The following is a 55,169-nucleotide window of genomic DNA, read 5'->3' as shown; positions in this document are numbered from 1 at the left end:
AGTTACTCGTGAAACTGACGAGTCCGTTTTACGGTGTAGAACATCCTGTTCAGTTTTCAAGGATCTGTTCGGTTTTTTATAAGCTTCGTCTGACTGCGTTCCCGTCTGCGTCGAGGTCCTCGACGTACCTCCAGTACGCCTGCGGCCTCTCCTTGCTGGCGCCTTGTCATACTCGCTTCTAAAAAACCTCATTTAGCTCGGTTGATTATAGGCTTCGCATTACTGCGTCATCTGCTCGCCTCTAATCAACCTCAGTATTGTTGCTTTCCTGTTCGAACTTCGTACCTCGAACTTCGAACCTCGTATCAGCGACGTCTGTTATCATACCACAGCTTTATGTCTTTGTCAACACTTTTTGCTGCGGTTTGCGAAAATTATTCTAACATTACTCTTCCTGTCTGTCAATCGCGCTTCCTCAGCGCCGCGACAAGACATAATATATCATCATCTGACCTTGGTCGCAATACTGTGCAGTTTTCATAATCTGCTGTTTTTTTAAAACTCTTCATCCATACTCTTTCTTTCATAAAAAACGAGCAGCTTTCGCTGCTCTTTAATCCCTTGGACGCATATGAGGAAATAAGATAACATCCCGTATTGATGGCGAGTCGGTTAATAGCATCACCAGCCGGTCGATACCGATACCCAGTCCACCAGCAGGCGGCATTCCATATTCCAGTGCATTTATGTAATCCTCATCCATCATATGAGCCTCATCGTCGCCGGCGCTACGCTTTTCAACTTGTTTCAAAAAGCGCTCTTTTTGATCAATAGGGTCATTTAATTCAGAAAAAGCATTGGCCATTTCGCGGGCGAAAATAAATAACTCAAACCGGTCAGTGTAGCGCGGATCTTCCGCATTACGCTTAGCCAGAGGGGAAATTTCAACCGGATGCCCGATAATAAATGTAGGTTGAATTAAATGAGGTTCAACTTTTGCTTCAAATACCTCATTAATAACATCTCCGCGCGTAGCCTGTTTATCTAGCTCTACGCCTACCGATTTAGCAGCTTGCAGTGCTTCTTCATCGGTATTAATTCTTGTAAAGTCAATACCAGTGTGCTCTTTAATTGCCTCCAGCATAGGGACTCTTCGCCAGGGGGGCGCTAGGTCTATTTCAGTCCCTTGATAAACAATTCGAGTCGTACCAAGAACCTCTTGAGCGACAGTAGAAATCAGCTCCTCCGTCAACCTCATCATATCATTGTAATCAGCATAGGCCTGGTATAACTCAAGCATAGTGAACTCCGGATTATGTTTTGTAGAAATGCCTTCGTTTCTAAAGTTACGGTTTATTTCATATACTTTCTCAAAGCCGCCAACCAGTAACCTTTTTAAATACAGTTCTGGTGCTATCCGCAAATATAACGTCATGTCAAGGGCATTATGATGGGTAATGAAGGGGCGGGCAGCTGCTCCCCCTGCAATGGGCTGCATCATGGGTGTTTCCACTTCCAGGAAGCCCTTTTGGTCCAGGAAGTTGCGGATGGCCCGGATAATTCTGCTGCGTAAAATAAAAGTTTGCTTAACTTCCGGGTTCACAATCAAATCTACATAGCGTTGGCGATAACGCAATTCAACATCCTTTAGACCATGCCACTTTTCCGGAAGAGGCCGCAGGGATTTGGCCAGCATAGTCACTTTTGTAGCAGAAACAGTGATTTCACCCCTCTGGGTTTTGAATACTGTTCCTTCCACTCCGATAATATCGCCTATATCAGCTTTAACAAAGAGTTCATAGTTTTCTTCTCCAACATCATTAACTCTGACGTAAATTTGAATCAAACCTGCCCCATCCTGAAGATGAGCAAATGATGCCTTGCCATGGCCTCTTTTGGCCATGATTCGCCCTGCAATGATAACCTTTTGTCCCTCTAACTCACCAAAGTTATCGATAATTTCCTGGCTTAAGTGGGTACGCTCAAATTTGCCACCAAATGGCTCAATCCCTTTATTACGCAATTCCTGTAGTTTTTCTCTTCTTACCAGTAGCAGCTCATTTAATTCCCGTTCCTGTGTTTCCATGCTTGTCCCTCCTAATGAAAAAGGAAATACCGGCTACACAGCCGGTTGTCTGCCTAGTGAATATCGAGAATTTGATATCTCAGCTTACCTGCCGGGACGTCTACTTCTACAATTTCTCCTTTGCGTCTTCCCAGAATCGCTTTACCTACCGGCGAAACATTGGAAATCTTATTTTGAGCAGGGTCTGCTTCCGCCGTGCCTACGATCGAATATTCTACCTCATCGCCAAATTCCAGGTCTTTAAGCAATACCCTGCTACCCAGGCTTACTTCATCGGTGTGGATATCCCCTTCATTGATTACGCGAGCATTGCGCAGCATCTTTTCTAGAGTCAAGATCCGCCCTTCGATGAATGCCTGAGCATTTTTGGCATCTTCATACTCGGAGTTTTCACTTATATCGCCAAATTCTATAGCCTGCTTAATCCTTTCAGCTACTTCACGACGCTTGACTGTTTTCAGTTCCTCCAGTTCCTCTTCCAATTTCCGATATCCCTCTGGGGTTAAAATAACTTCTTTTTCCATATATCTCTCTCCTTTTTTGTGCAGGTTAAACCAGGAACCAACACACCTTAATTTTTAATTATAAAATTAGCTACCTGCATTGTCAAGAAATTCCGCAGGATTCAACGGCTGCAGGCGACCATTATTATAGGCAGCCACAATTGTTTTTATTCTGTTAATTTTCTCCTCGGCCAGCGGTTGATCAAAACTGCGTAACCTGCTTAGCCTGAATCCATGTTTTTGAGCCAGCATCGCTATTTTCTCAACCTGTTCAATAGTTAATTCTTTACCAAGGGAATAATTTTGATAATGTCCTTCCAGTGCCAGAATCATCGTCTCCGCCATGCAGGCATAAAAGGTTCCTGCCGGTAAACCGAAGTTAAAGGTAGAAACGAGACCGGCGGGGCCCTCTACCAGGCCGCCATCAATTACCAGTACATCCGGCCTTGCCTCATTTACCTCCCGTGCCACATCCCGGGGGCGGGCCACATCACAGACAATCGCTCCTGGCCTTAGGTGAGCAGGATGGATAACAACATCCCGGCTGCTGGTCGCAGATATTACCAGGGCCGATCGCCTTAAAGCTTTAGCCACATCAGTAGTAATAGCCGCAGCTACTCCCGTTTCTCGCAAAAGATCCCGGGCCACCCGTTCCAGTTTTCGCTGGTCTCTTCCCACCAGGTTTAAGTAGGGGAATTTTCTGGCTAACAAAAAGGCACATACTCGCCCTATAGAGCCAGTAGCGCCTATTACAGCTACTTCCTCCTTACTGATATCATACCCTACCAATTTAGCTGCTGTCTCCAGCCCCTCGACAGCTGTCGCCACCGTATAACTGTTGCCAGTGGTAACAGCGATGGGCAATTCCTCGGCCAGCTCCCTCCCGCCATTGCCCACCACAGCAGTAAAAGCTCCCAGGCCTACTATTTTGGCCCCAAGTTTTGTCGCCAGCTGACCTGACTTGAGTAAGACCCGGTGCACCTTGGGATAGGGCTGATTTACAAGCATGGTCGTGGTTAAGGGACAACTGATCAGCCAGCCCTCCACTGGCAGACCTTCGATTTTGCCCAGGACCAGCGGGGGCAAATGAGCCAAACCCCGCTCGGCCCATTTTTCCGGTAAAAAACGTGCCCAGGGGAATTTGCGGTAATAATCCCCCACCTTCAGAGGGTGAAGTATAAAAGCAAAACCCGACAATCCCCATCCCTCCATTTACTTTTAAGCTACCCTTAGATCCACCACCCTCGGCCTGATTTCAAAACGCTGGATTATTTCCAGATACTCTTCAGCGGTTAAAGCTGTTTTCGCTCCGCTTAGGGCTACCAGCATAGCTTCCAGCACATTGGTCCCAAAAGAACGGCCTTGAAATTCAGGTGTGGTAGTAATAACTTTATGTACTCCCCTATCCGCTAATTCCTTGATATCAGCAGCGGTTACCGTATTGGTTATAATAATTTTCCCCTCCAGTTCTCCGGGCATATAGCGTTTGATAAACAGAAAATCTCCAGCTATGATATCCGCCTCTGCGAAGAAGCGGGTAAACTTAGGAGTATTGACAGTCTGCTTTTCTCCAGTTGGATAGAGCAAAGAAAAAGGCATTTGGGTAATCAGCGGCAAAACCATCTGGGCCACGCGGCAGAAAGTCTGGTAATTATACATAGGAAAAGGCAATCCCAGGCCAAATAATAAATCCCCGAAAACCACCTGGGCTCCAGTCTGTATCAAAGCTTCTGCCATACCAAAACGATCCGCCCCGGAAACCAGCAAAATTTTTTTATCAACGAACTTAACTATCCCTTCCTCCTGTAATAGATTAATAACATGTTTCTCCAGGGTGTTTTTCAGCCCGCTTCCATCCAGAACCGGCGTATGTACCCCTTCGATCAACCTGACTGCCTGCCGGAAAGTGTATCTTTTACCGGCAATATAAACATACAAATCCATTCCCCCCAGACCAAAGGCATCCACTTTGCCATCCAATTCACAAAACAATTGCCGTGCTTTTAGCCAATCCCCATCTGTACCCAGACGGCTTAACATTATTTTTTTACCGGCAATTTCCGTCTCCACAGTATGATTGCGACTGGAAGAACCCAGGCTTATGCTCACTACTTTTAACATGTCCTTAACCTCCTATCACTAATAAATTCCGATTACCCATAATTATTCCTTACCTGGCGAAAAAAAATACTCACCTAGACAGGTGAGCAAGATACTGGTCTAAACAATCTTTAACTTCCTGGGCCGAAGTTGCCTTATTGATTTCTTCTCGCAAACGGGTGGCTTCCCGTAATCCTTTAACATACCAGGCTGCATGTTTACGCATTTCCCTAACCGCAATATATTCTCCCTTTTCCGCCAGTAACAGATCCAGATGCCTTTTGGCCATTTGTACCTTTTCAGCAGCCGTCGGCTCCGGCAACAGTTCACCGGTTGCCAGGTAGTGAACTGTACGGCGAAAAATCCAGGGATTGCCCAGGGCGCCCCGGCCAATCATCACAGCATCGCAACCAGTTTCAGCCAGCATACGCGCCGCATCCTGGGGAGTCCAGATATCGCCATTGCCTATTACCGGTATTTTCAATTCAGTTTTAACTGCTGCGATAATGCGCCAATCCGCCTGGCCACTATACATTTGGCTGCGGGTACGCCCATGGATGGTTACCGCTTTAGCACCGGCAGCCTCCACAATTTTGGCCACCTCCAGGACATTTACTGAATTCTCGTCCCAGCCTTTGCGCATCTTCACAGTAACCGGCACTTTTACCGCCGAACAAACCGCCTCCACAATCCGCCCCGCCAGTTCAGGATCACGCATGAGGGCGGCCCCTTCATTGTTTCTGACAATCTTTGGCGCCGGACACCCCATATTGATATCAATAATAGTCGCTCCTGCCTCTTCTACCAGCTCTGCTGCGCGGGCCATCTCTTCCGGTCGGGAGCCAAAAATCTGTACCGCTATAGGTTTGGGCTCATCACCTATGTCCACCATTTCCAGTGTCTTTTTATTGCTATACAGCAAAGCCAGATCAGAAATCATTTCCGTATAAACCAGACCACAGCCCATTTCACGGGCCAGCTGGCGAAAAGAGCGGTCCGTCACACCAGCCATCGGCGCAGCAAAAACCCGATTGGCCAGCCTGACTCCACCAATTTTCATTGACTATTCCTCCATTTCAAACTGCCAGTGATCCTTGTTGCGTTGATAAATATAGTACAGACCAGTAAGAGTCAAATAGGGATCCACTTTGTCGATAGTGCTGCTTTCAGAGGCAATCATACCCGCCAGACCGCCGGTTGCCACTACAAAAGCCTCTCCCCCTAGTTCTTTCTTCATTCTGCGCACTATTTCATCGACCTGACCGACAAAACCATAGATAACCCCGGATTGCATACTGCTCACGGTATTTTTACAAATCACTGTTTTAGGCTTGGCTAACTCAATCCGTGGCAACTTGGCCGCTCTGGAAAACAGAGCTTCTGCCGAAATGCCAATTCCCGGCGCAATCGCTCCACCAAGATACTCACCCTGGCGGGAAATGGCACAAAAAGTGGTAGCTGTACCAAAATCAACGATAATCAAGGGCCCGCCATACAGGTCATAACCGGCAATAGCATTGACAATGCGGTCTGCCCCCACTTCCCGCGGATTATCGTATTTGATGGGCATTCCAGTTTTTACCCCCGGCCCCACTACGAGAGGATTAATTTTGAAATAGCGGCGGGACATGCGTTCTAGTGCCGGCATTACCGGTGGTACAACCGAGGAAATGACAATGGCTTTTATATCCTGTGGTTTCAGGTTGCTATGAGCAAAAAGATTAAAAATCAGCATTCCATACTCATCTGCTGTCCGGTGCCGGTCAGTAGTTACCCGCCAATGTCTAATCAGCTCTCCCTCTTCATAGACCCCCAGAACAATATTGGTATTTCCCACATCAAAAACCAGTATCATTTTTTTGCCCCTCCCCGAGCCGTAAAGTAACATCTCCAGCTAAAACCCGGCGTATTTGTTGCTGCTCATCACGAACCAGCAAAGCCCCTTCCTCATCAATATCCAGGGCCATACCCGCCCAGTCACCGGTATATTCATGAATGATAACCTCTTTTCCCAGCACCAGCGCCTTTTGACGCCAGGGCCCCAGTACTGCCTGGGCCCCCTCCTGTAAATAGCGCTCATATAGCTTCCAGAAGGCATTAATAAAAGCAGCAGTAAACTGGCCGCGATTGACTTTATCGCCTGCCAGCTGTTTCAGAGAAATAGCTGTACCAAGCAAATCAGGCGCAAAATCTTCCTCATCCTGGTTAAGATTAACCCCTACACCCACCAGGACGAAATTGACCATATCAAGTTCTGCGCTCATTTCTGTTAATATACCAGCCAGCTTCCGATTTTGCGCCAACACATCATTGGGCCATTTAATTCCGCATGCCGCTCCAGGCACCGTTTTTTCCACCGCTTCCACCACTGCCACCGCTGTCAGTAAAGGTAATAATGTAGTTTGCCGAGGCAGGATAGGCGGCCGTAAAACGAGAGTTAACCACATCCCCTTGCCTGAGGCTGACTGCCAGCTGCGGCCTTTGCGCCCCTTGCCCGCCCACTGGCTTTCAGCTATAACTACAGTGCCTTCCGGTGCCCCGGCCGTAGCCAGTTTACGGGCATAAATGTTAGTAGAATCCAGCTGGTGAAAATGAAAGATTTTAATGCGTTCCCGTAAATCCGCGATCAGATAAGGCCAGATACTCTGCCCCGTTAAAAGGTCGGGCTGTTGCAAAAGCCGATAGCCCTGTCGGGTTCGGGATTCAATTTCATACCCCTCTGCCCGCAGGGCTTGAATATGTTTCCAGATAGCTGTACGGGAAATCCCAAGCAAACGGGATATTTCCTCCCCTGAGATAGGCTTTCCCGGACTAGCCAGTAACATTTCCAGGATTTTTTCTTTCATGGCCAGTTAATCTTCCTCTCCGGCCGTAAAGGTGGAAATCTTGCTGGTAAATAGATCCAGACTGATATCCATCGCCTTCACTGAATGGGTAAGACTGCCTACACTTACCAGGTCTACCCCCAATTCGGCGGCCTGTCGCGCTTTTTCCAGATCCATACCCCCGGAAACTTCCAGAATCGCTTTGCCTTTAGCCAGAGCCACCGCCTCTGTGATTGTGTTTATATTCATATTATCCAGCATGATTATATCTGCTCCAGCCTGCAAAGCCTCCTGCACCTGGGTTAGATTTTCCACCTCTACCTCGATTTTCATGGTATGACCTACTCTTTGCCTGGCTTTATTCACTGCCGCCTTAATGCCTCCGGCGGCTTTAATATGGTTATCCTTAATCAATACACAATCTGCCAGGCCAAAACGGTGGTTGGCTCCACCCCCTACCCTGACCGCGTATTTTTCCAGAATTCGCAAGCCCGGAGTCGTTTTACGGGTATCCACCAGTTTAATTTTATATCCGGCCAGAGCTTCAACCAGTCGCCGGGTCTGGGTAGCTATACCCGACATCCTTTGCAATAAATTCAATGCTACCCGTTCAGCAGAAAGAATGGCCCGCACAGGTCCCTCTATTTTTAATAACCGTTGCCCGTAAGTCACCAGTTCCCCGTCACGGCACAGGAAATCCACTAGCACCCGGGGCTCCAGCATCTGAAAGGTCCAGGCTGCTACCTGTAAGCCCGCAACTACCCCTTCCTGCTTGGCATAAATATAGGCAGTACCTAACAAATCCGGGTCAACAGTAGCTTCGGTAGTTACATCCCCCCAGGCCAAATCCTCTTGCAGGGCCCGTTTAATAATATCCTCTACCAAGAAACGCTGTAACATCATTCCTGGCCTCCATCATATTTTAATACCACCCGCTTGAGCCAGTGAGCATCATCGGTAAATGGGTAATCACTGCGATAGTGACCACCCCGGCTTTCAGTACGTATCAGAGCCGCTTGTGCCACCAGCCCGGCCGTCCAGTACATATTGGCAGTTTGACAGGCATCCCGCCCTTGTAAAGGTCCGCTTAAATCCTTTTTACCTGCCTCAATCCGGGCCAGAGCCGCTTTCAAGCCTGCCGCCGTCCGCACCAGCCCAACATGCTGCCACATGATTTCCTGCAGTTCCTCTACCATTTCTGGTAGCGGCCTGGATAGCACCTGCTCCGATCTCCTCAATTCCAGTTCAGGCAGATCCCGGGGCAATACCACTGTCTCCAACTGCCCCCTGGTCGCCTCCACTATTCTGCCTCCAAAAACCAGGCCATCAAGCAGGGAATTGCTGGCCAGCCGATTGGCACCATGAACACCAACACAGGCAGTCTCCCCACAGGCATATAGCCCCGGCAGCGTGGTAGCACCATTGATATCGGTTTTAATGCCGCCCATAAAATAATGAGCCGCTGGTGCCACTGGAATCAGGTCCGTCGCCAGGTCAAGGCCAAATCGCCGGCAGGTAGCAGTAATTTTTGGGAAACGCTGCCTGACCCGATCCGGAGTTAAATGGCGCAGGTCCAGATAAACATGATCTTCCCCTGATTTCAGCAACTCCTGAACAATTGCTCTGGCTACTACATCCCGGGGAGCCAGTTCTGCCAGGGGATGGTAATGGATCATGAATCGTTCCCCTTTATGGTTACGCAAATATGCCCCTTCTCCCCTGACCGCTTCGGAAATCAGGAAAAAAGCAGCCCCCGGTACCATCAGCGCCGTAGGATGAAACTGGACAAACTCCATATCCATCACCGCTGCTCCGGCCCGATAGGCAATAGCAAACCCATCTCCGGTAGCTACTTCGGGATTGGTGGTGTTACGATAGAGCCGGCCGCCGCCTCCAGTGGCCAGGACAACAAATTTCCCCAGAAAACAGCGGAGCTGATCCTCTTCATCATAGGCCAGAACCCCTCTGCAGCGTTCATCCCAGACCAGCAGGTCCACCACAAAATGATTTTCCCTGCGATCAATCTTCTGCTCCCTTTTCACCTGCCGGGTTAGAGTACGCTGAATCTCTTCCCCGGTGGCATCTCCCCGGGCATGAAGGATACGACGCCGACTATGGGCCCCCTCCCGGGTCAAAGAGATATGGCCTCCTTCAGTGCGGTCAAAATCCGCCCCCATAGCAATCAATTCTTTTACCCGTTCCGGCCCCTCAGTCACCAGTACTTCTACTGCCTCCAGGTCACACAGGCCTGCTCCTGCTGCCAGCGTATCAGCTTTATGCAATTCCGGCGAATCCTCTTCCTGGTCAAAAACAGCGGCAATACCTCCCTGGGCATGATCGGTATTGGTATCCCCTAAACCTTTTTTGGTCAACAGGATGACTTTGCCATGTTCAGCTGCCTTAATCGCCGTATAGAGCCCGGCAATACCGCTGCCCACTACAATATAATCGGCAGTTTCTACCGGGAGAGCATCCAAACGGAAATCTACCAGATAATCAACCCTCAACCCTCTTTCCTCCTAAACTACCGGATGGCCAGCATTCTTTCCAGAGCATTTAACGCCCTGTCCCGGATTTCCGGTAGCACGGTAATGCGCGGCTCCATTTCCTCCAAAGCATATTTGACTTTGGGGAGAGTCGTCGATTTCATGTTGGGACAGATTAATTTATTGGATGCCAGATAAAACTGTTTGTCCGGGCAGGTTTTTTGTAACTGGTGCAAAATCCCGCTTTCCGTCCCGATAATAAACTCCCGGGCCTCACTATTACGGGCATAATTGATAATCCCGGCGGTGCTGAACACACCATCAGCCAGGTCAACCACATCAGGACGGCATTCCGGATGAACCAGTACCAGGGCCTCGGGATGGGCCTCTTTAGCAGCCAGAATATCCTCTCTGGTCAGCCGGTCATGGGTATTACACCAGCCTTCCCAGAGGATAATATTATTCCGTCCAGTTTGACGGGCCACCCAGTTGCCCAGGTTTTTATCGGGAATAAACAAAATGGGTTGCTCCGGCGGCAAGCTGTTGACTACCTTGACAGCATTGGAAGAAGTGCAACAGATATCGCTTTCCGCCTTGACATCAGCAGCCGAATTGACATAACAAACAACTACTGCCTCCGGATGCTCCTGTTTCTTCTGCCGTAAGGCTTCTGCAGTAACCATATCCGCCATGGGACAGCCGGCCCTTTCCTCCGGTAAAAGCACAATTTTATCCGGTGACAGAATGGCTGCACTTTCAGCCATAAAATGCACACCGCAAAAGACAATCACATCCGCATCAGTAACAGCTGCCTGCTGGCTTAATTGCAGGGAATCCCCGATAAAATCAGCCACATCCTGGACTTCAGGGCGTTGATAGTAATGAGCCAGAATAACAGCATTCCGTTCCTTTTTCAAACGCCGTATCTCTTCTTGCCATCGGCTAACTTCATATTGTTCCATTTCTTTCTCTCCTTAAACAGCATAGTTTGTCCTATGTTCATCATAGCAAGAATATTGCGCCATTTCAACGAATTTCCCCATGCCGTTCCAGATTGGCGGTATCCAAAATCCGGTTCTGATCATCCACAAACACCACTTTGGGCTGATATTCTCTGGCCTCCCGGTCATCCACCAGCATATAGGAAATAATGATAATTTTATCACCAGGCTGAACCATCCGCGCCGCAGCGCCATTTAAACAAATAACCCCGGAATAGCGCGGCCCCTCTATGACATAGGTTTCCAACCGGGCGCCATTATTATTATTAACCACTTGCACCTTTTCATTGGGCAGAATATCGGCCGCTTCCATTAAAGCTGCATCTATAGTAATACTTCCTACATAATTCAGGTTGGCTTCAGTTACCGTCGCCCGGTGAATTTTGGATTTCATCATGGTTCTGAACACTAGCCTTCAACCTCCAAAACGGTATTATCAATTAAACGGGTTTTACCAATCCGTACTGCCAGAGCCAGCAAAGCTTGCCCCTGCAACTGTTCCAGCGGGGTCAAATCCGGCAAAGCTACCAGTTCCACATAATCAATCTGCGCCAGCGGTTCGGCTTCAATCATCTGCTTTACCTGTTCCTTGATAACCTCTGGTTGCCGTTCCCCTTGAGCTACCAGCTCTTCCGCCCGCTTAAGACTCCGGGACAATACCAGAGCGGCCTTCCTTTCCTCGGGCTCGAGATAAACATTGCGAGAACTGAGAGCCAGTCCATCAGCTTCCCGGACAATGGGCACCGGGATTATCTCTACATCCAGATTCAAATCCTCCACCATCCGCCTGATAACCTGCACCTGCTGGGCATCTTTCCAGCCAAAATAGGCCCGATCAGGTTTAACAATATTGAACAGCTTCATAACCACAGTAGTGACTCCTCGAAAATGCCCCGGCCGGCTAGCTCCACACAGTCCCCGGGTTACCTCAGTCACCTCAACAAAAGTCTGATAACCTCGAGGATACATCTCCCGCACGGTGGGAACAAACAGATAATCCACTCCAGCCGCCTCTGCCAGCGGAGCATCCCGCTCCAGATCCCGGGGGTATTCTTCATAATCCTCCCCTACCCCGAATTGCAGGGGATTGACAAAAATGCTGGCCACTGTAATCTCATTTTCCGTCCTGGCCTTGCGCATCAAGGTCAAATGGCCTTCATGCAAATAACCCATGGTAGGGACAAAGCCAGTGCTTTTCCCTCCCTGGCGCCATTTCCGGGCCAGTGCCTGCATTTCCCTTACCGAAGTGATAATCTCCATGCTCGTCACCTCTAATAAACTTTTAGTGGCTCCTTTTCCGGCCAGCCGAAAGATTCCGCCGGCCCCGGGAAAGCCCCAGCCTTTACTTCCTGTATATAAGCCTGTACCGCCTCTTTTACTGGCTGCTGTAGACTGGCATAGCGCCGTACAAACCTGGGAGTTAAATCCCGGTACAGCCCCAGCATATCCTGGGTTACCAGCACTTGCCCATCACAATAGGGCCCGGCACCGATACCGATAGTAGGTACATCCACAGCCTCAGTTACCATACGAGCCACGTCAACCGGTACACACTCCAGTACAATGGCAAACACCCCGGCCTCCACCAGCAAACGAGCATCCTCCAGCAATTGTTGCCGGGCCGCATCCTCTTTTCCCTGTACACTATAACCGCCCAGACGATGGACATGCTGGGGAGTCAGCCCCAGGTGACCCATCACGGGAATTCCGGCCTGTACAATCGCCCGGATCTGGGGCACCACCTCCCGACCCCCTTCCAGTTTGACCGCCTGGGCTCCCGCTTCCTGCAAAAAGCGGCCAGCATTGCGCACTGCCTCCTCACAGGAAACCTGGTAAGACATAAAAGGCATATCGCCTACCACCATTGCCTGTTTGGCCCCCCGGGCCACCGCTCTCGTATGGTGCAGCATTTCTGCCATGGTAACCGGCAAAGTGCTGTCATATCCCAGCATCACCATACCCAGGGAATCGCCTACCAGCAAAACATCCACACCTGCTTCATCCAGCAATACGGCTGTAGAATAGTCATAACAGGTCAACATGGTTATTTTTTCGCCACTCTCTTTCATTTTTTTCAGCTTAGTAGTGGTTATGCGGGCCATATACAACCTCTCCTTTCAGAATCCCGTTTAACTCAATCAATTGTTCCCCTGCTAATCCTCGCTCCCGGGCAATTTCTAATGTCAACAAACCCAGCAGCCGGTATAAATCCTGTTCCATCTCCGGTATACCCTGTTCCCTGGCTGCCTTCAAGTGTTGATACACCGTCGGACCATCACCGCGAACAATCGGACCAGTTAATGCCGCTATCGGACCATAAGTACCGATATTATTCAAAGCCCCTTGCATCAGTGCCACCAACCCCTGGTTGGCCGCTGCCGCCGGGATGCCGGCAGCTTCCATCCATTTCCCTGCCCAGTAGGCCAGGGTAACCAGATAATTGGAAGCGACTACTGCTGCCCCATGATAAAGGGCTTTGGCTTCTTTAACGATGGTAAAGGGGTTAAGTCCCAGTTGCCGTGCCAGTTCCATCCCCTGTTCAACCGCCTCCTCATCCCCTTCCAGGGCCACCAGTGACCCGGGCAGGTTCTGCTGCGCCTGTTGCCAGTCTGCAATAGTCTGCAAAGGATGGAAGGATAATACCCTGGCCCCCGCTTCCCGCAAAGGCATTAGAACCTCGCTGCTTAACGCACCACTGGTATGGGCAAAAATCTTCCCCCGGCAAGAGTGTCGGGCCAGTCGTTCTACCACTTCCGGCAAAGCCCGGTCAATGACTGTCAACCAAATCCAGTCTGAATAATCGACTACCTCTTCCATTTCCATTACCGGCATTGAGTTGCTAAGAGCGGCTACCTCCCGGGCCTTTTGGGGCCGGCGATTCCATACAGCCCCCACCGGAATGCTCCGTTCTTTTAACAAGACAGCCAGAGCTGTTCCCACTTTACCGGTTCCAATAATCCCCATGGTCAGAAACATTTCTGCCACCTCCAAAAGACAAAAACACCCTCTCGGACAGATGCCGAAAGGGCGTAAAAGCCAGAAGTGCCTTTCTCCTTCCGTCTCGGTCCGAAGCGGCTCCAAGCGGTTGATTGTATGCATTTCCAGACTAAAGGTACAGCTCTGCCGGAGCAGATACTGTCCTGAATTTTATTGTAACATTATCTCTGGCAAATTACCAGGGGTAGTTGGTAATTTTTTTAATTTTTTGACTTTTTACCAGTGCTTTTCCCAGTTCCGTCACAGTACAGGTTCCCAGTCTAAAGTCCGGCCAGAAATCGGCAATGGGCAAAACTACAAAAGCCCTTTCCGCTGCCCGTGGATGGGGCAACTGCAAAAAGTCGGTTTGGCGCTCTTCTCCTTCATACCAGATCAAATCCAGGTCAATGGTTCGGGGCCCCCAGCGCAATTGCCGTACCCGCCCCAGCTCCGTTTCCAGCTGCAACAATCGGGCCAGCAATTCTTCCGGGCTCAACTCCGTTTGCACCAGGGCCGCACTGTTATAAAACCAGTCCTGTTCGGTATAGCCAACTGGTTCAGTTAGATACAGCCCCCCAACCATCACAGTCTCTATTCCTAATTCCGGCAGAGTCATCAGCACCCGCTGCAAATTTCCCCGCACCGGGCCCTGGTTCCCTCCCAGGGCAATAATGGCTTTTTTCATCAGCCCCGACTCCTTTCAATTTCTACTGCCACCAGACCAAAAGGCCGGGGAATAGGGGCCTGCGGTTTTTTTACCAGCACCCGGACTTTTTCAATTACAGGATAGCGGAGCATCTCAGCTGCAATCGCCTCTGCCAGGGCCTCAATCAAATTAAATGATTTTGCCTGGCCCAGGGTCACTACTTTTTCCACAATTTCAGCATAATTAACGGTCCGCTCCAGATTATCCTCCTGGCCCGCCGTAGCCAGAGCCAGGTAGAGGTCCAGATCTACAGCAAACCGCTGACCCAGCCTTTTCTCCTCCGGCAGGACGCCGTGGTAACCATAGAACTCTATATCCCTGATTAAAATCCGATCCATTACCAGCACCTTCTTACAATAGAATCAGTCATTCTGGCCACCCGGACCATTGCTTCCACATCATGGACCCGCACTATCTCTGCGCCCATGGCAACTCCCAGAGCCACCGTAGCTCCAGTTCCTTCGACCCGCTCATTGACCGGCAAGCCCAGGGTATTGCCGATAACCGACTTGCGGGAAGTACCCAATAAGATGGGATAATTGAGCGTACGCAATTCCTCCAGTCGCGCCAGCACTTCCAGGTTGTGTTCATAGGTTTTGCCGAAACCAATGCCCGGATCCAGAGCCAATAAGTCCAAATTGGCACCTGCTGCCGTTAGCCAATCAATGCCTTCACGGAAAAAGGCAAGCAAATCCCCCATCAAATCCCGGTATTCCGTTCCCTGCTGGTTGTGCATCATGATGTAGGGAACTCCCGTTTCCGCTACTACCCGGGCCATATCCCGATCAGCCCTCAAACCCCAGACATCATTGATAATAGAGGCTCCCGCCTGAATGGCCGCTTCTGCCACCCGGGCTTTGTAGGTATCAACAGAAATAGGCACATCGATCTCCTCAACCAAAGCCTTGATCACCGGCAAGACCCGGGCCATTTCTTCCTCGGCATCTACCGGAGTGTGCCCAGGGCGAGTGGATTCACCCCCTATATCGATAATATCCGCCCCTGCTGCCACCATAGCTTTAGCCTGCTTGACAGCAGCGGTCAGCTCATTGAATTTACCACCATCGGAAAAGGAATCAGGGGTAACGTTGAGGATACCCATGACCAGGGTTCTCTCCCCCAATACCAGCTCCCTTCCCTGCCAACGCCAGTGCCACTTACGGTAACCGGTAGCAGCAGTCTTCACTACCTCTTCTATTTCCTGGGCCAGCCGTCCCAGACCAAAGGGCTGGGAGCGCAGCTTCTTGCACAAATCCAGGTGTTGCCGTAAGGTCCCCAGCAATAAAACATCGGTTTCCTCACAGCTGAGGTTACCTACCGCCCGGTGTACAGCCGCTTCCCCACCCCGGCTCAACATCTCCTGCTTTAAGATAATGGCCTGTTTGATCCCGATGCCTGTAAGTTTAACAGGCAAAAAGACACTTTTGGCCGCCATCACACCAACACCACCGCTATCGGCTCCAATGCGGGCCAGCTCAAGCCTGGCCTGTTCCAGATTACGGATCAGCACTACTCTGGGATTGGCTTTTTCCACTTGTACTGCCTCCTATCTATAATCATACAGTTGCTGCAAAACCAGCATTTTTTCCCGTTTATAGCAATCCTCAACCCCGCACTGCAGGCAGGGACGGGAGAGCTTGTCCGCCAGATAGAGATAGCGGGCCCAACCCTCTACCTCTCCCCGGCGGTGTCCGGCAATAGCCTGACAAACCTTATAGATGAATTCAGCGGGCATTCCCAGTTCAACAAGAATCTCCCCGGCCAGCCGGGCCGAAACCTGGGCATGATCTTCACCGGTAGCATATTCCACTGCCCGCCCCAGATCATGTAACAGCCCGGCGGCATAAAACCCTTCCCGGGCCTCAGGCTCCCGTTCATCCCTCTCTTCCAAGTATAGCATATAAGCCAGCCGGGCAACAGCCCAGGCATGCTCCCAGCCATGTCGGCAATAGATTCTATCCTTTTCCCAGGCGGCTATTTCCGTAAATGCTGCCCTCACCCGGGGATGATTGATTAGACGGTTGAGTAAGTCCATTATTACTACCTCCTGCCCGCCTCTAAAAAAGATGGACCCAGGTCTCCCTGGGCCATCTCCATTATACTATATAACTGCAGTTTAGAACAAACCGGTGATTACACCGTTTTCGTCAATATCAATGAACTCGGCGGCCGGGCGCTTGGGCAGGCCGGGCATGGTCATGATATCCCCGGTAATAGCTACCAGGAAGCCGGCGCCTACAGAAGCCCGGATTTCCCGCACGGTAATGGTGAAGCCACTGGGACGGCCCAGTTTGGTGGGATCATCCGACAGAGAGTACTGGGTCTTGGCCATACAAACCGGGTAGTTGCCCAGGCCCAGTTTTTCGAAGCCTTCCAGAGCCTTTTCTGCTTCTTTGGTGAAGATGACCCCATCGGCACCATAGATTTCCCGGGCGATGGTTTCGATTTTTTGCTTGACGGGCATTTCCAGGTCATAGAGGAAGCGGAAGTCTGCCGGCCTGGTTTCCAGGGTCTTGAGCACTTTTTCTGCCAGCTCGATACCGCCTTCGCCACCTTTGGCCCACACTTCGGAGAGCGCCACTTCAGCACCGGCTTCTTCACAGAGCTGCCGTACCAGAGCCAGCTCTGCTTCTGTATCAGTGGGGAAGCGGTTGATAGCTACAACGGCGGGCAAGCCAAACTTGCCGACGTTCTCAATATGCTTTTCCAGGTTGGCAAAACCCTTGCGCAGAGCCTCCAGGTTTTCCTGGTTCAGGTCAGCCCGGGCTACACCGCCATTGTACTTCAGCGCCCGTACAGTAGCCACGATTACTACTGCATCCGGCTGCAGACCGCCAAAACGGCACTTCAGGTTGAGGAACTTCTCAGCCCCCAGGTCAGCACCGAAACCAGCTTCAGTTACCACATAATCAGCCAGTTTCAAAGCCAGTTTGGTAGCCTGGATACTGTTACAGCCGTGGGCGATATTAGCAAAAGGACCGCCATGAACAAAAGCAGGTGTATGCTCCAAAGTCTGGACCAGGTTGGGCTTAATGGCATCCTTGAGCAGAACAGTCATGGAGCCTTCAGCCTTCAGATCCCGGGCATAGACCGGCTTGCCATCATAGGTGTAAGCAACCAGGATATTGCCCAGACGCTTCTTCAGGTCATTGATGTCATTGGCCAGACAGAGGATGGCCATGATTTCGGAAGCAACAGTGATGTCAAACCCGCTTTCCCGGGGTACACCCTGAGCCTTGCCACCCAGACCGATCACGATTTTCCGCAGGGCCCGGTCGTTCAGGTCAACGACACGACGGAACAGCACCTGCCGCGGATCTATTCCCAGTTCATTTCCCTGGTGCAGATGGTTATCGATCATGGCTGCCAGCAGGTTATGGGCAGTGGTAATAGCATGGAAGTCTCCGGTGAAATGCAGGTTAATGTCTTCCATGGGCACGATCTGGGCATAACCACCACCGGCTGCCCCCCCTTTGATCCCGAAGCAGGGCCCCAGGGAAGGTTCCCGGAGAGCGATCATAACTTTTTTGTTCAAGCGGGCCAGAGCATCCCCCAGACCAACGGTGGTGGTGGATTTGCCTTCACCAGCCGGGGTGGGGTTGATAGCGGTGACCAAAATCAGTTTACCATTTGGCCGGTCGGCAACCCGCTTCCAGACGTCAGCGGAAATCTTAGCCTTATACTTGCCATACAGCTCCAGATCATCAGGGCTTAAACCCACTTTGGCGGCTACTTCGGTAATAGGTTTTTTCTCCGCCGCCAGCGCGATTTCGATATCGGATTTCACAATCTCATCCTCCCTCATCCTCTTTTATTTGCAGGGGTCCTCTCCCCTTCTGCACATACTGGTGTAGAATTATTATTCTCCATCGCCAGCCAATTTCCTGCCGGCGTTGGCGGAATTTTTGCAAAATTCTATATTTCACTTCTTCTGGTCTTTTTTAGCCTCAGACCGGCTAATGAACCGGGCGATATCAATAATATAGCGCTCGTGCTTGCCTTCTCCAATGAGTCCTGCCTCATCATAGGCTTCCACCCGGAATAACAGGCGCTTGCCCTCAACTTCCAGCAACTCAGCCTGGGCCCGCACCTGCATCCCTATCGGCGTTGCCGCCAGATGAGTAACCTCCACTTTGGTACCTACCGTTGCCATCCCTTCTGGCAGCAAGGGATCCACAGCACTCAAAGCCGCTTTTTCCATCAACCCGATCATGGCCGGTGTGGCAAAAACTTTCACCCCGCCACTGCCATAGGCGATAGCCGTGTTGGCCTCACTGACTTCCGTGGTCGCCGTGCCAGTCAACCCCACCTGTAATTTTTCCATAACTATCCCCTCCATTACCTAATAAATATAAATTATACCCTGCCAGCGTATTCGCCAGCAGGGCACAAAAAGACCTCTTTATTCGTAAAGCCAAGCATCTACATTCTTTTCGTAGGCAAGAATTTCTTCTTCCTTGAAGTAAATAGCGATTTCTCTTTCGGCCGATTCTACCGAATCAGAGGCATGAACCACATTGCGGCCCACTTCTATGCCATAGTCACCCCGGATAGTACCAGGAGCAGCATTGGCGGGATTGGTAGCACCATTCATGGCTCTTACCCCGGCCACAACTCCTTTACCCCCCAGGACCAGGGCTACTACCGGGCCGGAAGTAATGTATTCCACCAGCCCGGGGAAAAAGGGCTTGCCCACATGCTCGGCATAATGCTGATGGGCCAGTTCTTCAGTAACCCGCATTAGCTTCATAGCCAGCAGTTTGTAACCCTTTTTCTCATACCGGGCCAGAATTTCCCCTACCAGATTGCGCTGAACGCCATCGGGTTTAATCATGACAAATGTTCTTTCCATAAGCTTTTCTACTCCTCCCAACCATATTATTTATTCATTTTCCGCCTTTTGCATCAAAGCGGTAAACTCATCAGCCTCAATGGTTTCTTTTTCCATCAGGGTATTGGCTACCAGTTCCAGTTTATCCTTGTGTTCCAGCAAAAGACTTTCCGCCCGCTGATAACACTCCTCAATCATCCGTCGCACTTCAGCATCGATGGCCTTGGCTACTTCTTCACTGTAATTGCGGTCGCGAGCGATATCCCGGCCCAGGAAAACCTGGTCACTGCGGTTGCCAAAGGTCAGGGGACCCAGGTTTTCGCTCATACCATACTCAGTAATCATGCGCCGCACGGTATTGGTAGCCCGCTCCAGGTCATTTTGCGCCCCGGTGCTGATTTCATTAAGCATCAGGGCCTCTGCCACCCGGCCGGCCAGCAACATGGTCACCTGATCCAGCAGCTGGCTCTTGGTAGCATAATAACGGTCTTCCTTGGGTAGCAGCAAGGTATATCCGCCTGCTCTTCCCCGTGGAATAATGGAAACCTTGTGCACCGGATCAGTATTGGGCAGGAGGTAACCCACAACTGCGTGTCCCGCTTCATGGTAGGAAACCAGTTTCTTCTCCTGTTCAGAAATCACTTTCGATTTCTTTTCCGGACCGGCAATAACCCTTTCAATGGCATTTTCCAGCTCTGTCATTTCGATTTGCTTCTTGTTGGCCCGGGCTGCCAGCAAGGCCGCTTCATTGACCATATTGGCCAGGTCTGCCCCGGTAAAACCAGGAGTTCGCCGGGCCAGCACATCCAGGTCAACGGAGGGAGCAATCGGCTTGTTGCGAATATGCACCTTGAGGATTTCCTTTCTCCCTACCAGATCAGGACGGTCTACCACAATCTGCCGGTCAAATCGGCCCGGGCGCAATAGCGCCGGGTCCAGAATATCGGGACGGTTGGTAGCCGCAATGACAATCACACTTTCCGTCATAGTAAAGCCGTCCATTTCCACCAGCAGCTGGTTCAGAGTTTGTTCCCGCTCATCATGGCCACCACCCAGACCAGCTCCCCGCTGGCGACCAACGGCATCGATTTCATCGATAAAAACGATACAGGGCGCACTTTTTTTGGCCTGCTCGAACAGGTCCCTTACCCGGGAGGCCCCTACCCCGACAAACATCTCTACAAAGTCGGAACCGCTGATACTGTAGAAAGGAACCCCGGCTTCCCCGGCTACCGCCCTGGCCAGCAGTGTCTTACCGGTACCGGGAGGTCCAAAGAGCAAAACCCCTTTGGGGATCCGCGCTCCCAGTTCATGGAATTTCTTGGGGTATTTGAGAAATTCCACTACTTCCTGCAATTCCTCTTTAGCCTCATCAGCTCCCGCTACATCGGCAAAGGTCACCCGGCGCCGGTCCTCGGAAGCCAGGCGAGCCCGGCTTTTGCCAAAGGACATGACCCGGTTGCCACCCCCCTGGGCCTGTTGCATAAAGAAGAACATCACCCCTACCAGCAATAATACTGGCAGTAAGGAGGTCAGCACCGATAGCCAGACACTGTTTTTGGGCGGAGGATTATGCACTATCTTGACATTGGCATCCATCAGCCGGTCAATCAGCCGTTCATCCTGAATCGGGCCGTAGAGAGCAAATTTTTTGCCGCTGCTATCCACACCTTCAATGGAGTTGGTTAAGTTTTCAGTTGTAATGGTTACTTCCCTGATTTTCCCAGCCTGTACCATTTTGACAAATTCATCATAGGATGGCCTGTTCACTGTTTCAGACGGGCGGCCAGACAGCTCTAAAATGGCAAACACCAACAGGCCGATCAGGAGATAAATGCTGAAACCTTTAAATAATTTGTTCAACCAAGTCACTCCTCCCGCGGTGCGTGTTAAAGTCACTCATATTTACATATTGTACCACAGGACCCGGGCCTTTGCAACAAAGCCACCCATCTTCCTCCCGGGCTTTTCCGGCAAGGATTGTGGCCTGCTTGCCAGCCTACTACCCAAACAATATCCTCTCCCAGCAGGACTAAAGGAATTCGTTCCCGCTCTGAACGGGGAATTTTTTTATCGATCATCCATTCCTTCAGCTTTTTGCTGCCCGGTGCCCCCGCTGGCCGAAAACGATCCCCCGGGCGCCGGTAGCGCACCAGCAATTCTCCTTCTGGTGGTACCCAGAGATAAATCAGTTCCCTGCCTGCTGGCCCCAGCTCTCCAGGTTGCTGAACAACCTGCGCCTGAATTACCGTTCCATCCGGCAACTGAATCTGTCCAGGTAAGGACAGGTACCACTCTTCAGAAACAGTTTCTTCCTTAACCGGCACTGACCGTCGTCGCAACACCAGTTTAGTATAATCTTTTACCGCCTCCAGATCTGCCTTTAAGCGCCAGCTGGCACTGCCGTCCTTCTCCAGCAAACGCCTCACTCCTTCAGTTTTGGCCCAGGAAAGGGGATGTTCAGCAGCGGTAAATTCCCGCCAGGCCCGGCGGATTAACCTGCGTTGCAAAGCCGCCGGCAGGGTTTGCAGGGATTTTAAGTCCAGAACTATTTCCATTTCATTCTGGTAGAGGACCGTCTCCTGCCAGTACTGGTCTGTTACCTTTTCCAGCAACTCCAGTTCGTCCCGCAATAACTCGGCGGTACGGGCCAGGTGTTTTCTTAAAGCCGGTTGAATTTCCCGCTCCAGAAAAGGAAAAATCACCTGCCGAATGCGATTACGGGTATAAATGGGCAACAGGTTACTGGAATCCACACACCATTGTAAATCATTTTTCTTTAAATAAGCAAGTATTTCAGCCCGGTTTACTGCCAGCAGCGGCCGGATAAATTTTCCGCGCCGGGCCGCCATACCCGCCAGCCCGTCCAGACCACTGCCTCTAAGCAAATGCCAGAACAGGGTTTCCGCCTGGTCATCCTGATGATGCCCCAGGGCGATTTTATCCCATCCCCCCTGGTTCAGCAGCTGTTCAAATACCCGGTAGCGAGCAGCGCGGGCCGCTTCTTCCGATCCCGGAGGTTGCTCCAGTTTTTCCACATAAAGGGGAATATTCCATTCCTGGCACAAGCGGCGCACAAACTCCTCATCCCGCTCTGCTTCTCCGGGCCGCATACGATGGTTGACATGTACAGCCCCCAGCTGCCACCGGTATTTATCCGCTAATTGCAACAGGCAATGAGCCAGGGCCACCGAATCCGGTCCGCCGGAAAGCGCCAGCAACACCCGCTCCCCATACTGCAGAAGCTGTTGCTGGACAATATAATGTTCAATCTTATGCCACATTGGCCTTTCCTCCCGTTCTGGCCCGGAACAAAGCGGCCCCCAGTGCCAGCCCTCCGGCAATGGCCAGTCCCAGTAAGAGGGTCTCCACCGTTTTAGCCAGCCCCGCCGCTGTTTGGCCATGGACCAGATTGAACATAGCTTCATAAGCGGACGCCCCTGGCACCAGGGGCACCACGCCTGGTACCAGGAAAATGGGTACTGGCACCTTTCCCAGCCGGGCCGCCGTTTGACTGAAGAGGGCAACCATGACTGCTGCCAAAAACATGGCCACGATCCCATTCAGGTGGATAGTAGTTAGCCAGGTATAACTGGCCCAGCCCAGCCCTCCACCTGCTGCTGCTGTAAATAACCAGCGTCGAGGCACAGCAAATAAGATGCCAAACAAAGCAGAAGCAATTGCAGCCCATAATACTTTTAACATTTTTCTGTCTGCCTCCATCATCCTAATGCCAGTACCAGGGAGACTCCAGCAGCCACGGCAGTGGCAATCAAAATGGCTTCTGCTCCCCTGGCTACCCCGGATAAAAGGTCCTCATTGATTACATCTATTATAGCGCTGGTTACCGCAACCCCTGGTACCAGCAACATAATGGTCCCGATAATGGCCTTGTCTGTTGCCACCGTTGGCCAAAGCCGGCCTACCAGCACTGCCGTTATGGCTCCAATCACTGCGGCCAGGAATGTAGTGATCACTCTGCCTGGCCCTAGCGGTGCCACCAACTGACGCCAGAGCATCACTGTCAGTCCACCCAGACAGGCCACCAGAGCCGCTCGCCAATCCCCACCAAACATCAGGGCAAAAAAACCGGTAGCCAGGGTTCCTGCCCCTGTCATTACCCAGGCAGGGTAATCTGGTGGTGCGTTTTCCACCTCTGCCAGGCGCTGCACCAGTTCGGGAAATTGCAGCTCTCCTTCCACTACCTGCCGGGAAATCTGATTCACCAGCAAGACCCGATGTAAAGCCAGCTCCCGGGCCCGTATGCGTTCCGTCATAGTAGCGACCTTCCCCAGCTCATTCTGGCCGGAAACCACAAAACCGGTAGGAGTGGCAAAAACCTCTACCTTTTTCAGCCCCAGAGCCAGGCCCATTCTCTCCAGGGTATCTTCTACCCGGGTAATTTCAGCTCCATTTTCCAGCAACAACCTGCCGGTCCACAGCAGAATCACAACAATTTCCTTGGTTGATGCCATGCCCATCTGCCCACCTCAAACACTGATAGCATTATTATACCATTATCCAAATAGAAAAGAAAAACCCCCGTAGAGGGGGAAAAATTTACTTTTTGATCAGTCGGAATACTATTACCGTCATATCATCAGCAATTCGGTTATTGGCCTGGATACGGGCACTGTTGAGAATATAATGGGCCAGATTTTCTGGATCCTCTGTCCGGCATTGATGCAAGACCTGGGCCAGCCATTCTTCCGGGCAGGCACCGGTACCATGAATTACCCCATCACTGAACATCACCACTATATCACCGGGTTCCAGCTGGACATTAATCTGGTCCGGTTCCATCTGTTGCAGAATACCTATGGGCAAAGAACCTGATTTAACCAGTCCAATCCGATGCTCCCGTTTGATCAGGGAAAAGACAGCACCGATCTTGACAAAGTGAGCCGAACCATCCTGCAGGTCAATTAAAGCCAAATCCAGGGTAGCGAATTCTTCTTCATCTTTGGAACGCATAATCATGGCTGAGTTCACAGTCTTCACTGCTATCTCCGGATCATATCCCATCTCCAGCAGCTGAGTCAACAAACTGAGGGCCGCCTGGCTTTGTACTGCGGCCCTTGTACCCGTTCCCATGCCATCACTGAGGGCCAGTAAAAACTTGCCATTGTTCAGATTTTGAACCGCCGTACTGTCTCCGGAAATAATACAACCATCCTTGGCTACTTTGGCAATACCATATTCCACCTGGTAGGGCCAGTCCAGTACTTCTGCCGTTTCGCCCGTTACTGCCAGCTCATAGGCGAAAGATTCCATTAAATTGGAAACACCCCGCAGCTGTTCCTTAACTAATTCCTGACTTTCCTGAATCTTATGTTCCCAGAACTTATGTAAACGATGGGCACTGGCCAGGCAGTTAATAGCTGCCGCCATTTCCCGCATGCGAAAACAATATTTCAGCGCCCGGCTCACCTGGGTACTATCAACCCCTCCCTGGGCTTCAGCCAGATTCAACAATAGCCGTATTCCCTGTCTGGTCGCCCGCTCTTCTCTCTGCCAGCAGGTTACCAGTCTGCTGCAGCGACCACAGGCCTCTTTAACCAGCGGAGGCAGAGCATCCTCTTCCCCTTCCCGACCTGTTGAATTAATCAATTGTTCAAAAGTATTGGACAGACCCTGAAAAACACTGGCGAATTCCAGAATACGCTGGGCCGTCATGGCCTTCAGTTTTTCTGCCTCTTCTTTCAACTGTCGCTCCTGTTGCCGTCTCACTCTACCCGCCCGCCGTTGCCATTCTTCCAGTAAACGGGCAGGTAACAGCAAGAATAGTAAAACTGCAATCAGGGTTTCCCCCATGATAATCAACAGCCCCCTGGGGTCGGGTGTATATAAGGAGAGAAATATATTGCTTAACATCAAGCCCAGGGCCGGACCCCAGCGGCCAAAACGTTCAAAAATTCCCGCCAGCAAGCCTCCAAAGGCATAAACCCCGACTATCACGGGAGAATAGCCCCGGGCCGTCAAAGCAGGTATCAGCCCGATAATAGTGCCAATTACCGTCCCACCACCGATACCGCCTATGGTGGCAGCCAGTAGAATCAGCAGACGGCTGAGAATCCCCACCAGACTTAAGCCGTTGATTTCTATACCATTCAAGCCAATAAGAATGCCTGTTCCCAGTATCCCCAGGCCGCCGACAGCTTCAACCGCTTTTTCCCTTTTTTCCAGCAAGGGAGGTAACCAGACCAGCATAAAGTAGGCCAGTACCGCCGCCAGCACCGCCTCTACTGTGCTGGCAACAAAGGCATATAAGGGGGCCTGTCGCAAAAGGGCCATCCCGGCTCTTAAGGTCAAATCAAGGCTTCCCACCAGTATCGGTAAAAACCAGCGACGCCGGGTCTGTTCCGGAATACGCCCGATAATGGTAGCAAAACCCAGGGCCAGCATTGAGGCTACTGCCAGCTGCCAGTAATCCCCTTTTATTGCCAGGGTCAAAGCTACTCCCAGGCTGGTGGCCCATTGGCGCCGGGCATTAAACCAGGCGATTCCCCCTAACAAAGCGGGATAAAAAGGTGAAACATCTTCCAGGATCATGCTGTTGGCTAAAATTGCAGCTATACCCAGCCAGATCAGGTCTTTAAAATCAGGCCTAACTCTTTTTACTTTTAACAGCCCGCTCAGATCAGGCCAGCGCCAGCGCTCCTTCCGGGCTATGGCTGCTTGTCCATCTTCTGTCTGCCGATAGGGATAAATTTCGAACTGGGATTCCAGCAAGCTCCACTCCCCCTTAGCCTGTACTCTACCTATCTATATTTTAATCAGGGGAGCGGGAAAAACTTGTCAGTATTGGTAGGTTGTCCAAATTTTTTCTTCGACAAATTAGGAAAAGTCCCATTTAACCGGGCCTTTTTCGTCATATTTCAGCTGTTCCTGAATATATATATAGATTTGGCCGTAAAGTAAATCGGTCTCACTTAACCAAACCTGCTCAGTGCCCAGCTGGTGGGTAGCAGCAGCCAGGATGGAAGCACCGGCAGGGATGATATCCGCCCGGGCAGGCTGTAAACCAGGCAATTGTTTTCTTTCCTCCAGATTCAGCTCTCGCAGCCGCCGGGCCCAGGCTGCTACCTGTTGGGCTGACAGCTTAAGCCCGTGTACCAGACTGGGCTGATATTTCTCCAACTGCAGCTCCATTGCGCCCAGGGTAGTCGCAGTTCCTCCTACCAGAATCACTTTCTCCGGTTTAACAGGAATGGAGGCTATCCCTTTAGCAAGAAAATCATCGATCTCGGCCAGAGACCATTTTTCTTCCGTAGCTCTGACCGCTCCTATTTTCAGTGAAATAGCCTTTAGCTGTCCTGCCTCCAGCCAGCTGAACTCAGTACTGCCACCACCGCTGTCTATGACCATTACTCCATCTCCCTTTTCCAGCCCCAGGCCCTGAACTGCTCCCAGCCAGCTATACCAGCCCTCCCGTTGCCCATCAATGCAGGTAATCTCTGCAGACAATGGCACCAGACGATCTAGCAGCTCCTGTCCATTAGCAGCTTCCCGAACTGCGGCTGTCGCCACCCCTAATATTTTTTCCGCCCCTTTCTGCCGGGCGCGTTCAACAAAACCAGTAATAGCCTCCACAGTACGCTCGATGGCTTCCGGCAACAAAATACCTCCGGCCATCCCTTTGCCCAGCCGGGTCGTAGCCAGGTCCTGTTCAACTACCCTTAAGCCCTGGTTTTTTTGCCAGTGCACCAGAGTATAACGGCAGGAATTACTGCCAATATCCAGACCGGCGATCAACATTAGCCTCATCCTTTCCCCATAAAATAAAGCCAGGCTGTGCCTGGCTCTGATTTATCCTCTTCTGCTGCCGCGGCCACCCCGCTTGGCTTCGGTAGCTCGCCGCAAATCAGCCTGCCGTTCATCACTGTCCTTCAGAAAACGGGCCAGCCTCTCCTCAAAACTGATTTGAGAGCGCTTGCGGTCTGCCCGTTCCGGAGCTTCCTGAGTCTGTTTAATGGACAGGCCGATTTTACCCCGGTCATCCACATTCAGGACTTTAACCCGTACAGTGTCCCCCTCCTTGAGAAAATCCCGCACATCCTTCACATAAGTATGGGCAACCTCGGAAATGTGAACCAGTCCCGTTTGCCCGTCCGGCAATTGCACAAAAGCACCAAAATTGGTAATGCCGGTAACTACTCCCTCAACGATGCTCCCTACTGCGATGGCCATAAACAGAGAATTCCTCCTTAATGTCATATATCAAAATTATATAGGTTACAAGAAAAAACTGTCAAGCAAAACCTTTTTCCCTTATTGTTTTTTCTTACCGACAGCGGGAATTACCACCTTTTCCCCTGGTTTTACCAGATTCAGCTCTTCCCGGGCCCGGCGCTCTATGTACTCATCAGTTTGTAACAACTTGATTTCTTCTTTTAACTTAGTATTACTCATTTCCACTGCTTTTATTTTGTTTTGCACAGAACTGATTTCCTTTTCCAGCTGATTCATTTTTACAGTCTGGTGTACAAAGGAGCCCACTACGATTACACTATATGCCAGAAAAATCCCCACCACTACCCGGCGCCAGAAGAATCTGGATTTGGAACTTCCGGTCTTAACCTTTTTCGGCGTTTCCTTCTCCAGCCGCTGATTTAGATCCACTATTTTTCCTTCAGCCCGTTTACTCATCCCTCATCCTCCTCCGGCTGTCCCAAACCCAGGACATCCCCGCTCATCACAATCACAACCTGATAGCCCTTGTTTCGGGCGCGGTTATATAAGGTAGCCACTGTAGCCGGGCTTAAGCCCAGCTGCTTGGCCACAGCATCTGTCGACCAGCCCATTTCTTTTAAAGCCACCACCTGGCGTTCCCGGATGCTCAGTTTTTCCACACCCCGAATTTCAATCTGCACCTGTCATTCCTCCGGACTTATACCCAGCTTGTCCACAAAAAATATGGATAATAAACAAGTTATCCACACAGTTATCCACAGCAGTGGATAACTGTAGTGCATTTATTACAAATTCATTACAATACTTCTACATGTTATCGTTAATTCCTGCTGCTAATTATTTCCGGCGCTCCTTTTTTTCTGTCCACCATTTCTCCAGGCGCTGGTAAAGGTTGCGTTTAGGTTTTATCCACAATCTTATCCACAAATTTTTCCACAATATCAACAACCAGCGCCACGGCCAGGCCAGAACAATCCCCAGCCAGACCAGAGGCCGGGTCACCAGCCAGATTATTCTCTTGATCAGATTTACCAGCCGGCGCCAGATCTGCGAAATAATCCGATAAACATGAGGGCTAAACCAAACCCAGTAACTGGCCAAACCCAGAGTTACAGCTAGCAAAATATAAAAACGCATCTGCCCGCCATTAACCCCCAGTAAGCTAAAAAAAACCAGGATAGTTGCTATAATCCAGTAGATCAGATCTCCCAGGGCCTTAATCCATTTCGGCCAGTGGTAAAATTCCGACCAGAGACGATAAAAATCAAAAATAATGCCCAGCAAGGCTCCCAATCCCCAGCTAAAAAGAAAAGAAAGGAGTTGAAGCCTGAGTTCCACTCAACGCCCTCCTTTCTATTTGAGCAGCTTGTCAAAAATTCCCTTGCTCTTGCCCCCTTTGGTTTCCGCATAAGTCAGGGAATAAAGGTAGCCCTGTACTACCAGTTTGCCTTCCTCCATATTCAACTGGGTGATATTCAACCCCTCACCCTTCAGGATGAGGTTGCCCAGATTGGTTTTCAGGCTTATCACCTGTTCATCAAAGGAATCCACGTGCTCCACCCCGGTTATGATTACTTCTTCCCGGTTGAGCACTTCCAACCGCTGACCAGTTACTGTTTTCTTGCTCTCCATCCCACTATCCCTCCTTTTCCCTTGTTCATTTTTAATTTATGCCCCTTGTCCCTTGAATATGTCAAAAATGCCCCCATTCCTTTATGGAACAGGGGCCTTTTGCTACCATAACTTTTCTATTTTAACACCTTTATAATAGAACTTAACTATACTCCAGGGCTGTTTCCCTTCTGCAGCCATTTTTTTTGCTCCCCACTGGCAGAGGCCAACTCCATGCCCAAAACCCCTGCCCTTAAAGATGAAGGTTCCGCCGGCATTCTGGATGTCTTCCAGCATCATGGAGCGCATTTTTTCACTGCCCACTGCCAGCCGTAATGCCGGACCGCTAATGGCAACATTCCCGACCTTGAGAGATTCTACTCTCCCTGAAGGTCCGCGTTTAATAATCTGCACTGAAGTTACCTGACCGGGGTCCTGACCGGTTGCCTGTTTTACTGCCCGGGCCAGTTCCTCCCCGCTCAGTTTTACTTCCCAGTGCTTATTTTCCGGGGTAGTGATGGCCATGCAGCCATCGGCTACCGTTGATAAATAAGGGGTAGGCTCTTTTTCATAAGCCAGGCCTTCCTTAGCCGAAGCGGTTTTGCCGCCACAGCAGGCATGAAACCAGGCTTTAACATACTTACCCTGCCAGCGAATGACCTGGCCCCGGGTAAGCTGTACCGCTTTGCGCACATTATCATTGATTTTTTCCGGAGCATAGGCCTGGGATTCCTCAATATCAGTAGAAATATCCGCCCCATACAATTTTTTCACCCGACCAGCCTTGATATTTTCCAGGGTAAAAGTACGGGCCAAAATAGCCTGAGCTCCCAGGGCATTTACCGGCCAGCTGGTATCCATTTCGGCTGCAACCACTCCTGCTACATATTCTTCCAGTTTGATTTTTTTTGTTTGTTTGGTCTTGTTGTCATAGAGTGATATAGTTGGTTCTTCAGTAAACTCTCTCCCGGCCGGCCCTGGCGGTTGCCCGGGTGGTAAGGGTTTACGTAAGGCACAACCTCCACCTATCAGGGTCATCACCACCAGTAATGACAGCAAGATTTTTTGCCATCCCCACCTGAACATATTTTGCCCTCCTTGTCACCTTTTTTCAAGGCTTAGTTTTACCTGGGAGGGCAAAAATATTACATCAGAAAGTGGTTTCCCTGACTTTTATCTCTTCCAGAATTTCATAAAGCTGGCCAGCCAGGGCGGCCGGAACGTTTTCCTTTATCTCCACTACCCGCACCCGCAAACGTCGCTGGCCAAAATCCAGTTCCAGTATATCTCCTGCTTTAACTTCACTGCTGGCTTTGGCCGGCCGACCATTGATCTGAATGCGTCCACCGTCACATACTTCTTTGGCCAGAGTACGGCGTTTAATAATTCGACTTACTTTAAGAAATTTGTCTAAACGCAAACCGATTCCCCCTTAATATGACAAAATCAGGTTCCATGTGGAACCTGATTTTATTCGCTCTTGCTGATAATTACATTACAGCTTCTTTCAGAGCTTTACCGGCTTTGAAAGCAGGTACCTTGGCAGCAGCGATGGTAATTTCTTCACCAGTTTGCGGGTTACGGCCTTTGCGCTCGCCACGGGAGCGAACTTCAAAAGTACCAAAACCAACCAGTTGTACCTTTTCCCCTTTTTTCAGTGCTTCTTCAATTGAAGCAAAGACAGCATTTACGGCTTTTTCAGCATCTTTCTTGGTCAGCTCAGCTTTCTCGGCTACGCTGTTTACCAGATCGGTTTTGTTCACACAAATCCCTCCTGTTTATGTTTTACAGCTGTTTAATTTACCAAATATGGATATTCGCTATAACCCTTGATTTTCCTGCTTTTTACCCATTTTTTTTAGAAATATTTTCATGGTTTTTAGCCAGTTCCCATATTTTGTCTAATTCCGCCAGAGCCAGCTCCTCCAGCTTCTGGCCCCGCTCCCTTACCGTTTGCTCGATAAAGGCAAAGCGACGGCGAAATTTACTACAAGTTCCTTTTAGTGCCTCCTCGGGATCAATGTCGAAAAAGCGCGCCAGATTGACCAGAGCGAAGAGCAGGTCACCCAGCTCCTCCTGTCGTTTTTGCCGGTCATCTAAAACCTGTCCCAGTTCCCGCAATTCCTCCTGAACCTTGTCCCAGGCTCCTCGCCAGTTATCCCAGTCAAAGCCCACCTTGGCTGCTTTAGCCTGCAGTTTATATGCCTGCAGCAAGGCCGGCAGGGATCTGGGAACACCCGCTAGTAGCGATTTCTCCTCTTTGCCCTGTTCCTTCTTTTCCTGGGCCTTGATCTGTTCCCAGTTACGTATCACCTCTCTGCTATCAGCCACCTGTGTATCGGCAAAGACATGGGGATGGCGGCGGATCATTTTCTCAGTTATTACCATTATGACATCATTTAAATCAAAATATTCATGTTCACGGGCAATTTGTGTATGAAAAACCACCTGTAACAGCACATCCCCCAGTTCTTCACAAAGCGCCTCCATATCCTGGTTGTCGATGGCCTCTAAAACTTCATAGGCTTCTTCAATTAAAAAAGGTTTCAAGCTTTGATGGGTTTGCTCCCGGTCCCAGGGACATCCCTGCTCTGAACGCAATTTTTCCATAACCGTCGCCAGGGGTTCCAGGGCATAATGGCCGAATTCAGGTTTCCCCTCCGGATTGGGGGCTAAATAGATACTGGTGAGATGATCAATCCAGGGCAAACGATCCAGTTCATACAGGGGTATGACTACCTTTTTTTCGTCAGCCAATCCTGCCCCCCGGATAACTGTAACTGGATATTCATCCGGGTAAAATTCCATCAAAGTTAGTTTAGTCTCAGAAGCAACCAGCTGGTTATATACCTGCAGCAGAAGCAGGCCATTTCTGGGATTGATCCGGGTTTGGGCCAGCGCTAAAGCGTCAATTATTTGTAGCCCCCCTTGCGCCGGGTCTATTTTCAGGGCTGCATAAATAGCATCCAGAAAACTCATGGCCGGCAATATCCTGACTGTTATCCCCTCTGACTCACAGCGCTTCAGCAACCATTGCACACTGGTCTCTGCCACCAGTGGATGCCCGGGTACACAATAAGCCAGCTGCCCCTTTTGTGTTGCTTGTCCAACCAGCTCCTGTACGATTTTTTCATATACGGCAGCAAAATCCTCAGCTTCTTCATAAAAATGGTCACAGCTAGCGCCTGTAATACCCTGTTGTTTTAACCAGTCAACAATAGGATGTCTATATGTACGGAAAATTATCGGCCCGGTAAAGCCCTTGAGCAACTGCCAGTTGCCCAGAGGGAAAGTTTGCTCATCACCGGGACCAAGGCCGACAATATATATTTCTGCCATCCTCCGTCCTCCTCCAGTCGGTCAAAATAAAGGGTAGTATACCTCAGGCATACTACCCGCCAGCTTCACTGTTCCATTTGTTTGGCCAAAAAGCCCGCTGCAGTCTCAGCCAGCTTTAGTTCCAGTTCTCCCATCCTGACATTGGGGTCTTTAGAGAGAATCAACACTGCGCCGATCTGATCCCCTTCAGCTATAATGGGTGCTATTACTTCCGCTGTAAACTTGCAGGTGTCATCTTCATCATCCACAGGACAACCCAGGCAATGGGGATGTTCACCCGGGTTATTGATAATAACCGCTTTCCTTTCTTCCATCGCCTTTTCCACTGCGGGACCGATGGGTTTATTCATAAACTCTTTCTTAGAGCCTCCAGCTACGGCAATGACATTGTCCCGGTCAGTAATGCAACAGATATGGCCGACTGCTTCATGCAGAGATTCGGCATACTCCCGGGCGAAATCACCCAGTTCCCCAATGGGGGAATATTTTTTCAGGATCACTTCTCCATCCCGATCGACAAAAATCTCCAGCGGATCGCCTTCCCTGATCCTTAAAGTGCGGCGGATTTCCTTCGGTATTACCACCCGTCCCAGGTCATCAATCCGACGAACTATTCCTGTTGCTTTCATGACAATTCCCTTCCCTCCTTTATACCAACTGACAATTTTTTTGTCACTGTTAGTATTTATCGGCGGGAAGGGAATTATGCTACCAAAATTGTCAGACTTCTTATGCTCAGCCGATTATAGGCTTCGTATTACTGCGTCAGCTGTCGCTGCGGCATCCTCGACGTACTTCCAGTACGCCTCCGGTGCCTTGTTATACTCGCTTCTAAACTGCCTACCCTAGCATTCCAATTCTTTGCATCTCGAAGCTCGTACCTCGAACTTCGAACTTCGTTATTGCGCCGGTTTAACAGGCTGGGGTGCGCTGCTGCTACCACCGGAAGTACTGGGATGGCCCGGAGGTAACTGGCTACCGTTGCTGGGAGCAGGGGCCGGGGATGCGGCCAGCTCCTTGTCCTTAATCTCGATTTTGGCCTTGCTCTTCAACTCAGCAGTATATTTGGCGAAAGCTTCCTGTTTCTTTTGCATGGGCAATTGCAGGGCCAGTTCCCCTTTAACTTCTTCAAAAGTCCGTTCTTTAGCAGGGATGCGTTCTTCTACCTTAATAATATGATAACCATACTGGGTCTTTACCGGTTCCTTGGTAAAGCTGCCCGGTTTCAGAGAGAAAGCCGCATCTTCAAATTCCTGAACCATCTGACCACGGCTAAAGGTGTATTCGCCACCATTGTCTTTAGAGCCTGGGTCTTCAGACTTTTCTTTAGCCAGTTTGGCAAAGTCAGCACCTTTCTCCAGTTCCTTGATCAGGTCCTGGGCCATTTTCTTGGCCTGTTCCTCAGTCCGGCCTACTTTTTCCTGCTGGGTATCAAATTTGATCAGGATATGACGGGCTCGTACCTGTTCCGGTTGCTTGAACTGTTCCTTGTTTTCTTCATAATATTTCTTGATTTCCTCATCAGTTACCTTGATGTTAGCAGTTACCTTGTTATACAGAGCATCCAGAGCCAGGTTTTGTTTAGTCCACTCCGCAAATTCCTTTTCATCCATGTTATAATTCTTCAGGGCTTCCAGGAATTTTTCTTTGGATTCAAATTTCTTGATGGTCTCTTCTACCCGTTTCTGCACATCGGCATCAGAAGGCAGTACCCCTTGTTTTTTGGCTTCCTGCAACAGGATAGTTTCTTCGATCATGCCATCTAATACCTGCTTCTGGATCGCCTTTAACATAGCTTTACCCTGTTCGGTGTCAAAATTAGCTCCATTTTGCTTGTATACCGCTTTCATTTTTTCCAGGCGGCGTTCAAACTGTTCCTTGGTGATATCCTCCCCATTAACCGTAGCTACCGCATTGCTACCGCAACCGGCTACCAGGGCCAGCATGGCAGCGGTCAGTACGGACGCAACCAGTTTTTTCAGTTTGTACATTCCATCACATCCCCTTTCTGAAAACTGTTTTTATTATACCAAATTCTCGGAACCAATTCCACAGTATTTTATTTCCCTGATAATTTTTTCCACCCAGTTCAGCCCCGGGTCCCGTTTGGACCAGGGCACTCTTATAACCGGCTCCGCACCCCCGACAATATTCAGCCCCCGAATCTTTCCCGGTAACCTCAGGATCTTGACCGGCTCCAAAGGAGCATCAGGTGCCAGCTTGATAATTAAATGTTCCTGTTGTTTGCCGATATAGGTAATGCCTGCTTCCTGGCCTAGAATTTTTATTCTGGCAATAGTCAACAGGTTGACCACCGGTAAAGGCGGATCACCAAAACGGTCTACCAGCTCATCCGACAAATCCAGTAATTGTTCTTCCGTGCGGCAGAGCATGATTTTGCGGTAAATCTCCATTTTTACCGCACCATCTTCGATGTAGTCTGCAGGCAGATAGGCATCTATTGCAATTTCCACAGTAGTTTCCAGCGGTTCTTCCTTGATTTCTCCTTTTAACTCACGTATCGCTTCCTCCAGCATCTGAGTGTAAAGGTCAAAACCTATGGCCATAATATGACCATGTTGCTCCGGCCCCAGTAAATTGCCGGCCCCCCTGATTTCCAGATCCCGCATGGCTATCTTGAACCCGGAACCCAGCTCGGTAAACTCCCGTAATGTCTGCAACCTTTTTTCCGCAATTTCCGTCAATACCTTATCCTTGCGATAGGTTAAATAGGCATAGGCCATACGATTACTGCGTCCCACCCGGCCCCGCAGCTGATAGAGCTGGGCCAGACCCATGGTATCAGCATTATCGATAATGATGGTATTAACATTGGGAATATCCAGACCGGTTTCAATAATGGTAGTACAGAGCAGAACATCATATTCCTGGTTGAGAAAATCCAGCATGACCTTTTCCAGCTCATCTTCCCTCATCTGTCCATGTCCAATTGCTATGCGGGCCTCGGGTACCAGCTGGGTCAGGAAGGTAAAGATGCGATCCATGTCTTCAATGCGGTTGTGAACAAAATAGACCTGTCCCCCGCGGGCCAGTTCCCGCAGGATAGCATCCCGGATCATCAGAGGATTGAATTCCACCACAAAGGTCTGTACTGGATATCTTTCTTCCGGCGGGGTTTCCAGCAAGCTCATATCCCTAACCCCCGCCAGAGCCATGTGTAATGTCCGGGGAATGGGGGTTGCGCTTAAGGTCAAGACATCCACCGTCTGTTTTAATTGTTTCAGTTTTTCCTTATGGGCAACACCAAAGCGCTGTTCCTCATCGACTATCAACAGCCCCAGGTCTCTGAACTTTACATCATCCTGTAACAGCCGATGAGTACCTATTATAATATCCACCTGGCCACTGGCCAGTTTCTTTAAGGTAGCTTTTTGTTCCCGGGCACTGCGAAAACGGCTGAGCAGGTCAATGGAAACCGGAAAGCCCTGAAACCTCTCCAGACAGGTATTGTAATGCTGCTGGGCCAGGATGGTGGTCGGCACCAGGATGGCTACCTGTTTGTTGTCCATTACGGCTTTAAAGGCTGCCCGCAAAGCTACTTCGGTTTTGCCATAGCCCACATCCCCGCACAGGAGACGATCCATGGGCCGGGGCCGTTCCATATCGGCCTTGATTTCGGCAATAGCCTGCAACTGGTCCGGAGTCTCCTCATAAGGAAAGGCCTGTTCAAATTCCTGCTGCCAGACGGTATCCGGCGAAAAGACAAAACCCTTCAGGGCTTCGCGGGCAGCATAGAGCTTGATCAGCTCCTCGGCCATCTCTTTGACCGCACTTCTGGCTTTGGCCTTGGCTTTTTGCCATTCCTGCCCGCCCAGTTTACTGATCCTGGGTTTTTGCCCATCAGTACCGATGTACTTTTGCAACAGGCTAATCTGTTCCGTAGGGATATAGAGGCGATCGGCCCCGGCATAGCTTACCACCAGGTAGTCCCGGGTAATACCGCCAACGCTCAGCTGTTCAACCCCTTCATACACCCCGATCCCGTGATTGACATGAACTACATAATCCCCGATCTTGAGGTCGGTAAAAGCGCTGATTTTCTGGCCGCCAGCAGGCTTAATTTCCCGGGCTTTTCTGCCCTTTTTGCTCTGGCCAAAAAGCTCTCTCTCCGTTAAAATCAGGATTTTGCTCTGGGGAAACTCAAAACCGGCTGAAAGTTCCCCCCGGGTGATAACGATATTTCCAGTCCGAAATTCCTGCTGCAATCGGCCTAAATATACAGCTTCAATCTCCGCCTCTTTCAATAAATCCAGCAACTGCTGGCTGCGCTGGGTATGGGTTGTAAGCAGGGCGACGGCATAGCCCTGACGTTTGTAATTTTTTAAGTCGCGGGTCAATTCTTCCAGATTTCCCTGATACAGGGGCGCCGTCCGGCTGTTCAGGTTTAACAGAAGTTCGGGCCGCCAGCCTGTTTGCTCCCTGGGCAAAAGGGCCAGGCCCAGCAAAGGCCTTCCTGTCAACTGCCGCCATATATCTTCCCAGCTGAAATATAAAGCTTCCTGCCCGGGCAAAGCCATACCCCGTTCCAGCCAGCTGGCAAAGGTTTCTCCACGCTCATCATCCCAGGCCAGCGCCTTTTCCCTGACCCGGTTGGGATCTTCGACGGCTATCAGCGCCCCGGTCGGCAAGTAGTCCAGCAGGGTAGCTTTTTCTGGCATTACATAGGCGGCGAAGGCATCCAGACCAGCAGGAATCAGGCCCTCCTTGAGCCGGCTCAGCAAATCCTTCAGCTTCTGATCCAAACGCCCCACTGCTTCCCTCTGTTGAAGCCCGATCAGTTTTTTGCGCAAATTCTGGTACTCTTTTTCCAGCACCCTGGCTGCCTGTTGCCAGTCAGCAGCAGTGGCAAAATAATCCCTGGCCGGCAGAATCTCCGCCTGCTCTATTTCCCGCAAAGAGCGCTGGCTCACCGGGTCAAAAAGGCGCAAGGAATCAATTTCTACATCAAAAAATTCCAGGCGCACCGGTTCACTGGCCGAGGCCGGAAAAATATCGACAATTCCTCCGCGCCAGCTGAATTGCCCTGCTACTTCCACCTGGGATACCCGTTCATAACCCATCTGGAGAAGTTGAGCCGCCAGGGCGGTCGGCTCTATTTCCTGGCCTTTGTTCAGGGTAACCAGATAATTTTTGAATTGCTCCGGTGGTGTGACCGCCCGGCTTAAAGCAGCAACGGGAGCCACTATCAGTGGGGTGCGCCCTCTGGCCAGCGCGCCCAGCACTTTTAGCCGGGCAGTTAATAACTCCCGGCTACTGGCTTCAATGTCCCATGGTAACATTTCCTGGGCCGGATAGAGTAAAATCTCCTCTTCCGGCAAAAATGTGCTCAAGTCATCACATAGACGTTTTGCATCAGCCAGATCCCTTACTATGGCTAGCAGAGGTTGCTGCCGCAAACGGTACCAGGCCGCCAGTAATGAAGCAGACACCGCTCCGCTTACTCCATAGACCAGGGCGGTTTTTTTCTTTACTCCTAAATCCCGCCACAAATCCTGGAGTTCTTTCGCCTGAAGCAAGGGCCCGACCAGCCCTCTGGTCATTTGCTCTTCTCCTTCCCCCACTATGAAAGTGCAATTTGGCACAAATCAGTGCAGGTAATTGTACTTGATTTGGCCTAACCAGCCTTCGTCCTTACCCATTGCTGTCATGCAATCAGGACAAAGGGTTGGTTCCATATGCATTTCCATTATAGATGGGTTGTCAGGCTCAGTCAAGGCTATTTCCCATTCATCCACGATTTCCTGACACAATTCACAATAATATATTACCCGCATTTTGCCTCCTCCTCTGCATGTACCAGATCAGACCGTTCCAGGAGAAATGGGCGAACAGGGCAGCAAGGATGCCGCTTTTGACAGTGAGATAGCCGAAAAAGCCGTGGCTGAGCAGGCTGAGCAGGGCCGGCAGAAGATGGCGCTCAGGTTTGGCCCAGGCATCGTAGATTGCTTCAATGAGGCCGAAGTAGAGGTGCACGGGTAATACCTGGGCTGATAGGATTTTAGCGAAACCGGTTTTGGCTAATTCTTCGATTAGTGGGGCGGTTATGACTGCAATTTGCCAGCCGGTCTCTGCTTGAACCCGGCGATTAAAGAGGACGGCTACTAGTGCTGCCAGGCATGCGGCGACCAATTCCATGCCCTATCCTCCTTCTGGACTCTTGTTTACATTATGTCCGATGAGTGGCACGGTTAAACATGAGTACCATTCAATGTTTCGGCCAGTTTTGTCGTACGTCTGTGATATTGTCATATTGTAACGCTTCTGAGAAAATGTCACTATGGGACAGGAGAGAATCACTATGAGCAAAAAAGAATTGAAGCGTTACAAAGAATCTTGGAGGAGGGAGAAACCGGAATTATCCATAAAAACCGCGGGCGAAAACCGGCACATGCTTTATCAAATGAGCATCATTTAGCCCAATTACTATCCGAGCATGAGGGGATTACTGTCAGCCCCTCTACTATTCGCAGAATTCGTTGCGAATCCAATCTTCCACCTAAGAAAAAGACGGCACAATACCTATACTCTTCTTTATGAATTCCGGTTCTTTGCGTATATTTTTATCAAAAACATACACCTTTCCTCTATCAAAATTGAGCAAGCCGCAGATTATGCTTATAGCTGTTGTCTTACCTGCCCCATTACGCCCCAATAGACCGTAAATTTCTCCTTCCTCTATTTCTAAATTTACATTGTCTAAAGCTATAACATCACCAAACATTTTATTACATCCTTCATTTTAACTATCTTCATGAAACACCCTCTCCTTACAAAATAAATTTTTAGACGAAAGGAACCGTCCCCTTTGTCTGAAATTGCTTGTTTCCATCCCACAATGGTTCTATTAAGACGCAGAAACACCAAACGTTACAAGAGGGCCGTAGTGCCGTTTCCATCCCACAATGGTTCTATTAAGACTTTATCAGTGAATTGTTTAAAATAGCCTACAATTCTAAGTTTCCATCCCACAATGGTTCTATTAAGACATGTCGGCCCTGACCAACCAAGACCCCAGAACCGTCAGCAGCGTTTCCATCCCACAATGGTTCTATTAAGACGCTGGCTGATGCAAGGGCTGGACGCTTTGATATGTTGCGTTTCCATCCCACAATGGTTCTATTAAGACTTGCGGGCGGTCATGAACGCTGGCAACAGAAACTGGTTTCCATCCCACAATGGTTCTATTAAGACGGGAGAGGTTGTCCTAAAACCAAACACCAAAGAAGAAGTTTCCATCCCACAATGGTTCTATTAAGACCATGCTAGTAGGGCTGGACATCGGCAGAAGTTCAGTCAGTTTCTATCCCACAATGGTTCTATTAAGACTGGTGCTGAGTATGCCGTCCGGTTCGAAAACGAACAAGTTTCCATCCCACAATGGTTCTATTAAGACCTTGCAGGCAAATGAGCCTGGACAAGTGGATACATACACGCATGTTTCCATCCCACAATGGTTCTATTAAGACGGCCAACAATATGTCGGTGGGGGGTCGTTAGGGGGGGGTTTCCATCCCACAATGGTTCTATTAAGACCGGTATGCAGTTAAACTGGGGAGTCGTGGGCAGTAGGTTTCCATCCCACAATGGTTCTATTAAGACTGGTGAGGGACAGGATAGAGCGGGAACGTCCGATTGGTTTCCATCCCACAATGGTTCTATTAAGACCGCAACTGATTGCTCGAACTGATAACGAATTTATTAACGTTTCCATCCCACAATGGTTCTATTAAGACTCGGCATCCCCACAGAGTACAGGGATAACAAGTATAGTTTCCATCCCACAATGGTTCTATTAAGACCACTTCTGCAGGCTGAGGTTGGACAAGCATGCCCAGGTTTCCATCCCACAATGGTTCTATTAAGACAATATAGGTGAGGCTATCCCAGTGGTTTGGGAAACTCGTTTCCATCCCACAATGGTTCTATTAAGACCTTTTGAGGAAAGCAGTCAGTAGCTGTCTTTGCTCGTTTCCATCCCACAATGGTTCTATTAAGACTTAACTGCATACCGTGGCCGTCGTGTCCCGTGATGAGTTTCCATCCCACAATGGTTCTATTAAGACTCAGAGGGTATTACCCCCCTATAACCAGCAATTTTCAGTTTCCATCCCACAATGGTTCTATTAAGACTTAATCCCAAAATGCAGATGCGGTCCGGTAGATCTTCGTTTCCATCCCACAATGGTTCTATTAAGACATTAATAAGCCAGACGCCTGCATTGTACTGCGCGTCGTTTCCATCCCACAATGGTTCTATTAAGACGCCTCCTCCACGGTCGACATGTATAGCTATTCCTTCGTTTCCATCCCACAATGGTTCTATTAAGACGTTCTCCTGAAACACATCTTAAGAAACCCCAGCTTGGTTTCCATCCCACAATGGTTCTATTAAGACCTTATTATGATTTAGTTCATGAGTGCCTGGACAATGTTTCCATCCCACAATGGTTCTATTAAGACCCTATATTTTCGGCGCTGGTGCAATTGCTTACGGCGAGTTTCCATCCCACAATGGTTCTATTAAGACTAGGTACAATGATTTGTTTCCATAAACGCTATAATATGTTTCCATCCCACAATGGTTCTATTAAGACCAATGTGCCTGTATGTTGCCCGCTTCAGCTTCAATTGTTTCCATCCCACAATGGTTCTATTAAGACTTATCTTGCTGCCATGCGTCCTATTCGCCATATTCGTTTCCATCCCACAATGGTTCTATTAAGACAAACTGCTCAAGCGGTAGCTGAAAATTTGGGCGTAAGTTTCCATCCCACAATGGTTCTATTAAGACGACATAATAGCCCAACAATAAGTACCTGAAAACGAAGTTTCCATCCCACAATGGTTCTATTAAGACTATTGTTTTAGCGGTATGCTCTTGCCAACCGACTTTAGTTTCCATCCCACAATGGTTCTATTAAGACATATTGTAAAAAAACAGGCAGGGGAGTTTGAATTGCGTTTCCATCCCACAATGGTTCTATTAAGACTGAATTTTTCTTTGTCGATAAATTTCAATTTGATAACGTTTCCATCCCACAATGGTTCTATTAAGACGCAATTTAGCAAAGTACAACGAAGGTAAAATTGTTGGTAAAGTTTCCATCCCACAATGGTTCTATTAAGACTAGTGATTTTGAAGCTTGGGTACATGGACCAGTTTGCCGTTTCCATCCCACAATGGTTCTATTAAGACAGATACCAGCGAGACTTTGCAAGATATGTTAACCACAGTTTCCATCCCACAATGGTTCTATTAAGACCATTTGCAAAAACGTATTCCCCTCAACATATTTTACCGTTTCCATCCCACAATGGTTCTATTAAGACATACGGTGCAGAGCCACAGATACACAACAGCAAAGCTGTTTCCATCCCACAATGGTTCTATTAAGACGGATTTTTCGAGGAAAAGAAAGAGGAAATCCGCTACGTTTCCATCCCACAATGGTTCTATTAAGACCCCCCATATCCAGTCTGGCAATAACATATCTTTCTGGTTTCCATCCCACAATGGTTCTATTAAGACGCGGAAGAGGGGCAAGATGCCGGAACCGGACTTCGTGCGTTTCCATCCCACAATGGTTCTATTAAGACAGATAAGGCTGCCGAAGCAAAATACAAAGGTAACAGTGTTTCCATCCCACAATGGTTCTATTAAGACTCTGCAGTGCATTGCGCCCAATGTGCCTGCACCAATGTTTCCATCCCACAATGGTTCTATTAAGACTCCCTGGATGTACCTGAAACATTACCGGATGAAATAAGTTTCCATCCCACAATGGTTCTATTAAGACTTCATCAGCTTCCTCATCCTCAACCATCTTGATATAAGTTTCCATCCCACAATGGTTCTATTAAGACGGAAGAGGGGAGGTTGGCAGCTGGTTGATTTTCTTTGAGTTTCCATCCCACAATGGTTCTATTAAGACGACTTCTTCTTTTGTGAGTTCCTCTGTGATCTCCATAGTTTCCATCCCACAATGGTTCTATTAAGACCCTTGGAATAATTATATATTTACCTCCTAGAGGGAAGTTTCCATCCCACAATGGTTCTATTAAGACACTTTATAGTCGTTTTCGACAAGTTACGAAGTTACAGGTTTCCATCCCACAATGGTTCTATTAAGACATAAAGCCACTATTGAGCATGCAAAAGAGATGTTACTAGTTTCCATCCCACAATGGTTCTATTAAGACTTTACATACCTCCTTTTGCTTTTAGCAGCTATTGAGGTTTCCATCCCACAATGGTTCTATTAAGACAATCACAGAGACTATCGAGGTATTGGGTGAACAAGCGTTTCCATCCCACAATGGTTCTATTAAGACATTGCCGGAGGACGAAAATACACTGGTTTTATTAAGTTTCCATCCCACAATGGTTCTATTAAGACCTAACTTAGAGGAGGCTAACCTGCGGGGGGCTAACCTGGTTTCCATCCCACAATGGTTCTATTAAGACATAGCACGACTGCTTTAGGTGCTAATGCAACCTACACGTTTCCATCCCACAATGGTTCTATTAAGACGAAGCAAGAACAGCTTTTTACGCTGATAAAGAAAAAGGTTTCCATCCCACAATGGTTCTATTAAGACATAGCACGACTGCTTTAGGTGCTAATGCAACCTACACGTTTCCATCCCACAATGGTTCTATTAAGACATGGATATAAACATTGACAATGAATGGGTATGTGAGTTTCCATCCCACAATGGTTCTATTAAGACGAATGGTATAGACAGAAATTTCAAGTCTTTTTAGATGTTTCCATCCCACAATGGTTCTATTAAGACTGATCTCAACATAGTAAGTATATGTTTTTCCTGATACGTTTCCATCCCACAATGGTTCTATTAAGACTGTTGAGTGTGGAATGACAGCAGAAGAACACTTAAAGAAGGTTTCCATCCCACAATGGTTCTATTAAGACTTGGTTTAAGGATGGACAACCTTTTCCCCTGCAAAGTTTCCATCCCACAATGGTTCTATTAAGACTGTGCAAGCCATGCCACGACCGGAAGACAGCGACACGTTTCCATCCCACAATGGTTCTATTAAGACCCGCAAGCACCGCATTTCATTGCTGTCAACCTCCTGTTTCCATCCCACAATGGTTCTATTAAGACGTCTCCCGGTGGACCCACCCGAAGATGCAGCCAAGGTTTCCATCCCACAATGGTTCTATTAAGACTTTGACGGGCAGTACTTCCGACCATCCCAGGAAACGTTTCCATCCCACAATGGTTCTATTAAGACAGAAAAGACCAAGCTGGTCACACTTGGCCTGATGCTGTTTCCATCCCACAATGGTTCTATTAAGACTTAAATTATAAGCATATACGAAGGTAATCATACCAGAGTTTCCATCCCACAATGGTTCTATTAAGACGTTAAAATGCTGAAAACAATTGACATTTTGAAAGATGTTTCCATCCCACAATGGTTCTATTAAGACAGACAGATAAGAAAAATAGAATGTGAAGCGATTTTGTTGTTTCCATCCCACAATGGTTCTATTAAGACGTTTTTTAGTAGCCCCTGCGCCTCTCTTGCGCTCATGTTTCCATCCCACAATGGTTCTATTAAGACCTTTTTGCCCAGCTCGCCAGCGATGCGGTTCGCCATGTTTCCATCCCACAATGGTTCTATTAAGACGATGAGCCGCACCAGTTTTTGAAATCTGCGAAAGTAGTTTCCATCCCACAATGGTTCTATTAAGACTTCTACATCAACCTCCCACGTAAACGTGAGACTTCGATGTTTCCATCCCACAATGGTTCTATTAAGACTAAGTTTTTTGATATGCTTTCCAATATCCATAAAACGTTTCCATCCCACAATGGTTCTATTAAGACATTTGTACACCTTGCTAAAACAGTTCAATGCTATTGGGTTTCCATCCCACAATGGTTCTATTAAGACAATAGAGTCTGGTAAAAGACAACCTACTTTTGAAGTTCGTTTCCATCCCACAATGGTTCTATTAAGACGAACATAAAGAAAAAGCCATGTTAGATTTTGCATCGTTTCCATCCCACAATGGTTCTATTAAGACTTTTTAGTGGACGAACTATATCGCATAACAATGCCGTTTCCATCCCACAATGGTTCTATTAAGACACTATTGTGAGTATTGCTTTAATCGTAGAGAAAGTGTTTCCATCCCACAATGGTTCTATTAAGACCAATTTACCATGACCAATGCCGAACTGCTTTACAAGGCGTTTCCATCCCACAATGGTTCTATTAAGACACAGAAACCAGTGCATGCCTATGTTATCATCAGCGACCGTTTCCATCCCACAATGGTTCTATTAAGACGGAAGATAAGAAATTAAATAATGAAGCAATTACCTAGTTTCCATCCCACAATGGTTCTATTAAGACGCTAATACTTCTAATTGATTTGCTATTAGCTCTGCGGGTTTCCATCCCACAATGGTTCTATTAAGACGGTGAGCAGGAGATTGTAAGGCAGGTCCTAAACGAGTAGTTTCCATCCCACAATGGTTCTATTAAGACAGGCCGGATAGGGCTGGGTGAAATAGCCCCCGGCCCGTTTCCATCCCACAATGGTTCTATTAAGACCTTCTACAGTATGCGAGGTGCAATTGCCGAGTATGAAGTTTCCATCCCACAATGGTTCTATTAAGACCGGGACGCTGGTATTACCCAATGAAGAACTTGTCGGGTTTCCATCCCACAATGGTTCTATTAAGACTAGAAAGACAAAAGTACGACCCGCCTGTTGCCATGACTCGTTTCCATCCCACAATGGTTCTATTAAGACTTGCCTTTCTGTTGCCTGAATGTTCCTCTTGGTCATTTCCGTTTCCATCCCACAATGGTTCTATTAAGACCGTTTTCCCTTGAGCCAGCCAGCCTTCTATCTGCGTTTCCATCCCACAATGGTTCTATTAAGACCGTTCGCTCCGGTTTGGCAACCTTTATGCCAAACTGTGTTTCCATCCCACAATGGTTCTATTAAGACCGCTTGCAAACAGGGCTGCCGCTCTGGGGATAAAAGCGGTTTCCATCCCACAATGGTTCTATTAAGACTGTAAAAAGGGTTATTCCCGAACTAATTAAAAGAAATAAGTTTCCATCCCACAATGGTTCTATTAAGACCTTCCAGCTCGTCCTCAGTTGTGATGATATAATATCGTTTCCATCCCACAATGGTTCTATTAAGACGCCAATTGCGGACCTGCGGCTCTCTGGCAGGCGTGACAGTTTCCATCCCACAATGGTTCTATTAAGACCCTCTTTTCGGCACTTGCCCAGCCATTTGAGATACGTTTCCATCCCACAATGGTTCTATTAAGACGTTTCGGATAAAGTCTATAACTTTTATCCGATTTACGACGTTTCCATCCCACAATGGTTCTATTAAGACTCCGCTTTTCAAACATATGTCTAGCAGTGCAATACTGTCGTTTCCATCCCACAATGGTTCTATTAAGACCAATTGAGTTGAGGTGGGATACAATTACATTTTATCCCGTTTCCATCCCACAATGGTTCTATTAAGACGGTGAAGTGAAAAAGCAGGATCAGGAAGAGAGTTTGCGTTTCCATCCCACAATGGTTCTATTAAGACTGACCTCTTGCATGTGAGGCAAGCGCTCTGTCAGCCGTTTCCATCCCACAATGGTTCTATTAAGACCAGCGGGCGGGGTACAAGGTTAGACGTGTACCTTGGTTTCCATCCCACAATGGTTCTATTAAGACCGATTTTGAGACTGTAATGAAGCTGGCAAATTTTTTGTTTCCATCCCACAATGGTTCTATTAAGACTGTACCCGATAGGATAGACACTTACCCCACAGTTTCGTTTCCATCCCACAATGGTTCTATTAAGACCCATCCTGAAAGCCAGAAAAAATAAGGCTTTCAGGATGGTTAGTAAGCCAAAAATGTCGTCTACCTATAATAATGTAATTATGCTGGGGTAGCGACGATAACAATTAATTTACACATATATCTATTCTATACCTCTCCCTTCTTTTCCTGCTGTATTTACAAAAAAGCATCAATGGGATTTTTCTCTTTACCTAAAATTCCTCTTTCAACCCATTTAGGAGTGGAAAAAACATAGTACAACACCATATCTTCATCTTCTTTTATTAATTTTTTTAATCCATGTTTTACTTTTTCAAATTGACTTTCTGTCAAGTCTCCTTCAAATACAGAGTTTTGTACCCAATAAAGATATTTCCTTAAAAACTTGCATACCTTCGCAACTCTTTTTTCTCCAATATCATAAACAATGACTATATACATATTACCACCACGCTCTAAACCCTTTATATTTTTCATCACCAATGAGATGTTTGATCAATCGATAGGCCTCCAATTTTACTAAAGTGCGATATGATACATGGCGTTTAAGGGTTCTATGCTCTATTGTTGTTCTTAGTTTCTCCTCATAGGTTTGTAAAAAAGCTTTTTTACCCTTTTCTTTTAAAAAACAGTAACCTTCTTCAACATTAAAGTCGTCTTCGGTAACTATATTGCGGTTCAAAACCGTAAAAATCACTCTATCCACAATTATTGGTTTAAAAATTTCACTTAGATCTAAAGCCAGTGAAAACCTTCTTTGACCTGGTTCGTGTAGGTAGCTTATAGTTGGATTTAATTGAGTATGATATATTTGAGATAAAACTGTAGTATAAAAAACGGTATTTCCAAATGAAATTAATGTATTCAAGATATTGTCTGGCGGTCTTTTTACTCTTTTCTCCATTTCGTATCCGGTTATTATTGGGAAAGCACGATAGTAATACTGTCGTATGTTCCCTTCTATTGCCATTAGCTCTTCTGGTTCTTTTGTTTTATTGATCTCTTTCTTTAAGATTGTTATACCTGAAATTTCATGTTCCAAATCATAACCGCGATTTTTGTAATAATATAAATTTCTTAAAATATTGTCCGATGCAGCTTCAACTATTTCCTTTGCTAAAACCATTCTTTTTTCCCGGTCAAGATAGTGTTCTACCTGTTTCACCAGGAGGTATCCAGAATTTAAATACTCCCTTGGTATAAAACTGCCCGTATAAAACCCGTAGTAGTTGAAAAAATGCAAACTTATGTTATTTTGTGCCAAAAAGTTAACGGCTTTAGTGTTTAAATCTATCTCACCAAAAAAATATATACTTTCTATATTTTCTATTGGCAAAGGTTTTTTATTTTCTTCAGTTTCAAAATATAATGTGTTATCTTTTCTTTTCAATCTACCATTGTTAAATATATAAATAGTTCTATTCATAAAAGATATCCCCCTAGAAAAAGTTTTCCAAAACCCTTTCCGGTTCATCTATTACTAGTCCTATTTCATCATCATAGCGGCAACTTGTTATCAGTGTGTCTTCCTTTTGATAAATAAGCCCCTGTTTTTTCAACTTAATAAATTGACCAAAATTCACGCTGGCTATATATCCCATTGCTTCAAAATATTTTTCCTTTTCAATTAGATCTATATATTCCCCATAAAAACGTTCCGGTACAATATCGATAGAATTAAAAAGCTGATAAAATCGTTCCTCGTTTTCTTCAGAAACTATAAATGGATATAAACTATCTAATAAACTATTCATATTAGTTTCAACTTCATCATAAAGACTCTGTGCTTTTTGGTTAAAACCATTTTCATAAACATAATCAATCATTTCCTGAACTTTCACTTCCTGTAATATATCTACTTTTTCTAAAACCTCAATACTTCTATTTACTAATTCCGGCTGATATATATATTTGTCTTCTCGACTTCCTTTAGAAAACACAAAAACATCAGCAATACCTTTTTTACCTCTTCTGTTCACTCTGCCAAAACGTTGCAAAAGGGCATCTAATGGAGCTGGTTCTGTAAATAGAAGATCATAATCAATATCCAGCGAAACCTCCACCGCCTGGGTAGCTACTAATAAACCAAGTTTAGATATCTCTTTTTCAATAGCCTCCCGATCCCGTTGAATAAATCTGCCATGTAAAAGTTTTTTATGACAGGGAATATCAAAAAATAATTGATAAACTTCTTGAGCCCTTTTTACTGTATTTAAAATTACTAGTACTTTTTTCCCCTGTTCTATATGCTTTCTAATTAAGGCAAGGTGACCAAATATATCTCCTTGCAAAATATTTACACGATGGCGCGTAAATCTGTTCCACTCATTCGGGGTTAAAGAAATTTCTTGATTAATAGTAAGTTTTTGCATGATGAGCTCTTTTAAAAATCTTGGAATAGTCGCTGACATTACTAAAATACGCACATTAAAGTTTTTCTGTAAGTACCTTAAAGATGAAAGTAATAAAGCAATGGTACGGGGATCATACGCATGTACCTCATCTATAATAATTTTAGCTTCTAGCAACTCAGCTAAATTCATTTCAAAACCTTTAATGCCAAAAAACGTTTTTATTAACTGAAATGGCGTCATAATTTTTATTGGTTTAAATATCTTATGATTCAAATCTTTAAGATCGCGTATTTTCTTTAAATCATCCTCATTTAATTTTTTGTAGAGATAATAAGCTGCTTTTCCATGTAAAAAACCGACCTTTTTTTCGCCAAAATCCTTGGCTAGGCGTTCATACATCGCATTGATGCTAGCAGTATAGGGTAGTATATAAAATACTCGATCCCCATTTCCTTCACTTTGATTAGCTTCACTCCAAAATAACGCCGCTTCTGTTTTACCGGAACCTGTAGGAGCAATAAGTAATAAATTATCTCTGTAATTTTGGCAGTACTTCTGTGTAGAAAACAAGTTAGAAAATTTATAAACCTCTGAAGGAGATGAAAATCTTTCAATATATGTTTTACCAGCCGATGCTAGATGATCAGCTGCAATCAAAAAGCCTCTGCCTAAAAAACCTAACATTTTATCTTTTATTGATATATCATCAACAAATTTTATTTTTCTTATTTGTTTCAAAATAATGCTAACAATACTTGATACTTCTACTAATTCTTTTTCTACAAAATCAACCTTTTCCCCAAAAACTTCATAATAAAGTTGACCACCATATTGTAATAATTTAAACAAATCATCCATATAGGGTTTTATTTCTTCAAAACGTTTATTTAAAACTTCTTTATCTAGATATCTTTCCCGTAATAAAAATAGATCTTTATGATGTGTCGCTATCCATAAGGCAATATCTTCTTTATCTTTATCGGAAAACGGTAAAAAATTCAAAAATGCCGTTGATAAAAGCTCGTGACGGAAGCCCCAACGCTTTTTTTCCGTGAGTTGTTTTTGAAATCCAAGAGCCCCTTTACCGAAATCATGTAAAAATGCTGCCCAGAAAAGTTTTTTGTAAAAAAGGATATCCCCGGTATAAACCGGGGCATTTCTATAAACATTCATTAAGTTACGTAAAACTTTTAGGACTTTATGAGTATGTTCTTGCAAACTTTCATCCGGCTTGGCTAAAATATTCTGGTTCATACAAGAACACTCCTCTGCTTTCAGCCAAATCAATATAAAGATTACGCTCGTATTCAATCTGGCATTCCCGGTCGACAATAATGAATTTATCAGCTTTTAATCTTTTTCGAGGAAAATGGCTATCAAACATTACTGGCAAAGAGACCAATGGCCCTATAGCTCCTGGTGTATCAGCAGGAACAATACACCCCTTTAATATAGCTTTAGATGTTTGTATAAGTTCAATTTCTTCAATCTTTGCAACTTGAGCCAAATCCTGGCTTCTCCCTAGTAATAACTGAAAAACAGGTTTTTCAAAAATTGGACGAAGTTCTAAATCTGTAACATATAACGTAAGTTCTGGATGAAAAAGAAATTCTCTGCGCCATACATTGGTCTTAAAAGATAGGTTGTCACCTATTTCATACGCTGTTTCCAGATCAACTGCCCGGGCTTCATAAGTGAAATTATAAGCCAGACCAAAATCAACCTGATCTATTACTTTCCCAGCTGCTGCAGAAAGCAATCCTAGAACTGTAGAAAGAGGAGGAACTGACAGCGTTGGCTGATAACCGCTGATAAAAAGGGGATAGCGAAAGGATGCCGTAATTCCCTTAATTATTACTTTTAAGACCTTCATCGTTATCTCTCCAGATAATATTTTTCAACTTCGTCCGCAAAACTTTCAATCATCTGTTTAACTGTACCTATCTCTATACGCGCAAAGCCTTTCTCTGCCATACGAGCTTTAAATCTATTCAAATCTACTTCATCCAGAAAGCCACTGGCCTTGCCTATATATACGTTGGAAACAATACTATCCTGATAATCCAATAAAACCTCTTCTAAATAATCAAAGTTAATTATGGGTTTTCCTTCTTTTTCCCCTGTAACATTCATCAGCAGATGATTTCCTCCATCCAGGATAAGTAAAATGATGAATTTTGGGGATACATCTGTTAAATTTAATGTTTGCTTGGCTCCACCAAATAAATAGGCCAGAGCTAACAAAGTTTCTTTTGCCCGTTTGGCTCGCTCTTGTGCTGTAAGAATAGCTTCTCCATCCACTACTTGAGCATTAAAATCATGGGCTTTTTGTAACAGTTCTTTGCTAATATTTTTAAAACCAGTCTTATTAACAGTAGTAAAGCGACCTACACTATCGAGGTCAAGGGCAAAAATTCCTTTTAGAACAGTAGAATAAAATTGATGCTCATAAGGCACAGGATCCCCTTCTTGGCGGGCCATAACCCCGAAATCATCAACAGGTTTAAATGGCACAACTGAAACTAAAGGCGAACATTTCAAAGGTGACACTCTGGTAAAGGTCTCCTTTTTTTCTGCCCGCATATACCCGAATACATCATCATCATAATATTTCAAAGGATTATTTTCTGTAAAAGCTGTTTTAGATTCTCGGGCAATCGGTGACATTGTCCAATTAAATTTACTGCCTAATACTTCTCGCCACCAGTATCTCCACGCCTGGGCAGATACATACGGATAAACTTCTCGCCCTTTTTTTATTTTTTTAACTGCAATAGTATTTTCCGTTCTCGCCCCTTCATCCGTACCAGCATTGTTCAGTGCTGAATGAGGTGCATCAATCAACACAAAACCAAGACAATGTTTTCTCATTCTTCTTCCTCCTCCTCATTTTCTTCCCCTGCATTTTCTGCCAGCCAGCCTGATAAAGTTTCGTATATCCTGAAAAGTATTAGATCTCTGGTTTCTCTCCAGTTCACTGGGCCATCAGGAAAAAGATTTTCCACATATTCATCAACTGTAAATAGTGGTGTGGAAATTCCCATGTCTAAACGCTTACGATAAATTATCCGCAGCTGATTTCTAAAGTCATCAAACTTGTCTACTGTTTCTAAAAGATAAAGTCTTCTTTGGTCATTATTTTCCCGGATAAATATCGCCAGTTCATCTCCTAATCTTTTTATTGATTCAATTCTTCTCTGCATATATCTCCTCACCTCCTTCAAATATAAGGATAAAAATTCAAAATTTCCAACAATAGATCGTGTGCTTATGTTTAAAAAATATGGTACAACGCTCTCCTCATTTAACAGCTTTAATAAGACTTCGTTATTAAGGTTTTTGCGTTTTTCCTTACTGGTATTTTCTGCTTTTTTTCCTATATATCCTTTGTTTTTCAGCTCATTCCAATCCTGTGTAAAACCTTTCCTCTGTGCTTGCACAATGAAATAAAAAACAGGAGCCGGTAAATCATAAATATTTAAATCCGGCGATTGGTTATAGTTTGTGAAACTATAAATTCTTACCATTACCGGTTCATCAAAAAAATCATTAATATCCCTGACAATTTCTTCAGCAAGGAAAAAAAGAGCATTTATCGGTTTTTTATAACCCTGGTCAAAGACACCTGACATATCCCCCAAAGCTATTTGTTGCTTTATTTCTTTTAAACATCGCCGGACATATATTCCATTTATTTCTGAATTTGCCGAGTGAACTAGCATGAATCGTCCACCACAAGCAAATAAAGCCATTGGCATAAACTGAATAAGCATAGCACAAAGAGCGCAATAACTCTCTCCTGCCTCAGCCGCCGGAAATAAATTTCTCAAATCCTTTGTACCTGTAAGTGGTATATCTGTCTTAGTAAATTTTTTGTATGGTTCACGTTTGCCACAACCAACACAACCACGTCCAGTATCTAACGGTTTAATATTATTTTTTAAATCATTCATGAATTCCAGGTATCTAGATTCCTTATTTTTAATTGAAGGATTGGTAAAGGGGTTATTGGGAAAAACAGAATAAAGATTTTTCAGCCATTTTTCGCTGCCATAAAGTCTGGCAGAAATCTCAATCATTTTTTCCAGGTCCTCAACTATTAGTTCTTCTGGAGCTTTTTTGTTATGCCAGGATAAAACAACATTCAATCCCGTATCAATAAAGGGATTGCCGGTATAAGTGAAATATTTCATCACGGATCACCTCCTCTCTTAGGCGTAACAAAACTCAAAGTATGCACATTTAGTGCAAAAACTACGTTTATTCAGTTTTTCAGGTGGTAATTCTTCCTTCTTTATTGTGATAATTTGAGCGATAATTTTTTTTAGTTCCTTTTCTACCTCCTGGGTCAAAATCACCTCTTTTTTTCTCCTTTCTTTAGGAAATAAAAGCACTCCTTTCACCTGATTAAAGCCTTGCTTTTTTAAATAATAAAGATAATAGTATAATTGCCACAAATGAGCTTCTTCCATCCTGGATGATAATTTTATTTCACATATTGCCCCATCTTGAAGTAAATCTACTTTTATGGATCCGATTTCGATTTCTTTTTTTTGCCTCCGGTATGACTCTTCATGAATAAATTGCCCTAGTTCTACACGATCATGATTAGTTTCTTGCCTAATATATCTGGAGTAAAGCCAGAGTTTTCTCTTACACACAAAATAGTAATTAATTTCAAGCCCACCCAACTCAAGCTCCATTAAGTAATTTTGCATAATTTCACCTTGGAACCATTTTTTATATATTTATTTTCTACATTCCATCTTATTTTCCTTTTTATGTAATAAAATTCATAAAAAAAATCCCCGAAATCCTCTTAGAAGAAGATTTTCGGGGCTTTTTTTATCTTTTCCTCAGCTCTACAAACCCAAAACCCATACTGTTTTTCTCTCCAAAACCTGTATCATAACCAAAAGTAATTAGTTCATCAGACCCATAAATAGTAAAGGGAGCCAAATAACCCAGGATTTTTTGATCACGATAATGAATTAGCTTGGTACCCTTATGTCTCTGAAGGTATTCTTGATCAAAAACAATTTGTAAATTATCTGCCGCCGGCGCCCGTCCATAATATGTTTGATATTTTCTGATAAGATTTTGGCGTAATTTTTCATTAAACAACTCGGGTTCCTCTGTATATCTAATATAGTAAGGTGTAGAAAAGTCATCTTTTATTGTGCTTACCACAATAGGTGACAGACAGACAAAATTCATTCCCGATTTAATTACTGGATTTTCATAAAGTAAAATATCTTTAATCAAAAAGATTTCTCTACCAATCTTGATATTATTTTGTTTATAAAGCCCATTTAACAAGTGAAATAAAAAATCGTAAAGAGGTGAACTTATTTTCAAGACAAACTCGCCAAATAGCCAAACACCATCAGAAACAATTTTCTTCTTTCTTGCTACAATTTGAGAAAAGGTAAAAAATTTAAATCTCTTTTCTCCAAATCCCTCATCATGAAGTTTAGTAGCATAATCAGGTGATGATTTTGCAACCATCTCATAAATAAACGAAGTTATCTGATACTGATAATTAAAAGGTAATAGAACTTCTTTGTCTTTGGTTTTCAAGATAATATCCAGCCTCATTTTCCTTTCCCTACCTAACTGCAAAATACTCTAACAAACCCTCTTCCCATTAAACTCATTCATCGCCGCCACTATCCCCTTGTCCACCACCGACAACACCCGATCTACCGCAGCGGGAATTATGCGCCCCAGTGCCGCCCGTTCCTCGTTACTAAAAGGCTCCAGGACATAATCGGCAGCACTCTGGCCTGGCCGCGGCCGGCCAATCCCCACCTTGAGGCGGGGAAACTCCTCCGTCCCCAAATGGCTGATAATCGACTTGATCCCATTATGGCCGCCAGAACTCCCCCTGGCCCTCAAGCGTAGCTGGCCAAACGGGTTATCCATATCATCATAGATAACCAGCACATCTTGAGCCGGAATTTTATAATAACGGGCCAGTTCCCCTACGGCCTGGCCGCTCAGGTTCATGTAGGTCTGAGGCTTGACCAGCAGCAATTTTTCCCCCTGATAATTTACCGAAGCTACCAGCGCGCCGGCCTGCTGCTTGAAACTGCTAACCCCTACCTTATCAGCGAGGGCATCAATCACCAGAAAACCGACATTATGCCGGGTCAATTCATATTGCGGGCCGGGATTGCCCAGTCCCACCAGCATCTTCATATTCTCGCCCTGGTTCAAAAAACTTGACTGTTTTTATCTCCAGCCAAGTCGGCCCCCAGACCAGGATTTCGCCTCCTTTCCGAATACTTGATTTGCCCCCGCGGGGCAGGGCGACAGGGGACCTCGGCCCGGGAGTTCCACCCGGACGGG

Annotated in this window: 51 protein-coding genes and 1 CRISPR repeat array; all 51 genes read right to left on the bottom strand. The window is 46.9% G+C overall.

Annotated elements, in window-relative coordinates; all coding sequences use genetic code 11:
* Positions 1 to 553: 553 nt before the first annotated feature.
* The 51 genes from lysS to pth all read right to left on the bottom strand — a co-directional run bounded on the left by lysS (position 554) and on the right by pth (position 55,019).
* Positions 554 to 2,026, bottom strand: a complete 1,473-nt coding sequence (gene lysS / locus JDF658_RS00775; RefSeq protein ID WP_078666198.1) for a lysine--tRNA ligase — start codon at positions 2,024 to 2,026, stop codon at positions 554 to 556.
* 53 nt (positions 2,027 to 2,079) lie between these two features.
* Positions 2,080 to 2,550 carry a transcription elongation factor GreA gene (gene greA / locus JDF658_RS00770; RefSeq protein WP_078666197.1) on the bottom strand — a complete coding sequence of 157 codons (471 nt, stop codon included), beginning with the start codon at positions 2,548 to 2,550 and terminating at the stop codon, positions 2,080 to 2,082.
* A 66-nt stretch (positions 2,551 to 2,616) separates the two neighbouring features.
* Complete coding sequence (locus tag JDF658_RS00765) at positions 2,617 to 3,726, bottom strand: shikimate dehydrogenase (protein ID WP_107752698.1); 1,110 nt, start codon at positions 3,724 to 3,726, stop codon at positions 2,617 to 2,619.
* 21 nt (positions 3,727 to 3,747) lie between these two features.
* Complete coding sequence (locus JDF658_RS00760) at positions 3,748 to 4,650, bottom strand: quinate 5-dehydrogenase (protein ID WP_078666195.1); 903 nt, start codon at positions 4,648 to 4,650, stop codon at positions 3,748 to 3,750.
* Between the two features lie 70 nt (positions 4,651 to 4,720).
* On the bottom strand, positions 4,721 to 5,689 hold the full coding sequence (gene dusB / locus JDF658_RS00755; RefSeq protein ID WP_078666194.1) for a tRNA dihydrouridine synthase DusB: 969 nt from the start codon (positions 5,687 to 5,689) through the stop codon (positions 4,721 to 4,723).
* Positions 5,690 to 5,692: 3 nt separating this feature from the next.
* Positions 5,693 to 6,484, bottom strand: coding sequence for a type III pantothenate kinase (locus JDF658_RS00750; protein ID WP_078666193.1), 792 nt, complete (start codon positions 6,482 to 6,484; stop codon positions 5,693 to 5,695).
* Positions 6,468 to 7,475: a biotin--[acetyl-CoA-carboxylase] ligase gene (locus JDF658_RS00745; protein WP_078666192.1), complete on the bottom strand. Its 1,008-nt coding sequence runs from the start codon at positions 7,473 to 7,475 to the stop codon at positions 6,468 to 6,470. The genes JDF658_RS00750 and JDF658_RS00745 overlap by 17 nt, the downstream gene beginning before the upstream one ends.
* Before the next feature lie 6 nt (positions 7,476 to 7,481).
* The gene (gene nadC, locus JDF658_RS00740; RefSeq protein ID WP_078666191.1) at positions 7,482 to 8,354 is read right to left on the bottom strand and encodes a carboxylating nicotinate-nucleotide diphosphorylase; all 873 of its coding nucleotides are present in this window, start codon (positions 8,352 to 8,354) and stop codon (positions 7,482 to 7,484) included.
* Positions 8,354 to 9,961 carry an L-aspartate oxidase gene (gene nadB / locus JDF658_RS00735; protein WP_079906166.1) on the bottom strand — a complete coding sequence of 536 codons (1,608 nt, stop codon included), beginning with the start codon at positions 9,959 to 9,961 and terminating at the stop codon, positions 8,354 to 8,356. The genes nadC and nadB overlap by 1 nt, the downstream gene beginning before the upstream one ends.
* Before the next feature lie 17 nt (positions 9,962 to 9,978).
* Positions 9,979 to 10,902, bottom strand: coding sequence for a quinolinate synthase NadA (gene nadA / locus JDF658_RS00730; RefSeq protein WP_079906165.1), 924 nt, complete (start codon positions 10,900 to 10,902; stop codon positions 9,979 to 9,981).
* Between the two features lie 64 nt (positions 10,903 to 10,966).
* The gene (gene panD, locus JDF658_RS00725) at positions 10,967 to 11,350 is read right to left on the bottom strand and encodes an aspartate 1-decarboxylase (RefSeq protein WP_078666188.1); all 384 of its coding nucleotides are present in this window, start codon (positions 11,348 to 11,350) and stop codon (positions 10,967 to 10,969) included.
* A complete protein-coding gene (panC, locus tag JDF658_RS00720; RefSeq protein ID WP_078666187.1) occupies positions 11,350 to 12,201 on the bottom strand; it encodes a pantoate--beta-alanine ligase in 852 nt (283 codons plus the stop codon). The genes panD and panC overlap by 1 nt, the downstream gene beginning before the upstream one ends.
* 11 nt (positions 12,202 to 12,212) lie before the next feature.
* Complete coding sequence (panB, locus tag JDF658_RS00715) at positions 12,213 to 13,043, bottom strand: 3-methyl-2-oxobutanoate hydroxymethyltransferase (RefSeq protein ID WP_079906164.1); 831 nt, start codon at positions 13,041 to 13,043, stop codon at positions 12,213 to 12,215.
* Positions 13,021 to 13,917: a Rossmann-like and DUF2520 domain-containing protein gene (locus JDF658_RS00710; protein ID WP_159446516.1), complete on the bottom strand. Its 897-nt coding sequence runs from the start codon at positions 13,915 to 13,917 to the stop codon at positions 13,021 to 13,023. The genes panB and JDF658_RS00710 overlap by 23 nt, the downstream gene beginning before the upstream one ends.
* A 196-nt stretch (positions 13,918 to 14,113) precedes the next feature.
* Complete coding sequence (gene folK / locus JDF658_RS00705; RefSeq protein WP_079906162.1) at positions 14,114 to 14,602, bottom strand: 2-amino-4-hydroxy-6-hydroxymethyldihydropteridine diphosphokinase; 489 nt, start codon at positions 14,600 to 14,602, stop codon at positions 14,114 to 14,116.
* Positions 14,602 to 14,961, bottom strand: coding sequence for a dihydroneopterin aldolase (gene folB / locus JDF658_RS00700; RefSeq protein WP_079906161.1), 360 nt, complete (start codon positions 14,959 to 14,961; stop codon positions 14,602 to 14,604). The genes folK and folB overlap by 1 nt, the downstream gene beginning before the upstream one ends.
* Positions 14,961 to 16,157: a dihydropteroate synthase gene (gene folP / locus JDF658_RS00695; RefSeq protein WP_242946575.1), complete on the bottom strand. Its 1,197-nt coding sequence runs from the start codon at positions 16,155 to 16,157 to the stop codon at positions 14,961 to 14,963. Before folP ends, folB begins: the two co-directional genes overlap by 1 nt.
* Before the next feature lie 12 nt (positions 16,158 to 16,169).
* Entirely contained in the window at positions 16,170 to 16,658 is a 489-nt protein-coding gene (locus JDF658_RS00690) for an HD domain-containing protein (RefSeq protein ID WP_079906160.1), read from the bottom strand.
* 81 nt (positions 16,659 to 16,739) lie between these two features.
* Positions 16,740 to 18,410 (bottom strand): formate--tetrahydrofolate ligase, encoded by a 1,671-nt coding sequence (locus JDF658_RS00685; protein ID WP_079906159.1) that lies wholly within the window; start codon positions 18,408 to 18,410, stop codon positions 16,740 to 16,742.
* Positions 18,411 to 18,545: 135 nt separating this feature from the next.
* Positions 18,546 to 18,947 (bottom strand): thioesterase family protein, encoded by a 402-nt coding sequence (locus JDF658_RS00680; RefSeq protein ID WP_078666180.1) that lies wholly within the window; start codon positions 18,945 to 18,947, stop codon positions 18,546 to 18,548.
* 78 nt (positions 18,948 to 19,025) lie between these two features.
* Positions 19,026 to 19,475 (bottom strand): nucleoside-diphosphate kinase, encoded by a 450-nt coding sequence (ndk, locus tag JDF658_RS00675; protein ID WP_078666179.1) that lies wholly within the window; start codon positions 19,473 to 19,475, stop codon positions 19,026 to 19,028.
* Between the two features lie 30 nt (positions 19,476 to 19,505).
* On the bottom strand, positions 19,506 to 21,317 hold the full coding sequence (gene ftsH / locus JDF658_RS00670) for an ATP-dependent zinc metalloprotease FtsH (RefSeq protein ID WP_079906158.1): 1,812 nt from the start codon (positions 21,315 to 21,317) through the stop codon (positions 19,506 to 19,508).
* 32 nt (positions 21,318 to 21,349) lie between these two features.
* Positions 21,350 to 22,738, bottom strand: a complete 1,389-nt coding sequence (gene tilS / locus JDF658_RS00665) for a tRNA lysidine(34) synthetase TilS (protein ID WP_159073783.1) — start codon at positions 22,736 to 22,738, stop codon at positions 21,350 to 21,352.
* On the bottom strand, positions 22,728 to 23,159 hold the full coding sequence (locus JDF658_RS00660; RefSeq protein WP_159073782.1) for a threonine/serine exporter family protein: 432 nt from the start codon (positions 23,157 to 23,159) through the stop codon (positions 22,728 to 22,730). The genes tilS and JDF658_RS00660 overlap by 11 nt, the downstream gene beginning before the upstream one ends.
* Positions 23,160 to 23,176: 17 nt before the next feature.
* A complete protein-coding gene (locus tag JDF658_RS00655; RefSeq protein WP_159071761.1) occupies positions 23,177 to 23,929 on the bottom strand; it encodes a threonine/serine exporter family protein in 753 nt (250 codons plus the stop codon).
* An 85-nt stretch (positions 23,930 to 24,014) separates the two neighbouring features.
* A complete protein-coding gene (locus JDF658_RS00650) occupies positions 24,015 to 26,186 on the bottom strand; it encodes a SpoIIE family protein phosphatase (RefSeq protein ID WP_079906155.1) in 2,172 nt (723 codons plus the stop codon).
* Between the two features lie 105 nt (positions 26,187 to 26,291).
* A complete protein-coding gene (locus tag JDF658_RS00645) occupies positions 26,292 to 27,212 on the bottom strand; it encodes a Ppx/GppA family phosphatase (RefSeq protein ID WP_159071760.1) in 921 nt (306 codons plus the stop codon).
* A 51-nt stretch (positions 27,213 to 27,263) separates the two neighbouring features.
* Entirely contained in the window at positions 27,264 to 27,644 is a 381-nt protein-coding gene (locus JDF658_RS00640; protein WP_078666595.1) for a S1 RNA-binding domain-containing protein, read from the bottom strand.
* An 81-nt stretch (positions 27,645 to 27,725) separates the two neighbouring features.
* A complete protein-coding gene (locus JDF658_RS00635; RefSeq protein WP_079906154.1) occupies positions 27,726 to 28,103 on the bottom strand; it encodes a septum formation initiator family protein in 378 nt (125 codons plus the stop codon).
* The gene (locus JDF658_RS00630) at positions 28,100 to 28,327 is read right to left on the bottom strand and encodes a sigma factor-like helix-turn-helix DNA-binding protein (RefSeq protein WP_079906153.1); all 228 of its coding nucleotides are present in this window, start codon (positions 28,325 to 28,327) and stop codon (positions 28,100 to 28,102) included. Before JDF658_RS00630 ends, JDF658_RS00635 begins: the two co-directional genes overlap by 4 nt.
* Positions 28,328 to 28,484: 157 nt before the next feature.
* The gene (yabQ, locus tag JDF658_RS00625) at positions 28,485 to 28,985 is read right to left on the bottom strand and encodes a spore cortex biosynthesis protein YabQ (RefSeq protein ID WP_079906152.1); all 501 of its coding nucleotides are present in this window, start codon (positions 28,983 to 28,985) and stop codon (positions 28,485 to 28,487) included.
* 15 nt (positions 28,986 to 29,000) lie between these two features.
* The gene (gene yabP, locus JDF658_RS00620) at positions 29,001 to 29,279 is read right to left on the bottom strand and encodes a sporulation protein YabP (protein ID WP_078666599.1); all 279 of its coding nucleotides are present in this window, start codon (positions 29,277 to 29,279) and stop codon (positions 29,001 to 29,003) included.
* A 102-nt stretch (positions 29,280 to 29,381) separates the two neighbouring features.
* On the bottom strand, positions 29,382 to 30,344 hold the full coding sequence (locus JDF658_RS00615; RefSeq protein ID WP_078666600.1) for a SpoIID/LytB domain-containing protein: 963 nt from the start codon (positions 30,342 to 30,344) through the stop codon (positions 29,382 to 29,384).
* A 64-nt stretch (positions 30,345 to 30,408) separates the two neighbouring features.
* The gene (locus JDF658_RS00610) at positions 30,409 to 30,678 is read right to left on the bottom strand and encodes an RNA-binding S4 domain-containing protein (RefSeq protein WP_078666601.1); all 270 of its coding nucleotides are present in this window, start codon (positions 30,676 to 30,678) and stop codon (positions 30,409 to 30,411) included.
* A 70-nt stretch (positions 30,679 to 30,748) separates the two neighbouring features.
* Complete coding sequence (locus JDF658_RS00605; protein ID WP_078666602.1) at positions 30,749 to 31,021, bottom strand: HU family DNA-binding protein; 273 nt, start codon at positions 31,019 to 31,021, stop codon at positions 30,749 to 30,751.
* Between the two features lie 82 nt (positions 31,022 to 31,103).
* Entirely contained in the window at positions 31,104 to 32,597 is a 1,494-nt protein-coding gene (gene mazG / locus JDF658_RS00600; protein ID WP_078666603.1) for a nucleoside triphosphate pyrophosphohydrolase, read from the bottom strand.
* A 65-nt stretch (positions 32,598 to 32,662) separates the two neighbouring features.
* A complete protein-coding gene (gene spoVT / locus JDF658_RS00595) occupies positions 32,663 to 33,226 on the bottom strand; it encodes a stage V sporulation protein T (RefSeq protein ID WP_078666604.1) in 564 nt (187 codons plus the stop codon).
* Positions 33,227 to 33,496: 270 nt separating this feature from the next.
* Complete coding sequence (locus JDF658_RS00590; RefSeq protein ID WP_079906151.1) at positions 33,497 to 34,588, bottom strand: peptidylprolyl isomerase; 1,092 nt, start codon at positions 34,586 to 34,588, stop codon at positions 33,497 to 33,499.
* Positions 34,589 to 34,621: 33 nt separating this feature from the next.
* Entirely contained in the window at positions 34,622 to 38,158 is a 3,537-nt protein-coding gene (gene mfd / locus JDF658_RS00585) for a transcription-repair coupling factor (protein ID WP_079906150.1), read from the bottom strand.
* Between the two features lie 45 nt (positions 38,159 to 38,203).
* Positions 38,204 to 38,392 (bottom strand): hypothetical protein, encoded by a 189-nt coding sequence (locus tag JDF658_RS00580; protein WP_078666607.1) that lies wholly within the window; start codon positions 38,390 to 38,392, stop codon positions 38,204 to 38,206.
* Positions 38,370 to 38,753 carry a hypothetical protein gene (locus tag JDF658_RS00575; RefSeq protein WP_079906149.1) on the bottom strand — a complete coding sequence of 128 codons (384 nt, stop codon included), beginning with the start codon at positions 38,751 to 38,753 and terminating at the stop codon, positions 38,370 to 38,372. Before JDF658_RS00575 ends, JDF658_RS00580 begins: the two co-directional genes overlap by 23 nt.
* Positions 38,754 to 39,114: 361 nt before the next feature.
* Positions 39,115 to 39,339, bottom strand: a complete 225-nt coding sequence (locus JDF658_RS00565) for an ATP-binding cassette domain-containing protein (protein WP_200805621.1) — start codon at positions 39,337 to 39,339, stop codon at positions 39,115 to 39,117.
* 100 nt (positions 39,340 to 39,439) lie between these two features.
* Positions 39,440 to 46,485: direct repeats of the CRISPR family, unit length 30 nt; unit sequence GTTTCCATCCCACAATGGTTCTATTAAGAC.
* A gap of 156 nt (positions 46,486 to 46,641) precedes the next feature.
* Positions 46,642 to 46,905, bottom strand: a complete 264-nt coding sequence (gene cas2 / locus JDF658_RS00560; protein WP_079906148.1) for a CRISPR-associated endonuclease Cas2 — start codon at positions 46,903 to 46,905, stop codon at positions 46,642 to 46,644.
* Between the two features lies 1 nt (position 46,906).
* On the bottom strand, positions 46,907 to 47,890 hold the full coding sequence (cas1b, locus tag JDF658_RS00555) for a type I-B CRISPR-associated endonuclease Cas1b (protein ID WP_079906147.1): 984 nt from the start codon (positions 47,888 to 47,890) through the stop codon (positions 46,907 to 46,909).
* 13 nt (positions 47,891 to 47,903) lie between these two features.
* Positions 47,904 to 50,072, bottom strand: coding sequence for a CRISPR-associated helicase/endonuclease Cas3 (locus JDF658_RS00550; protein ID WP_079906146.1), 2,169 nt, complete (start codon positions 50,070 to 50,072; stop codon positions 47,904 to 47,906).
* A complete protein-coding gene (cas5b, locus tag JDF658_RS00545; protein WP_079906145.1) occupies positions 50,041 to 50,691 on the bottom strand; it encodes a type I-B CRISPR-associated protein Cas5b in 651 nt (216 codons plus the stop codon). Before cas5b ends, JDF658_RS00550 begins: the two co-directional genes overlap by 32 nt.
* Before the next feature lie 2 nt (positions 50,692 to 50,693).
* Positions 50,694 to 51,689: a type I-B CRISPR-associated protein Cas7/Cst2/DevR gene (gene cas7i / locus JDF658_RS00540; RefSeq protein ID WP_079906144.1), complete on the bottom strand. Its 996-nt coding sequence runs from the start codon at positions 51,687 to 51,689 to the stop codon at positions 50,694 to 50,696.
* The gene (gene cas8a1 / locus JDF658_RS00535) at positions 51,686 to 53,011 is read right to left on the bottom strand and encodes a type I-B CRISPR-associated protein Cas8b1/Cst1 (RefSeq protein ID WP_079906143.1); all 1,326 of its coding nucleotides are present in this window, start codon (positions 53,009 to 53,011) and stop codon (positions 51,686 to 51,688) included. Before cas8a1 ends, cas7i begins: the two co-directional genes overlap by 4 nt.
* Positions 53,012 to 53,029: 18 nt before the next feature.
* A complete protein-coding gene (gene cas4, locus JDF658_RS00530) occupies positions 53,030 to 53,536 on the bottom strand; it encodes a CRISPR-associated protein Cas4 (RefSeq protein ID WP_079906142.1) in 507 nt (168 codons plus the stop codon).
* A 127-nt stretch (positions 53,537 to 53,663) separates the two neighbouring features.
* On the bottom strand, positions 53,664 to 54,416 hold the full coding sequence (gene cas6, locus JDF658_RS00525) for a CRISPR-associated endoribonuclease Cas6 (RefSeq protein WP_079906141.1): 753 nt from the start codon (positions 54,414 to 54,416) through the stop codon (positions 53,664 to 53,666).
* Positions 54,417 to 54,446: 30 nt separating this feature from the next.
* Complete coding sequence (gene pth / locus JDF658_RS00520) at positions 54,447 to 55,019, bottom strand: aminoacyl-tRNA hydrolase (protein ID WP_079906167.1); 573 nt, start codon at positions 55,017 to 55,019, stop codon at positions 54,447 to 54,449.
* Positions 55,020 to 55,169 lie beyond the last annotated feature (150 nt).

The organism is Carboxydocella sp. JDF658 (assembly GCF_002049395.1).
GTDB lineage: Bacteria > Bacillota.
This window is presented reverse-complemented; position numbering and strand designations above follow the sequence as displayed.

Coding starts and splice junctions, on each gene's coding strand:
- greA (WP_078666197.1), bottom strand. CDS start 2,550: ATGGAAAAAGAAGTTATTTTAACCCCAGAGGGATATCGGAAATTGGAA.
- tilS (WP_159073783.1), bottom strand. CDS start 22,738: ATGTGGCATAAGATTGAACATTATATTGTCCAGCAACAGCTTCTGCAG.
- JDF658_RS00655 (WP_159071761.1), bottom strand. CDS start 23,929: ATGGCATCAACCAAGGAAATTGTTGTGATTCTGCTGTGGACCGGCAGG.
- JDF658_RS00550 (WP_079906146.1), bottom strand. CDS start 50,072: ATGAACCAGAATATTTTAGCCAAGCCGGATGAAAGTTTGCAAGAACAT.
- JDF658_RS00745 (WP_078666192.1), bottom strand. CDS start 7,475: ATGAAAGAAAAAATCCTGGAAATGTTACTGGCTAGTCCGGGAAAGCCT.
- folK (WP_079906162.1), bottom strand. CDS start 14,602: ATGAAAAAAGCCATTATTGCCCTGGGAGGGAACCAGGGCCCGGTGCGG.
- panB (WP_079906164.1), bottom strand. CDS start 13,043: ATGGCCCGCATAACCACTACTAAGCTGAAAAAAATGAAAGAGAGTGGC.
- nadA (WP_079906165.1), bottom strand. CDS start 10,902: ATGGAACAATATGAAGTTAGCCGATGGCAAGAAGAGATACGGCGTTTG.
- JDF658_RS00565 (WP_200805621.1), bottom strand. CDS start 39,339: ATGTTTGGTGATGTTATAGCTTTAGACAATGTAAATTTAGAAATAGAG.
- mazG (WP_078666603.1), bottom strand. CDS start 32,597: ATGGCAGAAATATATATTGTCGGCCTTGGTCCCGGTGATGAGCAAACT.
- cas1b (WP_079906147.1), bottom strand. CDS start 47,890: ATGAATAGAACTATTTATATATTTAACAATGGTAGATTGAAAAGAAAA.
- spoVT (WP_078666604.1), bottom strand. CDS start 33,226: ATGAAAGCAACAGGAATAGTTCGTCGGATTGATGACCTGGGACGGGTG.
- JDF658_RS00690 (WP_079906160.1), bottom strand. CDS start 16,658: ATGGACTTACTCAACCGTCTAATCAATCATCCCCGGGTGAGGGCAGCA.
- JDF658_RS00660 (WP_159073782.1), bottom strand. CDS start 23,159: ATGTTAAAAGTATTATGGGCTGCAATTGCTTCTGCTTTGTTTGGCATC.
- JDF658_RS00760 (WP_078666195.1), bottom strand. CDS start 4,650: ATGTTAAAAGTAGTGAGCATAAGCCTGGGTTCTTCCAGTCGCAATCAT.
- cas5b (WP_079906145.1), bottom strand. CDS start 50,691: ATGAAGGTCTTAAAAGTAATAATTAAGGGAATTACGGCATCCTTTCGC.
- JDF658_RS00635 (WP_079906154.1), bottom strand. CDS start 28,103: ATGAGTAAACGGGCTGAAGGAAAAATAGTGGATCTAAATCAGCGGCTG.
- JDF658_RS00615 (WP_078666600.1), bottom strand. CDS start 30,344: ATGTTCAGGTGGGGATGGCAAAAAATCTTGCTGTCATTACTGGTGGTG.
- JDF658_RS00710 (WP_159446516.1), bottom strand. CDS start 13,917: ATGTTTCTGACCATGGGGATTATTGGAACCGGTAAAGTGGGAACAGCT.
- cas7i (WP_079906144.1), bottom strand. CDS start 51,689: ATGAGAAAACATTGTCTTGGTTTTGTGTTGATTGATGCACCTCATTCA.
- JDF658_RS00645 (WP_159071760.1), bottom strand. CDS start 27,212: ATGTTGATCGCCGGTCTGGATATTGGCAGTAATTCCTGCCGTTATACT.
- pth (WP_079906167.1), bottom strand. CDS start 55,019: ATGAAGATGCTGGTGGGACTGGGCAATCCCGGCCCGCAATATGAATTG.
- cas8a1 (WP_079906143.1), bottom strand. CDS start 53,011: ATGAAATATTTCACTTATACCGGCAATCCCTTTATTGATACGGGATTG.
- JDF658_RS00640 (WP_078666595.1), bottom strand. CDS start 27,644: ATGGCCATCGCAGTAGGGAGCATCGTTGAGGGAGTAGTTACCGGCATT.
- yabP (WP_078666599.1), bottom strand. CDS start 29,279: ATGGAGAGCAAGAAAACAGTAACTGGTCAGCGGTTGGAAGTGCTCAAC.
- JDF658_RS00580 (WP_078666607.1), bottom strand. CDS start 38,392: ATGCGGGTAATATATTATTGTGAATTGTGTCAGGAAATCGTGGATGAA.
- mfd (WP_079906150.1), bottom strand. CDS start 38,158: ATGACCAGAGGGCTGGTCGGGCCCTTGCTTCAGGCGAAAGAACTCCAG.
- cas2 (WP_079906148.1), bottom strand. CDS start 46,905: ATGTATATAGTCATTGTTTATGATATTGGAGAAAAAAGAGTTGCGAAG.
- cas4 (WP_079906142.1), bottom strand. CDS start 53,536: ATGCAAAATTACTTAATGGAGCTTGAGTTGGGTGGGCTTGAAATTAAT.
- cas6 (WP_079906141.1), bottom strand. CDS start 54,416: ATGAGGCTGGATATTATCTTGAAAACCAAAGACAAAGAAGTTCTATTA.
- ndk (WP_078666179.1), bottom strand. CDS start 19,475: ATGGAAAGAACATTTGTCATGATTAAACCCGATGGCGTTCAGCGCAAT.
- JDF658_RS00680 (WP_078666180.1), bottom strand. CDS start 18,947: ATGGAAAAATTACAGGTGGGGTTGACTGGCACGGCGACCACGGAAGTC.
- nadC (WP_078666191.1), bottom strand. CDS start 8,354: ATGTTACAGCGTTTCTTGGTAGAGGATATTATTAAACGGGCCCTGCAA.
- JDF658_RS00590 (WP_079906151.1), bottom strand. CDS start 34,588: ATGTACAAACTGAAAAAACTGGTTGCGTCCGTACTGACCGCTGCCATG.
- folB (WP_079906161.1), bottom strand. CDS start 14,961: ATGGATCGGATTTTAATCAGGGATATAGAGTTCTATGGTTACCACGGC.
- dusB (WP_078666194.1), bottom strand. CDS start 5,689: ATGAAAATTGGTGGAGTCAGGCTGGCCAATCGGGTTTTTGCTGCGCCG.
- panC (WP_078666187.1), bottom strand. CDS start 12,201: ATGGAGATTATCACTTCGGTAAGGGAAATGCAGGCACTGGCCCGGAAA.
- JDF658_RS00750 (WP_078666193.1), bottom strand. CDS start 6,484: ATGATACTGGTTTTTGATGTGGGAAATACCAATATTGTTCTGGGGGTC.
- JDF658_RS00575 (WP_079906149.1), bottom strand. CDS start 38,753: ATGGAATTGGTCGCCGCATGCCTGGCAGCACTAGTAGCCGTCCTCTTT.
- lysS (WP_078666198.1), bottom strand. CDS start 2,026: ATGGAAACACAGGAACGGGAATTAAATGAGCTGCTACTGGTAAGAAGA.